Annotated in this window: 52 protein-coding genes and 4 pseudogenes (2 of these 56 running past the window's edge); 30 read left to right on the top strand and 26 right to left on the bottom strand. The window is 69.9% G+C overall.

The annotated features are described in order from the left end of the window. The 6 genes and pseudogenes from AB0G52_RS24820 to AB0G52_RS24845 all read left to right on the top strand — a co-directional run. A protein-coding gene (locus AB0G52_RS24820; RefSeq protein WP_361338718.1) for a HEAT repeat domain-containing protein crosses the window boundary here: on the top strand, positions 1-342 show its 3' end. The gene continues 390 nt to the left of window position 1, outside the view; the window shows 342 of its 732 coding nt (coding positions 391-732); its start codon lies off the left edge, out of view; the stop codon is at positions 340-342. A gap of 3 nt (positions 343-345) precedes the next feature. Continuing rightward, positions 346-597: pseudogene (locus AB0G52_RS24825) on the top strand (DUF6000 family protein); the annotation flags it as partial. Between the two features lie 270 nt (positions 598-867). Next, positions 868-1296 (top strand): annotated as a pseudogene (locus AB0G52_RS24830) (hypothetical protein); the annotation flags it as partial. 75 nt (positions 1297-1371) lie between these two features. Then, a complete protein-coding gene (locus tag AB0G52_RS24835; RefSeq protein WP_361338721.1) occupies positions 1372-2283 on the top strand; it encodes an aminoglycoside phosphotransferase family protein in 912 nt (303 codons plus the stop codon). A 1-nt stretch (position 2284) separates the two neighbouring features. Next, positions 2285-2978 (top strand): annotated as a pseudogene (locus tag AB0G52_RS24840) (class I SAM-dependent methyltransferase). A 49-nt stretch (positions 2979-3027) separates the two neighbouring features. Then, positions 3028-3483 (top strand): annotated as a pseudogene (locus AB0G52_RS24845) (hypothetical protein). Between the two features lie 809 nt (positions 3484-4292). On the opposite strand, the gene AB0G52_RS24850 reads toward AB0G52_RS24845, so the two are convergent. The 4 genes from AB0G52_RS24850 to AB0G52_RS24865 are packed head-to-tail and all read right to left on the bottom strand — an operon-like array spanning position 4293 to position 7430. Then, the gene (locus AB0G52_RS24850; RefSeq protein ID WP_132888612.1) at positions 4293-4709 is read right to left on the bottom strand and encodes a nuclear transport factor 2 family protein; all 417 of its coding nucleotides are present in this window, start codon (positions 4707-4709) and stop codon (positions 4293-4295) included. A gap of 57 nt (positions 4710-4766) precedes the next feature. Further along, positions 4767-6014, bottom strand: a complete 1248-nt coding sequence (locus tag AB0G52_RS24855) for an epoxide hydrolase family protein (RefSeq protein ID WP_361338724.1) — start codon at positions 6012-6014, stop codon at positions 4767-4769. Continuing rightward, positions 6011-6664, bottom strand: coding sequence for a DsbA family oxidoreductase (locus tag AB0G52_RS24860; RefSeq protein ID WP_361338727.1), 654 nt, complete (start codon positions 6662-6664; stop codon positions 6011-6013). Before AB0G52_RS24860 ends, AB0G52_RS24855 begins: the two co-directional genes overlap by 4 nt. Positions 6665-6683: 19 nt before the next feature. Next, complete coding sequence (locus AB0G52_RS24865) at positions 6684-7430, bottom strand: NAD(P)H-dependent oxidoreductase (protein ID WP_132888610.1); 747 nt, start codon at positions 7428-7430, stop codon at positions 6684-6686. Positions 7431-7474: 44 nt separating this feature from the next. Between AB0G52_RS24865 and AB0G52_RS24870 the strand changes: the two genes are divergently transcribed. Further along, entirely contained in the window at positions 7475-8002 is a 528-nt protein-coding gene (locus AB0G52_RS24870) for a MarR family winged helix-turn-helix transcriptional regulator (protein WP_132888609.1), read from the top strand. A 211-nt stretch (positions 8003-8213) separates the two neighbouring features. Here AB0G52_RS24870 and AB0G52_RS24875 read toward each other — a convergent pair whose 3' ends face one another. Further along, positions 8214-9002 (bottom strand): helix-turn-helix domain-containing protein, encoded by a 789-nt coding sequence (locus tag AB0G52_RS24875; RefSeq protein WP_165939343.1) that lies wholly within the window; start codon positions 9000-9002, stop codon positions 8214-8216. 306 nt (positions 9003-9308) lie between these two features. Here AB0G52_RS24875 and AB0G52_RS24880 point away from each other — a divergent pair, with 306 nt between their 5' ends. From AB0G52_RS24880 to AB0G52_RS24895, 4 genes are all read left to right on the top strand, one after another. Beyond that, positions 9309-10292 carry an aldo/keto reductase gene (locus AB0G52_RS24880; RefSeq protein ID WP_132888607.1) on the top strand — a complete coding sequence of 328 codons (984 nt, stop codon included), beginning with the start codon at positions 9309-9311 and terminating at the stop codon, positions 10290-10292. Between the two features lie 366 nt (positions 10293-10658). Next, positions 10659-11411 (top strand): thrombospondin type 3 repeat-containing protein, encoded by a 753-nt coding sequence (locus tag AB0G52_RS24885; RefSeq protein WP_344405556.1) that lies wholly within the window; start codon positions 10659-10661, stop codon positions 11409-11411. Next, positions 11408-12415 carry a zinc-binding dehydrogenase gene (locus AB0G52_RS24890; protein ID WP_344405558.1) on the top strand — a complete coding sequence of 336 codons (1008 nt, stop codon included), beginning with the start codon at positions 11408-11410 and terminating at the stop codon, positions 12413-12415. Before AB0G52_RS24885 ends, AB0G52_RS24890 begins: the two co-directional genes overlap by 4 nt. A gap of 50 nt (positions 12416-12465) precedes the next feature. After that, positions 12466-13740 carry a ferric reductase-like transmembrane domain-containing protein gene (locus tag AB0G52_RS24895; RefSeq protein WP_165939342.1) on the top strand — a complete coding sequence of 425 codons (1275 nt, stop codon included), beginning with the start codon at positions 12466-12468 and terminating at the stop codon, positions 13738-13740. A gap of 127 nt (positions 13741-13867) precedes the next feature. Here the strand turns inward: AB0G52_RS24895 and AB0G52_RS24900 are convergent, their stop codons facing one another. Next, positions 13868-14719, bottom strand: coding sequence for an NAD(P)-dependent oxidoreductase (locus tag AB0G52_RS24900; RefSeq protein WP_132888604.1), 852 nt, complete (start codon positions 14717-14719; stop codon positions 13868-13870). Between the two features lie 487 nt (positions 14720-15206). Next, entirely contained in the window at positions 15207-15980 is a 774-nt protein-coding gene (locus tag AB0G52_RS24905; RefSeq protein ID WP_132891149.1) for an SDR family oxidoreductase, read from the bottom strand. Between the two features lie 196 nt (positions 15981-16176). On the opposite strand from AB0G52_RS24905, the gene AB0G52_RS24910 reads away from it, so the two are divergent. Beyond that, complete coding sequence (locus AB0G52_RS24910; protein ID WP_132891150.1) at positions 16177-17046, top strand: helix-turn-helix domain-containing protein; 870 nt, start codon at positions 16177-16179, stop codon at positions 17044-17046. 378 nt (positions 17047-17424) lie between these two features. Further along, a complete protein-coding gene (locus AB0G52_RS24915; RefSeq protein WP_361338736.1) occupies positions 17425-18642 on the top strand; it encodes an NAD(P)-dependent alcohol dehydrogenase in 1218 nt (405 codons plus the stop codon). Between the two features lie 293 nt (positions 18643-18935). On the opposite strand, the gene AB0G52_RS24920 is transcribed toward AB0G52_RS24915, so the two are convergent. Continuing rightward, entirely contained in the window at positions 18936-19898 is a 963-nt protein-coding gene (locus tag AB0G52_RS24920; RefSeq protein WP_165939466.1) for a helix-turn-helix transcriptional regulator, read from the bottom strand. A 193-nt stretch (positions 19899-20091) separates the two neighbouring features. On the opposite strand from AB0G52_RS24920, the gene AB0G52_RS24925 reads away from it, so the two are divergent. Continuing rightward, entirely contained in the window at positions 20092-20598 is a 507-nt protein-coding gene (locus AB0G52_RS24925; protein ID WP_344405562.1) for a cupin domain-containing protein, read from the top strand. A gap of 388 nt (positions 20599-20986) precedes the next feature. Further along, on the top strand, positions 20987-21403 hold the full coding sequence (locus AB0G52_RS24930; RefSeq protein WP_344405563.1) for a hypothetical protein: 417 nt from the start codon (positions 20987-20989) through the stop codon (positions 21401-21403). Between the two features lie 398 nt (positions 21404-21801). Here AB0G52_RS24930 and ychF read toward each other — a convergent pair whose 3' ends face one another. Then, entirely contained in the window at positions 21802-22890 is a 1089-nt protein-coding gene (gene ychF / locus AB0G52_RS24935) for a redox-regulated ATPase YchF (RefSeq protein WP_132891173.1), read from the bottom strand. A 196-nt stretch (positions 22891-23086) separates the two neighbouring features. Between ychF and AB0G52_RS24940 the strand changes: the two genes are divergently transcribed. Further along, positions 23087-23626, top strand: coding sequence for a DUF6542 domain-containing protein (locus AB0G52_RS24940; RefSeq protein ID WP_361338741.1), 540 nt, complete (start codon positions 23087-23089; stop codon positions 23624-23626). A 67-nt stretch (positions 23627-23693) separates the two neighbouring features. Here AB0G52_RS24940 and ppgK read toward each other — a convergent pair whose 3' ends face one another. Next, the gene (ppgK, locus tag AB0G52_RS24945; RefSeq protein ID WP_132891175.1) at positions 23694-24443 is read right to left on the bottom strand and encodes a polyphosphate--glucose phosphotransferase; all 750 of its coding nucleotides are present in this window, start codon (positions 24441-24443) and stop codon (positions 23694-23696) included. Between the two features lie 75 nt (positions 24444-24518). Next, complete coding sequence (locus tag AB0G52_RS24950) at positions 24519-25532, bottom strand: 4-hydroxy-3-methylbut-2-enyl diphosphate reductase (RefSeq protein ID WP_361338744.1); 1014 nt, start codon at positions 25530-25532, stop codon at positions 24519-24521. 120 nt (positions 25533-25652) lie between these two features. On the opposite strand from AB0G52_RS24950, the gene xseA reads away from it, so the two are divergent. The 3 genes from xseA (at position 25653) to AB0G52_RS24965 (ending at position 27880) form a co-directional block, all read left to right on the top strand. Then, a complete protein-coding gene (gene xseA, locus AB0G52_RS24955) occupies positions 25653-26861 on the top strand; it encodes an exodeoxyribonuclease VII large subunit (protein WP_132891177.1) in 1209 nt (402 codons plus the stop codon). A 26-nt stretch (positions 26862-26887) separates the two neighbouring features. Beyond that, positions 26888-27127 (top strand): exodeoxyribonuclease VII small subunit, encoded by a 240-nt coding sequence (locus AB0G52_RS24960; RefSeq protein ID WP_361338747.1) that lies wholly within the window; start codon positions 26888-26890, stop codon positions 27125-27127. 162 nt (positions 27128-27289) lie between these two features. Then, complete coding sequence (locus AB0G52_RS24965; RefSeq protein WP_132891179.1) at positions 27290-27880, top strand: malonic semialdehyde reductase; 591 nt, start codon at positions 27290-27292, stop codon at positions 27878-27880. Between the two features lie 75 nt (positions 27881-27955). Here AB0G52_RS24965 and AB0G52_RS24970 read toward each other — a convergent pair whose 3' ends face one another. Further along, positions 27956-28480, bottom strand: coding sequence for a DUF4245 domain-containing protein (locus tag AB0G52_RS24970; protein ID WP_132891180.1), 525 nt, complete (start codon positions 28478-28480; stop codon positions 27956-27958). A 125-nt stretch (positions 28481-28605) separates the two neighbouring features. Between AB0G52_RS24970 and glpX the strand changes: the two genes are divergently transcribed. Then, a complete protein-coding gene (gene glpX, locus AB0G52_RS24975; RefSeq protein ID WP_361338750.1) occupies positions 28606-29643 on the top strand; it encodes a class II fructose-bisphosphatase in 1038 nt (345 codons plus the stop codon). Between the two features lie 76 nt (positions 29644-29719). On the opposite strand, the gene AB0G52_RS24980 is transcribed toward glpX, so the two are convergent. Further along, entirely contained in the window at positions 29720-30103 is a 384-nt protein-coding gene (locus AB0G52_RS24980; RefSeq protein WP_132891182.1) for a WhiB family transcriptional regulator, read from the bottom strand. Between the two features lie 153 nt (positions 30104-30256). Next, positions 30257-30958 carry a DUF1707 and DUF2154 domain-containing protein gene (locus tag AB0G52_RS24985; protein WP_132891183.1) on the bottom strand — a complete coding sequence of 234 codons (702 nt, stop codon included), beginning with the start codon at positions 30956-30958 and terminating at the stop codon, positions 30257-30259. A 168-nt stretch (positions 30959-31126) separates the two neighbouring features. Between AB0G52_RS24985 and AB0G52_RS24990 the strand changes: the two genes are divergently transcribed. The 4 genes from AB0G52_RS24990 (at position 31127) to AB0G52_RS25005 (ending at position 37466) form a co-directional block, all read left to right on the top strand. Then, positions 31127-32797 (top strand): fumarate hydratase, encoded by a 1671-nt coding sequence (locus AB0G52_RS24990; protein ID WP_358978475.1) that lies wholly within the window; start codon positions 31127-31129, stop codon positions 32795-32797. Positions 32798-32885: 88 nt separating this feature from the next. After that, entirely contained in the window at positions 32886-34271 is a 1386-nt protein-coding gene (locus tag AB0G52_RS24995; protein ID WP_132891185.1) for a class II fumarate hydratase, read from the top strand. An 84-nt stretch (positions 34272-34355) separates the two neighbouring features. Further along, entirely contained in the window at positions 34356-35069 is a 714-nt protein-coding gene (locus AB0G52_RS25000) for a DUF402 domain-containing protein (RefSeq protein WP_132891186.1), read from the top strand. A 318-nt stretch (positions 35070-35387) separates the two neighbouring features. Beyond that, complete coding sequence (locus tag AB0G52_RS25005; protein WP_361338756.1) at positions 35388-37466, top strand: SpoIIE family protein phosphatase; 2079 nt, start codon at positions 35388-35390, stop codon at positions 37464-37466. Positions 37467-37516: 50 nt separating this feature from the next. Here AB0G52_RS25005 and AB0G52_RS25010 read toward each other — a convergent pair whose 3' ends face one another. Next, positions 37517-39928, bottom strand: coding sequence for a transglycosylase domain-containing protein (locus tag AB0G52_RS25010; RefSeq protein ID WP_132891188.1), 2412 nt, complete (start codon positions 39926-39928; stop codon positions 37517-37519). 256 nt (positions 39929-40184) lie between these two features. Between AB0G52_RS25010 and AB0G52_RS25015 the strand changes: the two genes are divergently transcribed. The 5 genes from AB0G52_RS25015 to AB0G52_RS25035 all read left to right on the top strand — a co-directional run bounded on the left by AB0G52_RS25015 (position 40185) and on the right by AB0G52_RS25035 (position 45036). Then, a complete protein-coding gene (locus AB0G52_RS25015; protein ID WP_361338761.1) occupies positions 40185-41102 on the top strand; it encodes an SPFH domain-containing protein in 918 nt (305 codons plus the stop codon). Continuing rightward, positions 41099-41359 carry a hypothetical protein gene (locus AB0G52_RS25020; RefSeq protein ID WP_361338764.1) on the top strand — a complete coding sequence of 87 codons (261 nt, stop codon included), beginning with the start codon at positions 41099-41101 and terminating at the stop codon, positions 41357-41359. Before AB0G52_RS25015 ends, AB0G52_RS25020 begins: the two co-directional genes overlap by 4 nt. A gap of 142 nt (positions 41360-41501) precedes the next feature. Continuing rightward, positions 41502-42026 (top strand): PadR family transcriptional regulator, encoded by a 525-nt coding sequence (locus AB0G52_RS25025; protein ID WP_132891191.1) that lies wholly within the window; start codon positions 41502-41504, stop codon positions 42024-42026. Next, positions 42023-42712, top strand: coding sequence for an ABC transporter ATP-binding protein (locus tag AB0G52_RS25030; RefSeq protein ID WP_132891192.1), 690 nt, complete (start codon positions 42023-42025; stop codon positions 42710-42712). The genes AB0G52_RS25025 and AB0G52_RS25030 overlap by 4 nt, the downstream gene beginning before the upstream one ends. Continuing rightward, the gene (locus tag AB0G52_RS25035) at positions 42709-45036 is read left to right on the top strand and encodes an FtsX-like permease family protein (RefSeq protein ID WP_361338768.1); all 2328 of its coding nucleotides are present in this window, start codon (positions 42709-42711) and stop codon (positions 45034-45036) included. Before AB0G52_RS25030 ends, AB0G52_RS25035 begins: the two co-directional genes overlap by 4 nt. A 38-nt stretch (positions 45037-45074) precedes the next feature. On the opposite strand, the gene AB0G52_RS25040 is transcribed toward AB0G52_RS25035, so the two are convergent. The 9 genes from AB0G52_RS25040 to AB0G52_RS25080 all read right to left on the bottom strand — a co-directional run bounded on the left by AB0G52_RS25040 (position 45075) and on the right by AB0G52_RS25080 (position 54797). After that, positions 45075-46442 carry an AI-2E family transporter gene (locus tag AB0G52_RS25040; RefSeq protein WP_361338771.1) on the bottom strand — a complete coding sequence of 456 codons (1368 nt, stop codon included), beginning with the start codon at positions 46440-46442 and terminating at the stop codon, positions 45075-45077. 118 nt (positions 46443-46560) lie between these two features. Continuing rightward, a complete protein-coding gene (locus AB0G52_RS25045; protein WP_132891195.1) occupies positions 46561-47271 on the bottom strand; it encodes a transglycosylase SLT domain-containing protein in 711 nt (236 codons plus the stop codon). A 399-nt stretch (positions 47272-47670) separates the two neighbouring features. After that, positions 47671-48996 carry a PhoH family protein gene (locus tag AB0G52_RS25050; RefSeq protein ID WP_132891196.1) on the bottom strand — a complete coding sequence of 442 codons (1326 nt, stop codon included), beginning with the start codon at positions 48994-48996 and terminating at the stop codon, positions 47671-47673. 436 nt (positions 48997-49432) lie between these two features. Then, complete coding sequence (locus tag AB0G52_RS25055) at positions 49433-50206, bottom strand: isoprenyl transferase (protein ID WP_132891198.1); 774 nt, start codon at positions 50204-50206, stop codon at positions 49433-49435. 862 nt (positions 50207-51068) lie between these two features. After that, a complete protein-coding gene (locus AB0G52_RS25060) occupies positions 51069-51947 on the bottom strand; it encodes an LLM class flavin-dependent oxidoreductase (RefSeq protein WP_132891199.1) in 879 nt (292 codons plus the stop codon). Positions 51948-52017: 70 nt separating this feature from the next. Then, the gene (locus AB0G52_RS25065; RefSeq protein WP_361338776.1) at positions 52018-52602 is read right to left on the bottom strand and encodes a hypothetical protein; all 585 of its coding nucleotides are present in this window, start codon (positions 52600-52602) and stop codon (positions 52018-52020) included. Position 52603: 1 nt separating this feature from the next. Further along, positions 52604-53227: a hypothetical protein gene (locus AB0G52_RS25070; protein ID WP_132891201.1), complete on the bottom strand. Its 624-nt coding sequence runs from the start codon at positions 53225-53227 to the stop codon at positions 52604-52606. Further along, entirely contained in the window at positions 53224-54489 is a 1266-nt protein-coding gene (locus AB0G52_RS25075) for a hypothetical protein (protein ID WP_361338779.1), read from the bottom strand. The genes AB0G52_RS25070 and AB0G52_RS25075 overlap by 4 nt, the downstream gene beginning before the upstream one ends. Then, positions 54486-54797 carry a hypothetical protein gene (locus AB0G52_RS25080; protein WP_132891202.1) on the bottom strand — a complete coding sequence of 104 codons (312 nt, stop codon included), beginning with the start codon at positions 54795-54797 and terminating at the stop codon, positions 54486-54488. Before AB0G52_RS25080 ends, AB0G52_RS25075 begins: the two co-directional genes overlap by 4 nt. 137 nt (positions 54798-54934) lie before the next feature. On the opposite strand from AB0G52_RS25080, the gene AB0G52_RS25085 reads away from it, so the two are divergent. Next, positions 54935-55297, top strand: a complete 363-nt coding sequence (locus AB0G52_RS25085; RefSeq protein WP_132891203.1) for a DUF192 domain-containing protein — start codon at positions 54935-54937, stop codon at positions 55295-55297. Between the two features lie 6 nt (positions 55298-55303). Here the strand turns inward: AB0G52_RS25085 and AB0G52_RS25090 are convergent, their stop codons facing one another. Continuing rightward, positions 55304-55933, bottom strand: coding sequence for an OmpA family protein (locus AB0G52_RS25090; RefSeq protein WP_132891204.1), 630 nt, complete (start codon positions 55931-55933; stop codon positions 55304-55306). Positions 55934-55940: 7 nt separating this feature from the next. Beyond that, a protein-coding gene (locus AB0G52_RS25095; RefSeq protein ID WP_132891205.1) for a hypothetical protein crosses the window boundary here: on the bottom strand, positions 55941-56277 show its 3' portion. It continues 248 nt past the right edge of the window; only the last 337 of its 585 coding nucleotides appear in the window; the start codon falls outside the window, past its right edge — the gene reads right to left on this strand; the stop codon is at positions 55941-55943.

The raw sequence follows: 56277 nt of genomic DNA on the forward strand, positions 1-56277 counted from the left end.
CGCACCCCCGTCGTCCCGCCGCTCACCGCGCGCCTACGAGCCACCGCTGCGGACAACGCCCCGGGCTGGCCCTCGACCCACTTCACCGAGATCATCAACGACCTGGCCGACCACGCTCAGGTGATCCTCTACTCCCAGTTCTGGCGCGTGGACGCCGGCCGCACGTACGGCATCTCCGGCACCGGCCTGGACTGGGAACTCGACTGGACCGCGCCCTGGGAGCACCTGGTCGAGGAGTCCCGCGCCTGGTCCCTGCTGGAAGCCTCCGAAACCCCCGTCGGCGACAACATCTTCGTCGCCCCCACTTGGATCGACCGTACCGACCTGTACCCGGAGAGGTGACCGATGCCGTCCCAGCACCCCGAGGAAGTCGGCTACGGCCATGTGGTCGAGAGCTACGTGACGAGGACGTACGGGGGCCTCCCGCGCCATCTCGTACTGAACGGCGCGCGGTTCCTGGGACCCCGGTGGTGGCACACCACACGCTTTACCCGGCATCTGATCGCTGACGCCGCCGCGATCGACGACGAGGAACTGGAAGCCCTCCTCGGGTACGAATGGCGCTCGCGTCTCACCGCCGGCTGGCTGATCGGCGTCAACCGCCGCGAACAGTTCCGAGCACGCATCGGCGACCTGCTGAGTGGGTCACGAGCGTGGGGCGCCTCGGCTACCCCAGCTACACCCCCGCCGAACAGCGCCGCTGGACGGACCTCCAGTGCGAGTTCGCCAACGGCTGGACCCGGCCGTAGCAGCCGTCTGACTGCGGCTACGTGAAGTCCGCGTACGCCATGTATCGGCCGCACGTGCGGCACATGAAGAGGTAGCCCGTGGGCTGACTGTCCTTGTCCAGAGCACCCAGATAGCACTGAGGAGCACCTGGCCGGCCTCGGCCTGCCGCAGATCACCGCCGACCACCTGCGGATGCTCCGCGAGGCGGCCACGCTCATGGCGCTCAACAAGGTCGAGCTGGACGGGCACATCTCCAACGTCGGCCCGTGCTGGTTCTTCCCCGCCGCCACCTCCGTCGTCTTCGACCTGGACGACGAGATGGGCGGGATGCTCGACGAGGTCTACCACGGCGGCTGGTTCAACGAGCACCGCCGGATCGAGTCCATCAAGGCCCACGCGGCGCTCGGCGGCCGGCTCGTGCATGGGTGCCAGTCCGTGCCGGACCAGTCCGGCGGCGTGGTCGCGCCCTACGGTGCCTCGATGGCGAACTTCCGTGACGATCTCGCGGCCTTCAAGGCGGGCTGGATCGAGCAGGTCTACGCCCACCGAGTGAACCCCGCCGCGTAACCCACCCGATCAGGCTCCGGGACGGGCCGGTATCTCTCGCCCGCCCGGACGCCACCATCTCCCCGGAGCCCTCCTGTGACCACGAACCCCAGCGCCGAACTCCTCGACAACCTGCTCACCGCGACCGGCCAGACCACCGCCGTACGGGAGGAGGTGCGCGTGTGGTCCATGTCCGGCGTCGAGCGCGTGGCCTTCCCCGACGGCTCCACGGCCATCTTCAAGTACGCCAAGAAGCCCTTCGACAGCGAGGACCAGACCCTCCGCCTGGCCCACACCCTCGGCGTACCCGTCCCCCAGGTCCACGCCTCCGCCGTCCTGGACGGCTGGCTCGGCATGCTCATGGAGGACCTCGGACCGTCCGTCCGCGAGGCCGACGACCTCGACGGCGTCGCCGCGGCCGTGATCCTGCACGGCACCCGTACGGCTCCGCCCTTGCCCGTCCTCGACCAGAACCGGCTGCGGACGCTGCCAGCCAGGGCGCTTGAGCATCTCGAACGGCTCCGCAAGGCCGATCGGTGGCAGGACGCCGACGACGTCGAGGACGCGCTCGACCGTATCGCCCAGGCCGCCGAGGCCCGCTCGGCCGGAGCGACGCTGGAACCGTTCGGCTGGGTGCACTCCGAGTTCCACCCCACCAGCCTCCACATCGGTGATCGCGGGTGGCGACTGCTCGACTTCGCCCGCGCCTTTACCGGCCCCGGCCTGCTCGACCTCGCCAGCTGGCACGGCACCATCGAGCCCCCGCACCCCGTACGCCTGCGCGTCTTCCTGGAGCAGTACGTCACCGCCGGCGGTACCCCTGACGCCCTCGCCCCGCGCGGCGGGCTCACCGCCGAACACTGGGCCCTGGGCTGGCACCGCATGTGGGCCGTCGAGTGGTTCATGGAGCAGTCCGTCCGCTGGATCAACGACCCGGCTACCGACCCCGCCTACATCAAGGCCGTCCGCCGCCACCTCACCGACGTCCTCCACCTCCTGGAGATCTGACGTGCTCGCCCAGGCATCCCCGTGGCATGCCCACGCCGCCCAGCGCACCGCCGCCGGACTCGCCGAACCCCTCTCCGTACCCGCCCGGATGGAATGGACCACGAGACCCGGCCAAGGACCCGGAGCCGACGCCCTCGGCGCCGACCTGCGCGGCAAGCGACTGCTGGAACTCGGCTGCGGCCCCGGCCACAACGCCGCCCACCTCGCCACCCGACACGGCGCCCACGTCACCGGCGTCGACCTGGTCGGCCTCCAGGTCCGCCGCACCCGCTCCCATTACGGACGGCTGAACAACCTCGCCTTCGTCGCCGGTCACGCCCTGCACTACCTGCACGCCTCCGGCGAGCAGTTCGACGCGATCTACTCCGTCTTCGGGGCCATCGGCCTCGTGGCCCCTGAGCTTCTGCTGCCAGCCATCGCGCAGCGCCTCACGCCCGGACGCGTGCTCGTCTTCTCCGTCCCCCACCCGCAGCGTGGTGGCCGAAGCTCCTCGGGCGATGACCGGCCCCGCCGCGACCACGTCACTCTTCCCGATCGAACCCGCCTGCCCATCGGCCGCTGGGATTTCGCCACCGACCGCTGGGAGAGGCACCTCAGCTAGGCGGGCTTCTGGCTCAACCCCGGCCCACGAGTTCCACGACCCCCGCATGGGCCACTGGCCTACCACCCTGCTGATCCGCGCCCGCAAGCTCTGACCAGCCATTCGCCCCGGCTTCCCCCGGAGGAACCGATGCGCCGCCCTACCTGCTCCTCGACATCGACGGCGTCCTCATTCCCTTCCCCGACGCAGCGGGCTCGGCCCCGGCCACCCACGCCCGCCACGACGTCGTCCCCACCGGCCGCAGCGCCGACAACCCGGTCTTCTCATGGACGTGATCCGCACCGGCCTGGTCACTCCCGTCTGGTGCACCAGCTGGCGCCAGGACGCCACCACCCTCATCGGGCCCCTTCTCGACCTCCCGGCCCTGCCGCACGTCGACCTGCCACGTCCCCAAATCACCACCAGCCACCCCAACGGCTCCCGCCGTCTGGATCGACGACGACTTCACCAGCCTCGACCACGCCTGGGCGGCGGAGCGCACCGCCCGCGGAACGATGACTCTCCTCGTTCAGCCCGACCCACACCTCGGGCTGCAGCCCAAGCACCTGCCTGAGGTGACGAGGTGGGTCGCGCAGTTACCCGTAGTCCGAGCCGCCTGACGACTGATGCCCTCGCTGTCACGGACGACGAGGGCATCAGGGTGCGTAACGGGCGGCCCGAACGCTACCTCGACTGCTGGGCTGGCGTATTCGGGCCTCCCCCCTCTCCATGAGTCATGCCACGTCAGGCCGTCGACCCGTTGAGGCGGTACTCCTCGGAGGGCATCGAGTCCCATTCGGTATTCGCGCCGTCGCGCGTCACCAAGAACAACGGGCGCGATCGAAGGACCGACCCGACCAGCTGCCCACGCATGACGACCCCGGAATCATCCGGTCCTGCGTAGCCCTCGGGCGTGTAGCGGAAGGGCACGTCCTTTGCCTCGGCATACGCGATTGCGTCGCTCTCCAGCCCAAAGGCCGCCCGACCCGCTCCACCGCAGGTCAGACGGCCTTTCGCCGGGGCGTGTCAGACGTTGAAGCGGAACTCCACCATAAGGCTCTGACCTGCGAAAATGCACGCGTATCCAGCACCTGTCCAGCACGGGCACCGAGACAAGACGCTAGAAGACCCACGATTACCAAATTCTAGGCGGCCCAGGCCACATCCGCCTCGAGCCAGCGACAGTACGTCGCTTCAACCTTGAGTCAGCGTCCTGACCCATGCCAGGTGGCTTGGTCCCTGAATTCATCCGCAGAGGCTCCCCCGCCGGAAACGCGCGAGGGGACCGCGTGCGGTGCGCAGATCGCTGAGCCTCTGTTGTTCGTCAGCCGCTGCTGGTGGCGGTCGGGAGGCGGCCGAGTTCGCGGCCCTTCATTCGATAGGACTCGCCTTTGAGGGAGTGGACCTCAGCGTGGCGGAAGGCTTCGACCTATGCGACAGGTACGCGCAGCATGCGGCGTGCGAACAGCCACTCACCGTCGATCTGCACCAGTTCGTCTTCGTAGTCGCCGTAGACCTCGATGCGGGTCTGGCCGCCGGAGACGTCGAGTCTGTAGCCGTAGCAGTAACCGGTGGCGGTTGTCCCGTCGCCGTCGACCAGGAGGTTCACCGTCCAGTGCCGAGTCGACCCTTTGCGCAGCTCGTTGTCCTTCCTGGCGAATTCGGCGATCGCGTCGCGTCCGTGCACTTCGAGCGTGGGCTCGGTCTCGTCGCCCATGAACATTTGCCAGCGGCCGTCGGGGGTGAAGAGCTGGGCCCAGCCCGAGGGGTCGTGGTAGTCGATGCGGCGGACGTAGGTGCTGTAGAGCTGGTCGATGTTGAGCCGGTCCTCGACGGTGAGCGCCATCGTTGACGTCCTTTCTGTGGTTCCCGAACAACGGGATCTGCCGGAGTGGAGGTGCTGCTAGCGGAGTTCGAACGCGCGGACGCCCGCGCGGACGTCGGCGAGGAAGAGGTCGGGCACTTCGAGGGAAGGCATGTGGCCGCCGCGGGGGGCGCGGGCGTAGTGGCGCAGGTTGGCGAAGCGGATCCGCGCGAGCCGCTCCGAGGGGGCGTAGACGTCGCTCGGGTAGGCGGTGTAGGCCGTCGGTGCGGTAATAGCGACGTCCTGGGCCGCGGCACCGAAGGTGGTGCCGAAGCTCTCCCAGTACAGACGCGCCGAGGAGACAGCTGTGGCGTTGAGCCAGTAGACCATCACGTTGTCGAGCAGGACGTCGCGGGAGAACGCGGCTTCCGGGTTGCCGCCGTCGGCGTCGGACCAGGCGGAGAACTTCTCGATGATCCAGGCGCACTGGGCAGCAGGCGAGTCGGCCAGTCCGTATCCGACGGTCTGTGGGCGGGTCGATTGCTGTACGGCGTAGCCGGTGCCCTGTGCGCCCAGTCGCCCGAACCTTTCGAGTTCGGCGAGTTCATCGGCTGTGGGTTGCCCGGTGTCGCCGCGAGGCGGCAGCGCGAAGTTCAAGGTCACCCCGGCGATGCGGTCACCGTGGCGGACGGCCAGTTGGGTGGAGACCGCCGCGCCCCAGTCGCCGCCGAGCGCGACGAACCGGTCGTAGCCGAGCCTGGTCATCAGCTCGGCCCAGGCATCGGCGATGCGCTCGACCCCCCAGCCCGTGCCGGTGGGCTTCGAGCCGAAGCCGTAGCCGGGAAGCGAGGGAATGACGACGTGGAAGGCGTCGGCGGCGTCGGCGCCGTGGGCGACTGGATCTGTGAGCGGTCCGACGAGGTCGACGAAGTCGAGAACCGAGGTCGGCCACCCGTGAGTGAGCACGAGCGGTACGGCGTTCGCGTGCGGCGAGCGGACGTGGATGAAGTGGATGTCGAGTCCGTCGATCGTCGTCACGAACTGCGTCACGGCGTTCAGGCGCCGGGCGACGCGTTGCATGTCGTAGTCGTGCTGCCAGTACCCACACACCTCCCGCAGGTAGGAGAGCGGCACGCCTTGGGACCAGTCGTCGACGGTCTCGGCGTCCGGCCACCGGGTGCGGGCCAGGCGGTCACGCAGGTCGGCCACCTGGTCGTCGGTGATCTCGACACGGAAGGGGACAATCTCCGGCCCGGCCGGGGTCGCGTCGGGTCGCGGTACAGCGCACACACCGTCGACGCACACGGCGCCGGTCGCCTCGCCCATGGATTCGAAAGGCGCGCTCATGCCGGCCTCCCGCTCATGGAAGTGGCCCGCTCCAGCGCCGAGAGGAACAGTTCGGGCGACTGTGCCCCCGACACCGCCAGCCGACCGTCCAGGACGTAGAACGGGACGCCGGTGATCCCGTAGGCGGCGGCTTGGGCCTGATCGGCGTGGACCTCGGGCAGGTAGGTCTCCTCGCGCAGCGCCGCCAGCACCTCGTCGCGATCGAGTCCGACCTCGGCGGCGAGCCCGGCGATCACCTCGGGGCCGTTGAGGTTGCGTCCCTGCTCGAAGTAGGCGCTGAGCAGTCGCTCCTTGAGCTCGCCCTGCAGGTCGTGCGCCTTGGCCAGGCGCAGGGCCTGGTGGGCGAGCACGGTGTTGGCGGGGCGCAGCGCGTCGTAGTCGAACGCCAGTCCCTCGCCGGCGGCGACGTCGGTGACCTGGTTCAGCATCTGCTGCGCCTGTTCGACGGGGATGTGCTTGTACTCGGCGAGGAAATCGGCCTGGGTCCCGGGGTAGTCGGCCGGGGTGTCCGGTGCGAGTTCGAAGGAGTGGTACTCGATCTCGACCCGGCCGTCGAAACGGGCGATGGCCTGTTCGAGCCGGCGCTTGCCGATGTAGCACCAGGGGCAGGCGATGTCGGACCACACGTCGATCTTCACGACGTCGCTCATGATGGTTGCCTTCTTCCGGTCAGCGGGATGGATTCGTCCGCGCGCCGGACCGCAGGCGGTCCAGGACTGCGGTGACGTGGGACGCGGCCGACGTCTCGGCCTCGGCGAGCTGCTCCTTCGCCTGCTCGCGCAGGAACGCCATCGCCGGGTTCTGGTCGGCCGATGTGAGCTCGGCCCGGGCGAAGGACAGCTCGAGCCCCCACGCGTCGCCCAGCAGACGGGTGAGGTACGGCGTGACGAAATCCCATCCCTCGCGCGGCGTACCGGGGTCGTATCCACCGCCTCTGGACTCGACGACGATCGCCTGCCGACCGGCCAGGAACGTGCCGTCGGATGCGGCGGGACGTGCGTCGAGGCAGATCAGGTCGATCCACTGCTTCAGACCCTGCGGCACGCCCCAGTTGTAGATCGGAGCTCCGATCACGATCGCGTCCGCGGCGAGCAGCTCTCCCACCAGCTCGTCCACGAGTGCGGCCGCCCGCGCCTGCTCAGGAGTGCGCTGCTCGGGCGGGAGATGCGAGCCGGGGACGCCGGCGTGCCACAGCGGCGGCAGCGGAGCACTGCCGACGTCGCGGCGCGTGACCGTGCCGTCCGGATGCTGCTGACGCCACTGCTGTTCGACGGCATCGCCGAGCTGGCGGCTTACCGATCCTTCCGACCGGATGCTCGCGTCGACCCGCAACAGATTCATGGTGTTGCCCTTCTTCGTTCCAGCGGTACGCAACAACAATACGTTGTTTTTCAGATCAGTTGTCAAGGCGACCATCTGCAGAGACGCATTCTTGACCAGGATCTGGTACGCTCGCGGCCATGGACGCACCCCAGGCCACACAGACGGAACGGGCTCCGTTCGGGATCTCACTGGCCGTGGTCCAGCACGCGTTCCTGCACGCGTCCGAAGCCGCCTTCACCGACCTGCCGGGCGGGTCGCGCGGTTATCTGGTGCTCGGGGTCTGCTCGCACCAGGCGCCACCCACCCAGGCGGCGTGCGCCTATCAACTGGGCATCGACCGCACCGTGTTCACGTACCTCGTCGACGACCTCGAACGTGAGAAGTTGGTCGAGCGCACCCCCGACCCGAACGATCGGCGCGCTCGACGGATCGCCATCACGGCCAAGGGGGCGCGCATGCTCGACAAGATCAACGATCGGCTGGCGCAGAGCGAGCAGCACACGTTGCGCGGGTTGAGCGCAGCGGAGCAGGAGACCCTGCGAGATCTGCTGTGGCGGGCCGCCGCCGCGACCACACCCGACGCGTCCACCTCGGCCGAGCTCGCGAAACAACTCGGTCGGGCCAACGGAACACGGGAGCGACGAGCGCGCCGCGCCACGAGCTGAGCCGCGACCTCGACACGACTGGGCGCCTCCCGCTACCGGGCCGCGCTCGGCGTCGGACGGAGGGGGTGCCGGAGGGTCATGCGTTCAGCAGATCGGCGACCTTCTCAGCGAGCGCCTCGCTCAAGGCGGGGTTCTGCCCGGGGACGACGCTGCCGTCTGCGCGTGGCGCGGTCGGTTTCGGTTGAAGACCGCCCGGCTCCTTCGCGCGAGCTCAGAGCGCGAGATAGACCACGACGCGTAGCCGCTGGACGTCCAGGGTCTGCATCTTGACGTGGCGGTAGCGCTGAGCGCTTCCGTCCGGCTGGAGGAAGGTGATGACGCCGGGCGCGTACTCCTGCACGTGGAACTTCTGCCACAGGTGCGCCGCGTTCTCGTCCTCAAGGATCATCGACGCGACCTCATCGGCTCGGGGGTCGTACCTGCGGTTGTGGTGGTACGAGGTGCGGAACTGGCCGACGACGCTCCGCGCCTCCCGTTCCCATTCGACATTGCGTCGCCGGTACTCCGGCCACCGCAGCAACAGCCAGAGAAAATTCCGGTGCTGCGCGGGCAGGTCCGCGAGGTTCATCGTCAAAGCCGTGTAGGCGTCGTTCCAGGCGAGGAAGTCCCAGTTCTCGTCGAGGATGAATGCGGGGTTCGGCATCATCGTGTGCACCAGCGCCAAGAGCTCGACGGACGCCACGGGACGCTGTAGCGGGCGGCGCTCGGGAGGCGTTGACGCATCGGCAAAGGACAGCAGGTAGCGCCGCTCGTTGTCGGCGAGCTGAAGCGCTCCCGCCAGGGCGGACAGTACGGCCGTGGTCGGGCGTGCCCGTGCCTGCTCCAGCCACGTGTACCAGCCGACGCTCACGCCGGCCAGGGCCGCTACCTCCGAGCGTCGCAGCCCCTTGGTACGGCGGCCCTCGCCTCGCGGCAGACCGACCTGCTCAGGGGAGACCTGCGCACGGCGCGAGCGCAGGAACGCCGCCAGTTCCTGCGCTGAACTGGATGGGTCGGGCACAGCACCGATCGTAAGGGCAGTTCATCGGCCCGCTCGCTCGCGGCGGGGAGCAACGGCTGTTCCACACCTCGGACAGCCGCTGTGCGGGGGCGTCCGGTCGGCGTCCTGTGATGGTGATGCGGCACCAACGGGATGTTGATGAAGCTGCACCGCCTGCTGTGCGAGGTCCCATGCTCAGGCTCTCGAGGGCAAGAGCGTCCGAGGCTGTTGGTATGCACCACACCTGGCCCGCAGGGCGGCCCTGGATGTGGCCGTACGGTGGTCTGCGGTTTCGCCGTCGTGGCGGACACATGTGAGGAGCTTTTGATGCAGACAGTACGGCTGGGAGCCACTGGCCTGGAGATCAGCCGGATCGTGCTCGGGATGATGAGCTACGGCAGGCCGGCCAGCGGGTTGCACGAGTGGACCGTGGACATCGACGAAGCCCGCCCGCTCGTGCGTAGGGCCTTCGAGGCGGGGATCACGGCCTTCGACACCGCCAACGTCTACTCCGACGGCACCAGCGAAGAGATCACCGGCATTCTCCTGAAGGAGCTGGGAGCGCGCGAAGAGGTGCAGATCTTCACCAAGGTTCATGGCCGCATGCGTCCGGGGCGCAACGGCGCCGGGCTGTCCCGCGCCGCCATCATGACGGAGATCGACGCCTCTCTGACGCGGCTGGGAGTCGACTACGTGGATCTGTACCAGATTCACCGCTTCGATCCGCTCACCCCGGTCGAGGAGACGATGGAAGCGCTTCACGACGTCGTGAAGGCCGGGAAGGCCCGGTACATCGGCGCGTCGAGCATGTGGACGTGGCAGTTCGCGTTGATGCAGCACGCTGCGGAGCGGCAGCACCAGACGAAGTTCGTGTCCATGCAGGACCAGTACAACCTGCTGCAGCGGGAGGAGGAGCGCGAGATGCACCCGTTCGCGGCCGCGACCGGTGTCGGTGTCCTTCCATGGAGTCCGCTCGCCCGGGGCCGACTCGCTCGCCCGTGGGGTGCGCCCGGGTCCGGCACACGGCAGTCGACCGATGAGTTCGGCAAGGGGCTCTACCAGGGTCAGGAGGATGCGGACGAGCGGATCGTCTCAGCAGTTCAGGCACTCGCCGAGGAGCGGGGCGTGTCGATGGCTCAGGTGGCGTTGGCGTGGGTGCTGGCCAAGCCCGCCGTATCCGCACCGATCGTGGGAGCGACCCGGCAAGGCCACATCGACGATGCGATCGCCGCAGCCGGCCTTGAGCTGCGACCGGACGAGGTCGACCGGCTCGAGGCTGCCTACACCCCGCGACTCCCCCAGGGCTTCTGAAGCACGCCATACCTGGCCCCTCACACCGGCTCAGGCAGCCGGCCGCAGGGCAGGAACCGAACGGCTACCTGTGTGCGGCGGTACCACCTTCACTGCTCCAGGACGCGCCGGCATCGCCCAGCATGGACGCATGCTGATCCACGACTGCGAGGTCCTCACTCCTCCTCGCGCCGTACTGGCACACACCCGTGGTGCTGCACCCGCCGACGGCAGGAGCACCCCGGCCCGCCCAACCCAGATCACCGGGGTCTGCCGGCGTGAGGTCGCGCGGGGGGCGGGCGTCCAAGCTGACCATCACGCGCGCTTCGCAGCGGGGGCTGGGGCGTGAGTGTTAAGGAGCGCCGGCGTCGACGCCGAGTGATCGGGATGTGGGCGGTGATCTGCGCCGGACTCTTGATGGCCGGGTCGGTCTTCACCGTGGCGAAAACGATCTTGGCTCCTTCTCGTGGGAGTGCGGAGGCCGTCGCCGGTTCCGCTGCCGGGGGCACTCAGGGCGGCGGTCGCCCGCCGAGCGGAGAGACCGAGGAGGGAGGCGGTGGATCGACCTTTCCTCAGCAGGCCCTGAATGACCCATGGGGGCTGTCCGCCTTCCGGGGGAACTGCATGATGTGCCACTCGGTCGACCCGGACGAGAACGCGTTCGAGTTCAATGGCTTCGGTGAGGACTGGCGCGAGGACCTGTTCGAGACGATCGCGCCGGGATCCGACGACATCTTCGATCCGTCTCAGGAGCAGCGCGAGGCAGCCAGCACCTACGAGCCCCTGCTCGAGAAGGACAGCGACGGCGACGGGTACCCGAACGGAGTCGAGCTGATGTTCGGCAGCGATCCGGGCGACCCCGAGTCGTTCTCCACACAGTCCCAGGAACTGCTCAGCTCCTGGTTCGTCACCGTGCAAAGAGTCATCGACCGCAGGAACATCTCGCAGTACGAGGCGATGCCTGAAGCGGTCAGGGCTACCGCGGACCGTGACGGAGACGATGTCCCCGACCTGCTCGAACGTTTCGCCGGCACCGACCCGAGCAACGCTGACTCGACGCCGCTGACGGCTGCACGCCGTCTTGCCGCCTACCGGATCATCCTCAATGAGGCGGGCATGAACGTGGATGCCGCCTCATGACGGGCATGCGCGCAGCGGTGCTGGACGTGTTCGGCGCGCATGCACCGGCGGTCCGCGACGTCCTGCGGCCTGAGCCGGAGCCGGGTCGCGTGCTGATCCGTGTTCTGGCTGCCGGCCTGAACCCGATCGACAACGGCATCCGACTGGGCCGGTCGCCGTACGCGCAGCCGGCGCTTCCCGCGATCGTCGGAACCGATGTCGCCGGGATCGTGGAGGCAGTCGGCGACGGTGTGGACAGCTTCTCGCCCGGAGACCGCGTCTTCGGCCTCACTGGCGGTGTGCGGGGTGAGCAGGGTTCGCTCGCCCAGTTCCAGAGCGCCGACCCCGCGCTGCTCGCGCACGCACCCGACACTCTGCCGCTGCGCCAGGCGGCGGCACTGCCTCTGGTGACCCTCACGGCGTGGGAGGCATTGCAGGCAATCCAGGTCGGCGCCGGCAGCAGACTACTCATCCAGGCCGGCGCCGGGGGCGTGGGACACGTCGCCACTCAGATCGCCGTCGCGTCGGGAGCCGACGTCACCGCCACCGTCTCCCCCGGCAAAGCCGCGCTCGTGGAAGCGTGGGGGGCCACAGCCGTGGACTACACCCGGACGGACGTGATGACCCGGCTCCGCGACGCGAGCGAAGGAGGCTTCGATGCCGTGTTCGACACGGTGGGCGGTCCCGCACTGGAGCAGTCCTTCCTCCTCGCCAGGCAGCACGGTGACGTCGCCAGCTGCGCGGCCTTCGGCCGGCCGTGCCTACAGGAGGCGTCACTCCGGTTCCTCACCCTGCACCCGGTGTACGTGCTGCTTCCGCTGACATCCGGGCGACGTCGTGCCGCGCACGGCGCTTTCCTGCGACGCACGGCCGAGCTCGTCGACTCCGGACGGCTCAGGCCGGTCGTTGACGAGCGGAGATTCACACTCGACGACCTGCCCGCGGCCTACACCGCGGTGGGGGACGGCAGCGCTTACATCAAGATCGTCGTCGACATCGCCGCCGACCCGTCCCCTCTGCGATGACCAGGGCCTTCGGGCCGCGGCCCTCCCGCCCTTTCGATCCCAGGAATGTCATGACCGCGAGCACCCTCCGCGCCGCACGCCCCGACCGCCGAGAGCAGCTGGTCGACGCGATGACCGGCCGCGGCGCGCTGTTCACGCTCCTCATCGCCTCCTTCCTGCCGTTTCTCACCCCGTTGGCAGATCTCGACGCGCAGCGAGGAACGGCCCGGCAAGCAGGGCTCGTCGTCGGCTCACTGGCGCTAATGACCCTGTGGTGGCAGGTCATCCTCGGCGTGCGGCGGGTCTCACAGGTGCTGCGGATGGACCGGGCCACCGCTGTCCGCGTCCACGCCGCACTGGGCACGGCCGGGGTCCTTCTCGTCCTGTTGCATCCCCTGCTCATGGCGGGCACCCAGAACCGCCCCCTGGCATGGCTGTGGCAGCTCGACTTCCGCTACCCGCACAACACGTTCGTCACGTTCGGCAAGCTCGCCGCCGCGCTCTTCGCAGTGGTCTGGATCTCCAGCACCATCGCAAAACGCCTCATCCGGTACCGGTCCTGGCGGGCGATGCATCTGCTCACCTACCCACTCGCCGTCCTGGTGTTCGCCCACTCGTGGGGGGTGCGGACCCTGATCTCGGACTCCGTGTTCGTCAACGCCTACTGGTGGGTCCTGGCCGCTTCCCTCGCCGCGGCTATGGGGCTGCAGCTCATCCACCGGTTGCGGCCGGCCTCAGGACACGCGTCGACCATCGGCCACGACGGCGACGTCCGCATCGTCGAGGTGTCCGTCCCGCCACGCCTCCAGCCCGCTCCCGGGCAGTTCGTGTACGTGCGGAGCACACGGTTGGGGCGCGCTCATCCGTTCTCACCGATCGGCCGCGACGAACACGGGCGGATCCTCCTCGCCGTGGAACCCGTCGGCCCCTTCACCCGGGCGTTCGCGGTCTCTGCGCAATGCTGCTGGGTCGACGGCCCCTACGGCTCGTTCCTCGACGACGATGCCACGATCCGCGTCTACATCGCAGGCGGCATCGGGGTGACGCCGTTCGTGGATCACCTCACGTCCAACGGGCGCTTGCACCTGTACCACCTGGCGCGCTCCGAGCGTGACCTCGCGTTCTCCCGACGGCTGAGTTCCACGTTGGGCCCGCGCTTCTACCACCCGGTCCTGAGCGGGCGCGGTGGGCGCATGCGCGCCGATGACATCCCGCGCCCCCTCCTGGACAGCGCGACGTTCTTCATCTGCGGTCGCCGCCGGTTCGTCACGGGATGGCGGGAACAGCTCAAGGATGTCGGCGTGGAGTCCGGCCGTATCCGGTCCGAAGTGTTCGAGTGGCCGTGAGACACCGCCGGCCGGCGGTGCGGGCCAGCTGATCCGCACGCTGCTGCTCACCGTCAGAGCTTTGGACACAGTCTGCAGCGGTCGCGCTGCTGCGCCCGTTTTCAGGGGCCGGGCCCACCGTCGGGGATCAGATACGGTCGAGCCAGCTGACCTGGGGAACATAGCCCAGCACTCGCCGTGCTTTGCCCGTGCTGAGCAGCGACGCGCGTCCCTCGAGACCGGACCGGCGTTCCACCGACGCCAGGCGGCCGGTGATCAGCTCGGAGGTGGGCCGTCGCATCACGGTGTCGGCGGCGGCGATGATGAAGGTGTCGGCGCCTTTGCGGTCCGACTCGACCGCGAGCCTGACGGCGCGCGCGCCGTCACGGGCGTCGATGTAGCCCCACAGGTTCCATGACCTCGTGTCAGGGTCGTCCTGCCAGGTCTCGAAACCCGGGTAGTCGGAGTCGTCCATCACGTTGGAAAACCGCAGACCGATGATGGAGAGGTCGGGCGTCCACCGCGCGAAATGCTCGGCCATCGTCTCCTCCAGCGCCTTGCCGAGGGAGTAGGAGGACTCCGGCCGAGCCGCGTACTCCTCGTCGACGGGAAGGTAGGGGGGCGCAGTCTCGAAAGGGATGCCGAGCACTGTTTCGCTCGACGCCCACACGATGGTGGTGATGCCTGCGAGCCGGGCCGCGGAGAACACGTTGTACGTGGAGGTGATGTTGTTGGTGAACAGCGCAGCGTTCGCGGCAAGGCCCGGGCCGGGGATCGCCGCGAGATGGACAACGGCGTCGATGCCGCGCGGGCGGGCGTCCACTCCGGTGAACGCTTCCACGACCTGTCCGTAGTCGGTCATGTCGATGACGGTGCTCTCGGCCGCGGTGTCCGGGAACCGGATCCGGTCGAGGGCGAAAACGACGTGACCGGCCCTTCGAAGGTCCTCGACCACGGCCCGCCCGAGCTTGCCCGCAGCACCGGTGACAGCAATGTGCATCGGAAAGCTCCTTTCACCTCCGCCTACGGCGGGCTCACTTCATGCGGCGTGGGCGGCAGCTGCTCGGCACAACGCGACACCGGCGTCGTGGTGGCTTTCAGGATGACGGCAGACGCCCGGCGAACCGGACCCAAAGTAGTACGGACACAACCACCTAGCCCCTTCTGCCTCGTGTGCAACGACGCAAAGGGAATCCCAGGTGTGCGGGTCAGCTCCAGCCGTCGGCAGTCGCGGAGGCGTCCGACACCGGCTCCGGCATCTGCTGCGACGAGAAGATCAGGGAGGGTGAGCACCACATCCCGACCCTCCCCTGCCGGGCCCGGCGCCTGGCCGACGTGATCCTCGCGATGCTTCGCGACGGCCCTTCTTGACAGCCGCCGACCCCCGTACTCCCGGCACCTGGCCCAAGGCCGACGGGGACGGGGGCTGGTCGGGCCGGCGCGCCCTGCAGGCTCTCGCGAGAGCCTGCAGGGCGCGCCCCGGGCGGTCAGCTGGCCTGGGCGGTCGGCATGACGGTCACCTGCTGCAGGTTGACGCGTGCGGGCAGGGACGCCACGAAGCCGACGGTCTGCGCGACGTCCTCGGGGGTGAGCCACTCGATGGTCTCCTTCGCGCCCGCCAGCCAGGCCAGAGCACCGTCGTCGGTGACGTGGCTCTGCAGCTCGGTGCCGACGATGCCGGGCTCAATCGCCGAGACACGCACATTCTTCGGGCCCAGTTCGACCCGCAGGTGCCGGGAGAGGTGGGTGACGTACGCCTTCGTCGCGGAGTAGACGGCGAAGTTCGGGTAGATGTTCTGCGCCGCGATCGACGAGGTGTTGATCAGGTCCGCGACACCGTGCTGCTCAGCGGCCTTCACCAGCTGAGGGGTGAAAGCGCCGATGGCATTCATCAGGCCGGTGATGTTGAGGTCGATCTGGTGCTGCCACTGCTCGCCGGCGCGTTCCTCGATCGGCGCGGGCAGCATGATGCCCGCGTTGTTGAACAGCAGGTCGGCGCCGCCGAACTCGGCCGCGACACGGTCAGCCGCCGCCTGGACCGCCGCCTGGTCGGTCACGTCCAGGGGCAGGGCGCCGGCCTGGCCGCCGTTCTCATTGATCCGGGCCACCAGCTGCTCCAGCCGGTCCGCGCGCCGGGCCAGGACGACGACGCGGGCGCCGAGCGCGGCCAGGTGCTCGGCCGACGCTGCGCCGATACCGCTGGAAGCGCCGGTGACGACCGCGACACGGCCGGACAGGGGGCGGGAGGTCTGCGTGGTCATGAGACACACCTTTCAACGAGATGAGGATCGAAGAGCCGAGGGTCTGTTCGCCATCGGCCCCTCCACCACAACACCACCCGCAGACGCCCCGCAGGACGCTGGAAAAGGCCCTGACCAGGCAGGTACCCCCAAGGAAGGTACTGGCGGTACCACCCAGCCCCGGCCATGGTCTCCCCCCGCCCGCCACACTGGGGACATGGACGACCGTAGGACCGAACTCGCCGATTTCCTGCGCACCCGCCGCGCCCGGGTCACCCCCGACCAGGCCGGGCTGCCCGACGACGGCCGGGCTCGCCGTGTACCGGGCCTGCGCCGCGACGAGGTCGCCCGACTGGCCGGCGTCAGTACCGAGTACTACACCCGCCTGGAACAGGGTCGGGCCCTCAACCCCTCCCCCGAGGTCGTCGAAGCCCTCGCCCGCACCCTGCGGCTGGATCCCTCCGAGCGCGAGCACCTCACCGACCTCCTGGCACGGCCCACACCAGCCCGCCGCGCTCCCACCAGCCCCCAGCGCGTGCGCCCCGGACTGCACCTGATGCTGCAGACCCTCGACCACGTGCCCGCGTTCATCCTCGGCCGGCGCACCGATGTCCTGGCCTCCAATCGCCTCGCCCGCGAGGTCCTCACCGACTTCGACGCCCTACCGGCCCCCCGCCGCAACCTGGCCCGCTACTACCTTCTGGACCCCGTCGCGCGCGAACGCGTCGGCAACTGGGCCCAGATCGCCGCCGAGACCGTCGCCATCCTCCGCCTGGAAGCCGGCCGTAACCCCCATGACCGCCAGCTCGCCGACCTCATCGGCGAACTCACCGTCAAGACACCGGAGTTCACCACCTGGTGGAACGACCACCAGGTACTGCGCCGGACCCACGGCGCCAAGCACTACCACCACCCCCTCGTCGGCGACCTGCACTTCTCCTACGAGTCCTTCCAAGTGCCCGGCGACACAGACCAGACCCTGTGCGTCTACAACGTCGAACCCGGCTCCCCGACCGCCCAGGCTCTGCGACTGCTCACCAGCTGGACAGCCCCCCAACCAACCGGAACGCCCGAACGAGACGCCTAGGAAACCAGGGCCTCGCATCCGTCTCCGGCATGGGGCGGACACCTTGCCACCGCGGCCGGGCCGGCCCATGGCACCTTTCCCCGGCCGGCGAGGTTGAGCGCCTCATGGGCGGGCGCCCGTTCGACAGCCACTACCGCAGTGGACAACGCCGCGTGCAGTCGCCGCCCTCTTCACCAAGGCTGTTCCGCCACAATTCCCTGCTGTGCGCCTTCGATGATGGCCGGCATCTCGACGCCAACGACGAGGTCGCCGTAGGCGAGATCTGGTGATACAGACCATGTTCAAGGTGGTCCTGCCAGTGTCACCTTGAGTCTCTTTATGGCGCCGTTCCGCAGATAGGCTCTTAAGCGAAACAGTCGAACGAACAAGGTGGACTTCGTGTCAGTTTCCAAGGCGCAGAGTTTCTCAGGTGTCGGCCGTCGCGATTTTATTTACGGAACCGCCGCAACAGCGGTGGCGGGAGGACTACTGACCGCCACTCCTTCGCGGGCAGATGCCGCCACACCGTCGGGTTCTCTCGGGCCGATGAGTGTCGTCGGAATGGCCAACTTCGACACATCGGGCAGCTTTCGTCCTCACCGATTCCAGCGCAGGCCGGTACGTGCCGACGACGTACAGGTGCGCATCGACTTCTCCGGCGTGTGCCATTCGGACATACACACGGCTCACGGCGACTGGGGACCTCAGCACTACCCGCTGGTCACCGGGCACGAGATGGCCGGGGTGGTCACAGCGGTGGGGGCCGAGGTGAGCCGCTTCAAGGTCGGCGACCGGGTCGGCGTGGGAACGTACGTCGACTCGTGCCGCACCTGCGAGGAGTGCAGGGCCGGCAGGGAGCAGTACTGCATCAACAGCGCACTCTTCACCTACGGTAATCCGATACCGTCCTATGCAGACGCAGCGGACTATCCTGGTGGATATCCCAAGGGCGGATACTCCACCGGAATCGTCGTACGCGAGAACTATGTCTACCCGATCCCGAAGGAGATCGACCTCAAACACGCGGGCCCCATCATGTGCGCCGGTGTCACGGTCTGGTCTGCGCTCCGCAACTGGGACATCGCGCGCGGCTCCCGGGTCGGGATTCTCGGGGTGGGTGGACTCGGGCACCTGGCCATTCAGCTGGCCCACGCTCTCGGAGCCGAGGTCACCGGGTTTACCACGTCGGCCGAGAAGAAGAGTGACATCCGCCGGTTCGGTGCCGCCGACGTCGTGGTGAATTCCGACCCGGACCAGATGGCGAAGTACACGCGCCATTTCGATTTCATCCTGGACACCATTCCAGCCACCGTCCCCCTGGATCCCTATCTCAGTCTCCTCAAGCGAGGAGGCACTCTCTGCCGCGTCGGCATCGACAAGACGACGATCGCGAACGAGTTCGGGGCCTTCTCACTTACCAGCGCCCAGAACTCTCTGGCCGGCTCCAATGTCGGCAGCGTCCGCGAGACGCACGAGGTACTCCAGTTCGCAGCGCGATACGGCATCCGGCCCCAGGTGCAGGTGGTTCCCGCACGCCAGGTGGGTACTGTGTGGCCCAAGGTCGTCGACAAAGCGGCTCGCTACCGGTTCGTGCTGGACATGAGCGACCTGCGATGACCCGTTCCCGGCAGGCGCCTTGAGCAAGTTGGCTCAACGTACGCCACCGGTGACGACCTCGTCCCTTCGAGGATTTCAGACGGGCAGCGCCACGCTCGACCGGAGGCTCGTGCCTTCGGCAGTGCCAGTTTGACGGTCTGCTGGGTGAGCGTCAGTTCGCCTCCCCGCAGGCCGTCTGGCCGGTACGCATGCCCAACACCGGTAACGGCGCGGTCGGCCAGGATCGGCACCGCACGGTGAAGGCGCCTTCCGCGAGGACATCTTGAACCGAGAGCCGCGCCCAGTGGCAAGGATCAATGGGGTGTGATGCGCATGGTCTGAATGCCCAGGGCGCGCGCCACCAACTCCCCGCGGCTGCGTACACCGAATTTGGAGAAGATCGACTTCAGATGGTCCTGCACGGTGTACGGGGACATGCTCAGTACCGAGGCGATCCCCGTCGACGATCGGCCGGAGATCACCTGCTGCAAGATCTCCCGCTCCCGGGCCGTCAGTGCGTACACGAGGGTCAGTATCTCGGTGATGCCGGCGGTCGGGGTCGGCTGGATGGAAACCGAAACCATACCGGCCGGGGCACCAGCGTGCGGTTCGCCGTCCAGCGGCGAGCCCCACAGCGAGAGCCATCGCCCGGTGCGGGACCGCACCCGCAGATACGCCTCCTCGCCCCGTCCCGCTCGAGCAGCCGCCGACACCTCGTGCAGGGCCTGGACGCTGATCTCGTCCAGCCAGCGCCGCGCCGTGTCGTTGGCGGCCAGAGTGCGGCCCTCCGCGTCGGACACCACGACGCCGGGTCCCGTCGGCCCCGAAGATGTGGGCTCCGGACCGTTGACGCTAGCCCGGCGCAGGGCCGTTGCGACCGGCCGGGACAGCGCGCGTACCAGGGACGCTTCCCGTGGTGTGAAGTCCGCCCGGTCGCCGTGTCGGAACATCGCCAGGGCGCCCCAGCACTCCCCGTCCGCCATGAACACAGCACGCAGCTCGTGCCGGGCGTCGAAGATCGGCAGAACCGAGCGGAACCGCGCACTCAGACCGGGGTCACCGCCTGAGCTGTGACTGAGGATTCCGACGGTACGGCCGGTGCGCGCGAGGTCGGAAAACTTGTCGACATCCGGCACCAAGTGCTCGTGGTGCGATGCGAGCGCCCCGCTGCCGGGCGGAATGCCGTCCGAGACGTCATCGGTGAGCAGCAGTGTCCACGGGTCGATGGTGCCGAAGCAGAAGGCGTCGTAAGCAACATCCTGCTCCAGCCGGGCCATGACCTGGGAACGCAACGCCCGTGTGTCCAGACCCTGCCTGCATATCCGCTCGATGTCGCTGTGCAGCCTGTCCATCGGCGCAGCCTATCCAGAAGACCCCAGAATTCTGGGATGGCCTGAACGACGACCGCTCCCATAACGTCCGAGGTGATCATCAGTCAGATCGTGGAGGATCACAGTGAGTTTTCCCTATGTGTCCCAGGCCGGCGAACACGAGCAGTTGGAGTGGCTCGGCGAAGGGATCATGGAAGTGCTGCTGGACGGGCAGCGCACCGGCGGCGCTCTGAGCATGTTCCGGTCGACCTTGCCGAGTGCCACCGCTTCCCCCGTGCACGTGCACTCCACCGAGGACGAGATCATTCTGATGCTGAGCGGCAGCGGCCTGTTCTGGATCGGAGACCGTCGGTTCGAAGTCACCGCAGGCGGCATCGTATACCTGCCGCGCAACATCCCTCACGCGTACCACGTGACGTCCGACCAGGCGGACATGCTCGCGATCGCCACCCCCTCGGGTGTGGAGAACTTCTTCCGCGACGCTGGCTGGAGCCTGTCCCGACCGAAGCCGGCCGACTGGGCCGTCACCCCCGAGATCCTGGAGAAGGCCGCTGCCGAGAACGGACAGATCCTGCTCGGTCCGCCGCTCGGCAGCGACGAGATGATTCCGACGGCTGTCATCGAGCGTTTTGGGCGTGGCCACTGATCTGGCGACGCCGTCGACGTCCGCACCACACCAAGCTCCCGTGCCGTTGAGAGATCTGTTCGACCTCTCTCTCATTCACGCACGAGCCTGGCCGGTTCCCTGTGCTGCCGCACTCGGCTTGCCTCACCCGCCGCTCGAGTCGACGCCATGCCCATGGGAACCCGCGAGGGTGCCGCCATTGCAAGCTGCCACCGCACCAGCCTGCACTGGCCGACATTGCAGAAGAACGGGTCGGCAGGGAAGGGGGCGTAGGTTTAGTTCTTTCTCCCGAGGCACCATGCGCCGCGGGACGGATCCGCCCCCGTCCAGGCATCCCTGGGCTGATCCGCGTGAGCGATGCACCTCGCAAACCGCCCGCGACGCATCCCCGGAGGTCATACGGGGTTACGTGGGCCACGACGCCGTCTCGGTCCAAGAGGCGCTGGACGGTCTGGACTCGGGCGGCTCGCTGGAGGTGTATGCCATCCTCAACGGCCTATTGCGCTCGACCATCAGCATCATGGAGCTGACGGGCAGGCAATGGCAGCTAGAGGATCTCGTGCGGCAGGCAGACGAGGTCGCTGTCTCGGAGCCACCCCACTACCAGTTCGCCGCAGCCGAGGCGGCACGAGCGTGGGCCCGGGGCGACGAATCGGCGATGCGGGCGGCGTCGTGCCGGGCCTTTCCCGGGGCTGTGCACATCACGGCCATGGGCGCGTCCCCGTGCTGGGGCAGGCGCGGCTTCCTGGACGTGCTCGGCGAGTTGCACGAGACCGCTGCCACGTCCGCGGCCGACTGGATCTACGCCAACTCCGAGGACTCGTAGTTCAGCGCACCAGACTCTCGTGGCTTCGTCGTCGATGCCACCTGCCTGCGAAGCCGACGAGAACCCTCACTGAGGACGCCGCCGTCGTCGACCATCACCTCGCTGACATCGGCAGGCTGCCGGGACCGGACAACCCGTCCAAGCGAGGTGGTGGATCGCACAGCCCAGGACGCCGAAGAGGCTGAGGCAAACAGTGCGCGCCCCAGCACGGGCGCTCGCATCCTGCCCAGCACAGATCCAGCACGGTAGGGATGAGCAGGGGTGATGACAGGTGACGAGAGGTCAGAAAATCCAGCACCTATCCAGCACGGTAAAAATCAAGGGGCCTGACCCCGAAGAGCCAGACCCCTTGTGACCTGCATGTTTGCCAGATCAGCGAAGTGGTGCTACGTCACCCGCTACACGTTGAAGCGGAACTCCACCACGTCGCCGTCCTGCATCACGTAGTCCTTGCCCTCCATGCGGGCCTTGCCCTTGGCGCGGGCCTCGGCGACCGAGCCGGCTTCGACCAGGTCCTCGAAGGAGATGACCTCGGCCTTGATGAAGCCCTTCTGGAAGTCGGTGTGGATGACACCGGCCGCCTCGGGGGCCGTCGCGCCCTTCTTGATGGTCCAGGCGCGGGATTCCTTGGGGCCGGCCGTGAGGTAGGTCTGCAGGCCGAGGGTGGTGAAGCCGACGCGGGCGAGGGTGGCGAGGCCGGGTTCCTCGGCTCCCACCGACTCCAGCAGCTCCAGGGCGTCCTCCTCGTCGAGCTCCGCGAGGTCCGCCTCCAGCTTGGCGTTGAGGAAGATCGCCTCCGCGGGGGCGACCAGGGCTCGCTGCTCGGTCTTGAAGTCCTCGTCGAGCAGTTCGTCCTCGTCGACGTTGAAGACGTAGAGGAACGGCTTGGTGGTGAGCAGGTGCAGGTCGTGGAGGAGCTCGGCGCGCTCCGAGCCCTGCACGATGCCGTGGCCGAAGAGCGTGTCGCCCTTCTCCAGGATCTCCTTGGCCTCCTCGACGGCCTTGACCTTGGGGGCCACGTCCTTCTTGATGCGCGACTCCTTCTGGAGGCGCGGCAGGACCTTCTCGATCGTCTGGAGGTCGGCGAGGATCAGCTCGGTGTTGATCGTCTCGATGTCGTCCTTCGGCGAGACCTTGCCGTCGACGTGCACGACGTTCTCGTCCTTGAAGGCACGGATGACCTGGCAGATCGCGTCGGACTCACGGATGTTCGCGAGGAACTTGTTGCCCAGGCCCTCACCCTCGGAGGCGCCCCGCACGATGCCCGCGATGTCGACGAAGTCGACCGTGGCGGGGAGGATCCGCTGCGAGGCGAAGATCTCCGCCAGCTTGGCCAGCCGGGCGTCGGGGACGCCGACCACACCCACGTTGGGTTCGATCGTGGCGAACGGGTAGTTGGCCGCCAGCACGTCGTTCTTGGTCAGGGCGTTGAACAGGGTCGACTTGCCGACATTCGGCAGGCCGACGATTCCGATCGTGAGCGACACGTTGCGACTTCCCGTAGTGAGAGGGTGAGTGAGCCGGGGGCTGCCGGTGCCGGCGGGCCGGCCGATCCACCAGTTTACGGGGTTCGGGGCCCCTCGCCTGCGGCCGCGTCGAACACGTGGACATGGTCTGTTCTTCGGCTTGGTTCCGGCGTGTCTGGTCCCCGAGCGGGCACATCGACCGACCTAAGTTGGTCCGGTGGAGCATCACAGGACCCGACCCCGACAGCAAGGCCCGCGCCGTGGCGCCCCCCGCACACCGCTGCCGCCGCAGGCGAGACGGCGACCGGGGACGGCCGCGCGCCGGCCGGGGACGGGAAGGCCCCGTACGGCGCCCGCCGCCGGGCCCGGGCCGGGACCGGGCCCACGCGGTCCCCGGCTCACGAGCCTCGGCTGTGCCCTGTTCTGCGGGGCGGCGATGTTCCTGCTCGGCTTCCTGGACGACCTGCTCCTCGGGGCGTCCCTGACCGTGTACGGGGTGCTGTTCCTGCCGGTCTCCGCGCTGACCGCGCTGTGGGTGCGCCCGAGCGATCTGCTGACCGCTCCCGTCGTCGCCCCGATCGCGTTCGCCGTCGGGCTGCTGGCCGTCGCCGACGGCAGCGGGTTCCTGGACGGTCTGATGGGGCTGGTGACGGCCCTGTCCACCCAGGCCGGCTGGCTCTACGGCGGAACCCTGGTCACGGGGCTGATCGTCCTCGTCCGCCGGGCCCGGCTGCTCCGCCGCCGACGCAGGCCCTGAGGCGTGCCTTGGGGGGAGGCCGGGACGGGAACGGTACGGGCCCGGGGCGAGGCGGTCCGCCGGGGGGCTACTTCGCGTGTTTCGCCGCGCGCATCGCCGCGCCCACGATCCCCGCGTTGTTCTGCAGCTGCGCCGGCACGATCTCGGCCTTGACGCCCTTGAGGAAGGGCAGGAACTTGTCGGCCTTGCGGCTGACCCCGCCGCCGATGATGAACAGCTCCGGCGAGAACAGCATCTCGACGTGCGCGAGGTACTTGGTGACCCGGTGCCCCCACTGCTCCCAGCTGAGGTCGTGGTCCTCCTTGGCCTTGCTGGAGGCCTTCTTCTCGGCGTCGTGCCCGTCCAGCTCCAGGTGGCCGAGCTCCGTGTTGGGGACCAGCTCGCCGTCGACGAACAGGGCGCTGCCGATGCCGGTGCCGAAGGTCAGCAGGAGTACGACACCCTTGCGGCCGCGGCCGGCGCCGAACTCCATCTCGGCGACGCCCGCCGCGTCCGCGTCGTTGACCACGGTCACCGGGAGGCCGCCGAGCCGCTCGCTGAACAGCGTGCGCGCGTCGGTGTCGATCCAGCTCTTGTCGACGTTGGCCGCCGTGCGGATGTGGGTGCCGTCCGTGATCACGCCCGGGAAGGTGAGCCCGACCGGGCCGGTCCACCCGAAGTGGTCGACGACCTGCCTGACCCCGTCGGCGACGCCGTCGGGCGTCGCCGGATGCGGGGTGAGCACCTTGCAGCGCTCCTGCGCCAGGTCGCCCTTTGCCAGGTCCACGGGAGCGCCCTTGATCCCTGAACCACCGATGTCCACGCCGAAGATCTGCATGGCTCCACGTTACGTGGTACGACTGACAGTCACGACGCCGGACGGCCCGCGATCACACCGTCGTACGATCCGCTCTCAGGCCCCGGCGCCGGCGCCGCCGCGCTCGGCGACCAGGGCGGCCGCCTCTTCGCGCAGGTCACGGCGGAGTTCCTTGGGCAGCGAGAAGGTGATGGACTCCTCGGCCGCCTTGACGATCTCGACGTCGCCGTAGCCGCGCTCGGCGAGCCACTCCAGGACCTGCTCGACCAGGACCTCCGGGACGGAGGCGCCGGAGGTGACGCCGACCGTGGTGACGCCCTCCAGCCAGGCCTCGTCGATCTCGCCGGCGAAGTCGACCAGGTACGCCTCGCGCGAGCCGGCCAGCTTGGCGACCTCGACCAGCCGCTTGGAGTTGGAGGAGTTGCGGGAGCCGACCACGATGACGAGTTCGGCCTCGGCGCCCATCTGCTTCACGGCGAGCTGACGGTTCTGCGTGGCGTAGCAGATGTCGTCGCTCGGCGGCGAGATGAGCTGCGGGAACTTCTCCTTCAGGGCGTCGACGGTCTCCATCGTCTCGTCCACGCTCAACGTGGTCTGGGACAGCCAGACGACCTTGGACTCGTCGCGGACCTCGACCTTGGCGACGTCGTCGGGGCCGTCGACCAGCTGGATGTGGTCGGGGGCCTCGCCGGAGGTGCCGATGACCTCCTCGTGGCCCTCGTGGCCGATCAGGAGGATGTCGTAGTCCTCGTTCGCGAACCGGACGGCTTCCTTGTGGACCTTGGTGACCAGCGGGCAGGTGGCGTCGATGGTGGCGAGCCGGCCGCGCTCGGCCTCCTCGTGGACGACGGGCGCGACGCCGTGCGCGGAGAACATCACGATGTTGCCCGGCGGGACCTCCTCGGTCCGTTCGACGAAGATCGCGCCCTTCTTCTCCAGGGTCTGCACGACGTACTTGTTGTGGACGATCTCGTGCCGGACGTAGACCGGGGCCCCGTACTGCTCCAGGGCCCTCTCGACGGCGATCACGGCGCGGTCCACGCCCGCGCAGTAGCCACGGGGGGCGGCGAGCAGGACACGGCGGCCAGACGAAGCAGTCATGGCACCCATCGTAAGGCCGCGCCCGGGGGGCGTTGATCGGGTCCGGGTGACGGTCCCGAGGAGAGAGCGGACCGGTTCACGGCAGGGCGGCGGGGCGGTCCTGTCGGTGGGCGCCGTTACGCTCGCCGCATGGCTCTGAACACGTCCGCCGAGACACCCGTACCCGTCGGTGAGATCTCCCGGCTCATCGGCGGATGGATCGACCGGCTCGGCGCGGTGTGGGTCGAGGGGCAGATCACCCAGCTGTCGCGGCGGCCCGGCGCCGGGGTGGTGTTCCTGACGCTGCGCGACCCGTCGTACGACATCTCGATCGGCGTCACCTGTTTCCGGCAGGTGTTCGACGCCGTCGCCGATGTCGTCGGGGAGGGCGCCCGGGTCGTCGTGCACGCGAAGCCGGAGTGGTACGCGCCGCGTGGGCAGCTGTCGCTGCGGGCGGCCGAGATACGGCCGGTCGGCGTCGGGGAGCTGCTGGCGCGGCTGGAGATGCTCAAGAAGACGCTGGCCGCGGAGGGGCTGTTCGCCGCCGAGCGGAAGAAGCCGTTGCCGTTCCTGCCGCAGTTGATCGGGCTGGTGTGCGGGCGGGCCTCGGCTGCCGAGCGGGACGTGCTGGAGAACGCCCGGCACCGGTGGCCGGCGGTGCGGTTCGAGGTGCGCAACGTGCCGGTGCAGGGCGTGCACGCCGTGCCGCAGGTCGTGCAGGCCGTGAAGGAGCTGGACGCGATCGAGGCGGTGGATGTGATCGTCGTCGCGCGCGGGGGCGGCAGCGTGGAGGATCTGCTGCCGTTCTCCGACGAGCAGTTGGTGCGGGCGGTGGCCGGGTGCCGGACGCCCGTGGTGTCCGCCATCGGCCACGAGCCCGACACCCCGCTGCTCGACTACGTCGCCGACCTGCGCGCCTCGACGCCCACCGACGCGGCGAAGAAGGTCGTACCGGACGTGGGTGAGGAGCTGGAGCGGGTGCGGATGCTGCGGGACCGGGCCCGGCGGTGCGTCGACGCGCTGGTGTCGCGGGAGGAGCGGGGGCTGGCCCAGGCGCTGGCGCGGCCGGCCATGGAGGATCCGCACCGGATGCTCGACGAGCGGGCCGATCACGTGGCCGGGCTGGTCGATCGTTCGCGGCGCACCCTGCGGCATCTGCTGGACCGCGCCGACTCGGAGCTGACGCACACGCACGCGCGCGTGGTGGCCCTCTCCCCCGCCGCCACCCTGAAGCGCGGTTACGCCGTGCTGCAGAAGGGCGACGGGCACGTGGTGCGCGACAGCGGGGAGGTCGAGCCGGGCGAGGCGCTGCGCGCGCGGGTCGCCGAGGGCGACTTCACGGTGCGGGTCGAGGGCTAGTACAGGTTGACGAGAAAGGCACGTGCATGAGCGGCAGGACCGAAGAGGCGCTCTCCTACGAGCAGGCGCGGGACGAGCTGATCGACGTCGTCCGGCGGCTGGAGGCCGGCGGGACGAGCCTGGAGGAGTCGCTCGCGCTCTGGGAGCGGGGCGAGGAGCTGGCCAAGGTGTGTAGGCGGTGGCTGGAGGGGGCGCGGGCCCGGCTGGACGCGGCGCTGGCCGAGGAGGAGGAAGCGGAGGCGGAGGGGAGGAGCGAGAAGGGGTGAGACAAGGGGTGGGAGGTCAGGGTGTGAGGCGGGTCACCACGATCCCGGCCTTTGTTGAACCTTGAACCTTCCTTCGCTAGGGTCGCACCGACAAGCTATCCGGACCACGGTCCGGATCACGTGCCGACTCCCCCGCCCGGGATGCGACCCAGGAAGTTCACCATGTCTCTCGTTCTCGACCCCGCCGCTCAGGACCTGCTGTTCCGCGAGGCCCGCACCGCCAACACCTTCACCGACGAGCCGGTGACCGACGAGCAGGTCCAGGCGATCTACGACCTGGTCAAGTTCGGCCCGACCTCCATGAACCAGTCGCCGCTGCGCATCGTCCTGGTCCGCTCGCCCGAGGCCCGTGAGCGCCTGGTGCGGCACATGTCCGAGGGCAACCAGAAGAAGACCGCCGCCGCCCCGCTGGTCGCGATCCTCGCCGCGGACAACGAGTTCCACGAGGAGCTGCCGCACCTCTTCCCGCACTTCCCGCAGGCCAAGGACATGTTCGCCGGCAGCCGGGAGAACCGCGAGAAGAACGCCACCCTGAACGCCGCCCTCCAGGCCGCGTACTTCATCATCGGCGTCCGCGCCGCCGGCCTCGCCGCCGGCCCGATGACCGGCCTGGACCTCGCGGCCGTCCAGAAGGAGTTCCTGGACGACGACCACACCCCGCTGATGGTCGTCAACATCGGCAAGCCGGGCCCGGACGCCTGGTTCCCGCGCGGCCCGCGCCTGGCCTACGACGACGTCGTCACGACCGTCTGAGCAGCCCCACTGCACGGAAGAGGCCCCCGGCACCACGCCGGGGGCCTCTTCCGTGCACGAGCGCGCACAGCCGCCTCAGGACGTCTTCAGCGCCGCGGCCATCTTCGTCAGCTGGGCGAAGGACGCCGTGCCGGCCACCACCGTCGTCGAACCGCGGGTGCCGTCGAGCACCAGCGCGTCGTAGCGGCCGCCCGTGTAGTGCGTCCAGGTGCGGTCGCCGATCCTCTCGGCCGTCTTCGTGGCCGTCGCGCCCTGGCTGGCGTCGGCGATGAAGTCCGCCGGCTTCTGAGTGGACTGTTCGATCTGGACGTACTGACCGTCGGGGGTCTGGTACCCGAGGTGCCAGCGGTCGCCCTCCGCGCCCTGGAACCGCACCGACGTGGCCTTCCAGCCACTGGGCAGACCCTCGGGTGCGGCGACCGGGTAGCTCGCGGCGCGCCGCGCCGTCAGCAGCTCCACCCGGTAGTCCACCCTCGGAAGGTCGGGAGCGTGATCGTCGTGCGGGACGAGAAGATAGACGAAGCCCGCCGCGAGGCCGATCAGGGCCAGGGAGAGAATCATGTCCCGGACCGTCTTCTGCTTGCCGTTCGTGCCTGCCACGCCCTCTATGGTCGCAGGTGCCCCTTGCGCTCATCCGTGGGGTCCCCTGCTCATTTTGTCAGCCTGGCGATAGAGTCGACGGGAACCCTCATCCGGCCGTCGTCGTATCAGAAAGGTGCGCTCCGATGACCGAGAATCATCATCACCTGCCGTCCGAGCTCGATGTCCCCTCCGAGGCCCCCGACCGCAACCTCGCCCTGGAGCTCGTCCGGGTCACCGAGGCCGCCGCGATGGCGGCGGGGCGCTGGGTGGGCCGCGGCGACAAGAACGGCGCCGACGGCGCCGCGGTCCGCGCCATGCGCACCCTCGTCTCCACCGTGTCGATGAACGGCGTGGTCGTCATCGGCGAGGGCGAGAAGGACGAGGCCCCGATGCTCTTCAACGGGGAGCACGTCGGTGACGGCACCGGACCCGAGGTCGACATCGCCGTCGACCCGATCGACGGGACGACGCTGACCGCGAAGGGCATGCCCAACGCGATCTCGGTGCTGGCCGCCGCCGAACGCGGGGCCATGTTCGACCCGTCCGCCGTGTTCTACATGGACAAGCTGGTCACGGGCCCGGATGCGGCGGACTTCGTCGACATCAACGCGCCCATCTCCGTCAACATCCGCCGGGTCGCCAAGGCGAAGCGGTCCTCGCCGGAGGGCGTGACCGTGGTCATCCTGGACCGGCCGCGGCACGAAGGGATCATCAAGGAGATCCGGGAGGCCGGCGCACGCATCAAGCTGATCTCCGACGGTGACGTCGCCGGGTCGATCTACGCGCTGCGCGAGGGCACGGGCGTGGACATGCTGCTCGGGATCGGCGGCACGCCCGAGGGCATCATCTCGGCCTGCGCGGTGAAGTGCCTGGGCGGCACGATCCAGGGCAAGCTGTGGCCCAAGGACGACGAGGAGCGGCAGCGGGCGATCGACGCCGGGCACGACCTGGACCGGGTGCTGACCACCGAGGACCTGGTGACCGGCGAGAACGTGTTCTTCGTCGCCACCGGCATCACGGACGGCGAGCTGCTGCGGGGCGTGCGCTACCGGTCGGAGACCGCGCTGACCGAGTCGATCGTGATGCGGTCCAAGTCGGGGACGGTGCGGCGGATCGACTCCGAGCACCGGCTGCGCAAGCTGCGGGCGTACAGCACGATCGATTTCGACAAGGCGAAGTAGCGCCTCCCCGAACCGCCTCCCCCGAACCCCTCACCGGGTTGAAAAGGCGCCCTCTGTGCGGAGAGGGCGCCTTTTGTCAGCCTGCCTGGGCTATGCGGTTCGCCGCCGTCGCCCGCGCCGCCTTCTTCAGCTCCGCGTCGCGGCGCCTGCGCCTCGCCAGCACCACCCGGCGCTCCGCCGCCGTGAGGCCGCCCCAGACGCCGTAGGGCTCCGGCTGGAGCAGGGCGTGTTCGCGGCACTCGACCATGACCGGACAGCGGGCGCAGACCCGCTTGGCCGCCTCCTCCCGGGACAGCCGGGCGGCGGTGGGTTCCTTGGAGGGGGCGAAGAACAGGCCTGCCTCGTCGCGCCGGCACACCGCCTCGGTGTGCCAGGGTGCGTCTTGGTCCCTGTCCCGCACTGGCACCCGCTGGGCCGGAACGGCAGCTACCTGCAGGGACGAATGCGGCGGTTGCAGCACGGGTCTACTCCTGACGACGGCTTCGCGAGCGAGAGACGATGCAGCAAGGCCTACCCGCTGTGCGCGGGCCTATGCACAGCGTCCTCAACAGCCCTGGCACGGCGCCCTGTTCACGACCCCGGGGACCGCAGGACCGGCACCGATTCGCGACCGTCAACGGTCCAGGTGTTTGCGCAACTTCCGGTCGACCTTGGCGTGCACCCGGTCCAGGATGTCCTCGACGAACTTCCCGCGCTTCGGCCGCGCCTCCACGTTCCCGAGGACGGCCCACCCGTCGACGTAGACGACCGGCGCGTCCGGGTCGCCCGAATCCAGCGTGTCCGCCTCGAAGTTGCCCAGCACACCGCCGCCGGTGCCGCGCAGCGACACGTTCTCCGGGACCCGGATCTGCACGTCGCCGAAGACCGAGAACGCCTTGATGACGACCTGCTGGTACTCGAAGATCGCCTCCGTGAGGTCGATCTCGACGGAGCCGAACACCGCGTACGCGTGCAGCCGGCGGCCGGGCCGCCAGCGGCCGCGGCGGCGGGCGCTGCTGAAGACGGCCACCACATTGCTGTCCGCCTCGACGGGGATCGCGCCGGGCGCGGGACGCGGCGGCACCGACGGGTGGCCGGGGGCGGCCGGACGGGCGTGGGCCGCGGGCAGATCCCGTATGAAGACCTCCAGCTCCCCCACCGTCTTGGCGTTCAGCACCCCCTCCACGCGCTCGGCGTGCTCGTCGGCGGTCAGGCGCCCCTCGGCGAGCGCCTCCCGCAGGATGTCGGCGATGCGGTCACGGTCGGCGTCCGAGGCGCGCAGCTCGGCGGCCGGCGCTCCGGCGTGCCCCTGAACGGTCTGCTTCTGAAGGTCCACGACAGCAGCGTACCGAAACGCGATAGATCGCGACTAGGGGTCGTACCCGGCCGGGCGTGTCGAACTGAGCCTTACCTCACAGGTTCCGTGCCGGCGGCAGGTCCTACGCTGGACAGCGCCCGTCGACGCCGACGGGCGGCCGTCCGTCAGAGTGAGGAATGGGCTGAGATGCCTGAGTTCGCGTACACCGATCTGCTCCCCCAGGGCGAGGACACCACGCCGTACCGGCTGGTGACCTCCGAGGGCGTGTCCACCGTCGAGGGACCGGACGGGCGGACGTTCCTCAAGGTGGAGCCGGAGGCGCTGCGCAAGCTCGCCGCGGAGGCGATCCACGACATCCAGCACTACCTGCGCCCCGCCCACCTCGCCCAGCTGCGCCGGATCATCGACGACCCGGAGGCGTCGGGCAACGACAAGTTCGTCGCGCTCGACCTGCTGAAGAACGCGAACATCGCGGCGGCCGGCGTGCTGCCCATGTGCCAGGACACCGGCACGGCGATCGTGATGGGCAAGCGCGGCCAGAACGTGCTCACCGAGGGCGGCGACGAGGCGGCCCTGAGCCGCGGCATCTACGACGCGTACCTCAACCTCAACCTGCGCTACTCCCAGATGGCTCCGCTCACCATGTGGGAGGAGAAGAACACCGGCTCCAACCTGCCGGCCCAGATCGAGCTGTACGCCACCGACGGCGGCGCCTACAAGTTCCTCTTCATGGCCAAGGGCGGCGGCTCGGCCAACAAGTCGTTCCTGTACCAGGAGACCAAGGCCGTCCTGAACGAGGCCTCCATGATGAAGTTCCTGGAGGAGAAGATCCGTTCGCTGGGCACGGCCGCCTGCCCGCCGTACCACCTGGCGATCGTCGTCGGCGGCACGTCCGCCGAGTTCGCGCTGAAGACCGCGAAGTACGCCTCCGCGCACTACCTGGACGAGATCCCGGCCGAGGGCTCGGAGCTGGGCCACGGCTTCCGGGACAAGGACCTGGAGCAGAAGGTCTTCGAGCTGACGCAGAAGATCGGCATCGGCGCGCAGTTCGGCGGCAAGTACTTCTGCCACGACGTGCGCGTGGTGCGGCTGCCCCGGCACGGCGCGTCCTGCCCGGTCGCCATCGCCGTGTCCTGCTCCGCGGACCGCCAGGCCGTCGCGAAGATCACCGCCGAGGGCGTCTTCCTGGAGCAGCTGGAGACGGACCCGGCGCGGTTCCTGCCGGAGACGACCGACGAGCACCTGGACGAGTCGTCGGACGTCGTGAAGATCGACCTGAACCAGCCGATGGACACGATCCTCGCCGAGCTGACCAAGTACCCGGTCAAGACCCGGCTCTCGCTCACCGGCCCGCTGGTGGTCGCCCGGGACATCGCGCACGCCAAGATCAAGGAGCGGCTGGACGCGGGCGAGGAGATGCCGCAGTACCTGAAGGACCACCCGGTGTACTACGCCGGTCCGGCCAAGACCCCCGAGGGCTACGCGTCCGGTTCCTTCGGCCCGACCACGGCCGGCCGCATGGACTCCTACGTGGAGCAGTTCCAGGCGGCGGGCGGCTCCAAGGTGATGCTGGCCAAGGGCAACCGCAGCAAGCAGGTCACCGACGCCTGCGCCGAGCACGGCGGCTTCTACCTGGGCTCCATCGGCGGCCCGGCCGCCCGGCTCGCCCAGGACTGCATCAAGAAGGTCGAGGTCGTCGAGTACGAGGAGCTCGGCATGGAGGCGGTCTGGAAGATCGAGGTCGAGGACTTCCCGGCGTTCATCGTCGTCGACGACAAGGGCAACGACTTCTTCCAGGATCCGGCTCCCGCGCCGACGTTCACGACGATCCCCGTGCGGGGTCCGGGTCTGGGCTGATCCCGCGCGCCGCGCCCGCCCCCTGCTCCGTTCGGGGGCGGGCGGGGGCGGTCCGGAACATCCCCGCGGTCCCGATCGCTATACGGGTATGAGCGACTACCGCATCGAGCACGACTCCATGGGCGAGGTCCGGGTGCCCGCCGAAGCCAAGTGGCGGGCCCAGACGCAGCGCGCCGTCGAGAACTTCCCGATCTCCGGCCAGCGGATCGAGCGCGCCCACATCGAGGCGCTCGCCCGCGTCAAGGGCGCCGCGGCGAAGGTGAACGCACGGCTCGGGGTGCTCGACGAGGACGTGGCAGAGGCGATCCAGGAGGCGGCCGCGGAGGTCGCCCGCGGGGACTGGGACGAGCAGTTCCCCGTCGACGTCTTCCAGACGGGCTCGGGCACCTCGTCCAACATGAACACCAACGAGGTCATCGCCACGCTGGCGAGCGAGCGGCTCGGCCGGGACGTCCACCCCAACGACCACGTCAACGCCTCGCAGTCCTCCAACGACGTCTTCCCGTCGTCGATCCACATCGCCGCCACCGCCGCCGTCACCCGGGACCTGATCCCGGCGCTCGAACACCTCGCCGACTCGCTGGGCCGGAAGTCCGAGGAGTTCGCCGAGGTCGTGAAGTCCGGGCGTACGCACCTGATGGACGCCACACCGGTGACGCTCGGGCAGGAGTTCGGCGGGTACGCCGCGCAGGTGCGGTACGGCGTCGAGCGGCTGCGTGCCGCGCTGCCCCGGCTCGCGGAACTGCCGCTCGGCGGGACCGCGGTCGGCACCGGGATCAACACCCCGCCCGGGTTCTCCGCCGCCGTGATCGAGGAGGTCGCCCGGGTGACCGGGCTGCCGTTCACCGAGGCCCGCGACCACTTCGAGGCGCAGGGCGCGCGGGACGGGATCGTCGAGACCAGCGGGCAGCTGCGGACCGTCGCGGTCGGCCTGACGAAGATCGCGAACGATCTGCGGTGGATGGCCTCCGGGCCGCGCACCGGCCTCGCGGAGATCGCGCTGCCCGATCTCCAGCCGGGGTCCTCGATCATGCCGGGGAAGGTCAACCCGGTCGTCCCCGAAGCCGTGTTGATGGTGGCGGCCCAGGTCATCGGGAACGACCAGACCATCGCGTTCGCCGGTGCGGCCGGCAACTTCGAGCTCAACGTGATGCTTCCGGTCATCGCGAAGAACGTGCTGGAGTCGGTGCGGCTGCTGGCCAACGTGGCGCGGCTGCTGGCCGACCGGACGGTGGACGGCATCACCGCGAACCGGGAGCGGGCGCGGGAGTACGCCGAGTCGTCGCCGTCCGTGGTGACGCCGCTCAACAGGTACATCGGGTACGAGGAGGCGGCCAAGGTCGCCAAGAAGTCGCTGGCGGAGCGCAAGACGATCCGTCAGGTGGTGCTGGAGGGCGGGTATGTCGAGAAGGGCGATCTGACCGTCGAGCAGTTGGACGAGGCGCTGGATGTCCTGCGGATGACACGCCCGTAACCGGGTGCGAACGTTTCGCGCCGCCCGGGGAGAACCGTGACGTCCACCGCAGCGTCGTATGCCTGTGGCACCTAATATCTGTGCATGGCAGACGGCGGAGCGGTGAGACGCGTGAGGCGCGGGGAAACGGGTGGCGCGACCGGGAACGGGAGCGGTTTCTGGACGCCCGGGAGTCAGATCCTGTGGCGGTACCGGGAGAACGCCGGGGACGGCTTCCACATCGCGCGCCCCGTCACCGTCGTACGGGACGACGCGGAGCTGCTGGCCGTGTGGCTGGCGCCCGGTACCGAGTGCGTCAAGCCCGTGTTCACCGACGGCTCTCCGGTGCGCGAGGAGCCGCTGGAGTCGCGGTACACCAAGCCGCGGACCGTGGGGCACGGCCGCTGGCTGGGCACCGGGGTGCTGAAGCTGGCCCGGCCCGGTGAGCCCTGGTCGGTGTGGCTGTTCTGGGAGCGGGGCTGGCACTTCAAGAACTGGTACGTCAACCTTGAGCAGCCGCTGGCCCGTTGGGACGGCGGGGTGGACTCGGAGGACTACTTCCTGGACATCGCGGTGCACCCGGACCGCAGGTGGGAGTGGCTCGACGAGGACGAGTTCGCACAGGCCCAGCAGGACGGGCTGCTGGACGCGGCGAAGGCCGCAGCCGCCCGCGCGGCGGGCCTGTCCGCGGTCGAGGCGGTACGGGCCTGGCAGGCGCCGTTCTCGGACGGCTGGCAGCACTGGCGGCCGGACCCGGCCTGGGCCGTTCCGTCGCTGCCGGAGGACTGGGACCGCACGCCCGCGCACGTGTCCTCATGAGACCCTTGATGCGCCCCCGGTCCACAACCGTAGGATCGTCCTCCGCAAGGGCGCGTCGAGGACACGCGTCGTGCGCAACTCCCGGGCGATCATCCGGGCTTGACCGAACGTCACCGAGGGGCGGCAGGACGTGAGCGAGGGGTACGAGGGCAGCACGGGCGAACGGCGCGCCGGCCCGGGACCGTTCGCCGGTGGCACGGCAACGGTCTCCAGCCACGCCGGAAATCCGTTCCTGGGGCAGCTAATCCGGGTATCGGACTTTCGGCGGGACCCCCTGCGCGCCCGGCGCGCAGCCCCGGACGGACGGATTCGACACGCGTGACGGAGCACCCCACCTCCTACGAGCGCCCGCAGCCGGGCGCCGACCCCGCTCAGGCCCGCGGGGCGCTCCTGCGTGCCCCGCAGCACCAGGCGCAGGCACAGCCCCACCCGCTCGGCAGCACCGCGTTATCCGCGCAGGCCCGTCCGGGCGAGACGCCCTCCGGCCCCGGTACCAGCACGTCCAAGGAGCACTCCGTCAACGGCCCCGAGCACGCCCAGCCCACCAGCGCTGAGCCCGATCCGCACCGGCCGCGCCCCACCGAGGGCATCCCGCCCCAGCCGGGCGCGGAGCAGGAGCGGGCCGCGGGCCCCCAGGAGCGCCGCAGCGGACGCGGGCTGCCGCCCGGCCGGCCGATGCCGATGCGGCGGGACGGTGACCGGCTGCGTTTCGTGGGGGCCGCGACCCGCCGGATCGCCCGGGGCATCGACCTCGACGAGATCGTGATGGGGCTGTGCCGGGCGACGGTGCCGACCTTCTCGGACGCGATCCTGGTCTATCTGCGCGACCCGCTGCCGGTCGGCGACGAACGGCCCACCGGCGCGGTGGTGCTGCGGCTGCGCCGTACCGACCGGATCCCGGAGGAGCGGGACACCGAGGGCGGTTTCCCGCAACTGCCCGTCCCGGAGCCGGATCCCGCCGACGTCGGGCTGGCCGAGCTCACCGCCGAGCTGTGCGAGGTACGGCCGGGCGGCGCCCTGAACGAGGTGCTGCGGGGCGTGCGGCCGGTTTTCGCGGACTCCCCGGCGGCGCGCTCCGCCCTGCCCGAACTCCTCGGCGAGGGCAACGAGTCGCTCGTCCCCGGCGCCCAGCGCGCGATCCTGGCCCCGCTGCGCGGCCGCCGCCGGGTGATCGGCGCGGCCCTGTTCCTGCGCCGTCCGGAGCGGCTCGCGTTCGAGGCGGACGATCTGCTGGTCGCCGCCCAGCTCGCCACGCACACCGCGCTCGGCATCGACAAGGCGGTGCTGTACGGCCGGGAGGCCTACATCGCCGACGAGTTGCAGCGGACCATGCTGCCCGAGCACCTGCCGAGCGCGACCGGGGTGCGGCTGGCGTCCCGCTATCTGCCGGCGGCCGAGACCGCGCGGGTGGGCGGCGACTGGTACGACGCGATCCCGCTGCCCGGCAGCCGGGTCGCCCTGGTCGTCGGTGACGTGATGGGGCACTCCATGACGTCGGCGGCCATCATGGGCCAGCTGCGGACCACCGCGCAGACCCTGGCGGGCCTGGACCTGCCTCCGCAGGAGGTCCTGCACCACCTGGACGAGCAGGCCCAGCGGCTCGGCAGCGACCGCATGGCGACCTGCCTGTACGCGGTCTACGACCCGGTGTCGCACCGCATCACCATCGCCAACGCCGGGCATCCGCCGCCGGTGCTGCTGCACCTGGGCGGCCGGGCCGAGGTGCTGCGGGTGCCGCCGGGGGCGCCGATCGGGGTGGGCGGGGTCGACTTCGAGGCGGTGGAGCTGGACGCGCCCGCGGGGGCGACGCTGCTGCTGTACACCGACGGTCTGGTGGAGTCCCGGCTGCGGGACGTGTGGACCGGGATAGAGCAGCTGCGGGAGAAGCTCGCCGCGACCGCTCAGCTGACGGGGCCGGATCATCCGCCGCCGCTGGAGGCCCTGTGCGACGAGGTGCTCGACATGCTGGGGCCGGGTGACCGTGACGACGACATCGCGCTGCTCGCCGCCCGGTTCGACGGGATCGCGCCGAGCGATGTGGCGTACTGGTTCCTCGAGCCCGAGGACGCGGCGCCCGGCCGGGCCCGGCGGCTCGCGCGCCGGGCGCTGTCCCGCTGGGGGCTGGAGGAGCTGTCCGACTCCGTCGAGCTGCTGGTCAGCGAGGTGGTCACGAACGCGGTGCGGTACGCCTCGCGGCCGGTGACCCTGCGGTTGCTGCGGACGGATGTGCTGCGCTGCGAAGTGGGCGACGACGTGCCGCAGTTGCCGCGGCTGCGGCAGGCCCGGGCGACGGACGAGGGCGGCCGCGGGCTGTACCTCGTCAACCGACTGGCCAGACGGTGGGGAGCGACGCGGCTCAGCACCGGGAAGGTCGTCTGGTTCGAGCTGAACCGGTGACGCCGTAGGGGCAGCCCCCAGCACTCCTGGGAGTTGCCCCTACGGCGTTGCTACTGGCCGTTCACCGGGTCCAGCGGGTTGTTGGTGTCGCCGTCCGTCGGGGTCTCCGCCGGGAGCGACGGCTCGTTCGTCGTGGGCGGCGGGGAGGTCGTCGGGGTCCCGGACGGGGTCCGTGACGGGGTCTGGGACGGGGTCGCCGACTTCGACGGGGTCTGGCTGGGCGTCTGGGAAGGCGTCTGCGAGGGGGTCGCCGACTTCGACGGGGTCACGGTGGGCTGGACCGCCGCGCCCAGGTCGGTCTGCAGCTCGAACTTCTGCTTCTTGGTGACGCCGAAGGTGTACGTCGCCCAGATCTGCGCCGGGTACCCGCCGCCGTTGATACGGCCGGTGCCGGGGATGAGGCCGGTGGCGCCGGTCAGCGGGACCTGGTTGTGGGTCTTGGCGTCCTCGCCGAACAGGCCGACCGAGGTGACCAGGTCGGGCGTGTAGCCGGTGAACCAGGCCGACTTGTTGTTGTCGGAGGTACCCGTCTTGCCCGCCACCTGCTGGCCGTTGCGCAGCGGGTTCTGGGCCACCGACACCTTCGCCGTACCGTCGTCGACCACGCCGGTCAGCACCGAGGTCACCTGGTCGGCGGCGGCGCGGCTGATGACCTGGTCGCCGATCGGGTCCGGGATGTCGACCTTGCGGCCGGTCTTCTCCGCCGACGCGATGACCGTCGGGGTGACCTTCCTGCCGTGGTTGTCGAAGGTGGCGTAGACCCCGGCCATCTCCAGCGGGCTCGCGCCCATGCTGCCGAGGGTCATGGCGGGCACCGCCTGCAGGCCGGTGGTGTCGAGGCCCAGCTGGTCGGCGGTGCGCATGACGTTCTTCATGCCGACGTCCACACCCATCTGTGCGAACACCGAGTTGACGGACTTGTTCATCGCCGTCTGCACGGTGATGTCGCCGTAGTCGGCCTTGTCCTCGTTCGGCGGCGCGAAGGCGATGTCGCTGCCCTTGACCGGACGGCCGCTGGTGCCGTCGTAGACGGTGTTCGCGTTGATGTCCTTGCCGTCCTGCGTCTTCGCCTGTTCTTCCAGGGCGGCGGCGAGGATGATCGGCTTGAAGGTGGACGCGGGCTGGTAGTCGGCGCGGGTGGCGTTGTCGGTGTAGTGGTCGTAGTAGCTCGTGCCGCCGTACAGGGCGAGGATCTTGCCCGTCCTCGGGTCGACGGAGACGGCGCCGGCCTGGACGTTCTTGTCGACCTTGCGCTTCTTGCCGTTGAGCTTGCTGGTGAGCTGGCTCTTGACGGCCGCCTCCAGCTTGGCCTGTTTCTTCGGGTCGATGTTCAGGGTGATGGTCCAGCCCTGGTCGACGACGAGGGCCTCCGCGTCGGACCGGCTGATGCCCTGTTTCTTCATCAGCTGGTTCTCCAGCTGGGTGTTGGCCAGTTCGACCAGGTAGCCCTTCTGGCCCTCGAGACCGGAGGCGGCCTTCGGCGGCTTGGGGATCGGGAACTTCAGGGCGTCCCGCTTGGACTTGTCGAGCCAGCCCTGGCCGACCATGTTGTTCAGGACGTAGTTCCAGCGCTGCTGCACCAGCCTCTTGCCGACGGGGCCCGCGACCGCCCAGTCGTACTGGCTCGGTGCCTGGAGCAGTGCGGCGAGGTAGGCGCCCTGCTGGACGTTGAGGTCCTTGGCGTCGACGTGGTAGTAGGCCTGGGCGGCGGCCTGGATGCCGTAGGCGCCGCGGCCGTAGTAGCTGGTGTTGATGTAGCCGGCGAGGATGTAGTTCTTGGACTTCTCGCGGTCCACCTTCAGCGTGATGACCAGTTCCTTCAGCTTGCGCGTGATGGTCTGGTCCTGGTCGAGGTAGTAGTTCTTGACGTACTGCTGGGTGATCGTCGAACCGCCCTGGGTGCCGCGGCCCATCGCGGTGTTGTAGAGGCCGCGGGCCATGCCCCGCAGGTTGATGCCGTTGTCGTTGTAGAAGGTCTTGTTCTCGGCCGCGACGAAGGTGTGCTGGACGTCCTTGGGGACCTTGGACAGGTCCACGATCTCGCGGTTGACGGTGCCCTTGCGGGCGAGGACCGTGCCGTCGCTGTACTTGTAGACGTTGCTCTGGGTCTGCGCGAGGGCGTTGCCCGCGGGGACGCTCACCATCACGTACAGCGCGATGAAGGCGCCGATGCCCAGCAGGCAGACGCCCAGGAACGTGCCGAGCATCTTCTTCCAGGTGAACAGCCGGCGTATCCGGCCCTGGGCGGGCTTGCCGGCCTTGCCCGGCTTGCCGGGCCTCGTCTTCGCGGCGGCCTTGCGGCGCTCCGCCCGGGTGGCGCCCTCGGCCACGGACGGGGCCGCGGCGGTGGCGGGGCCGCCCGCCGCCGGCGTCTCGGACTCGGGCGGCGGGGACGGGCGGCTCCGGGGCGCGGCACGGCGGCCACCCCGCTGCCGCGCTTTTCTCTCTTCCGCTCGTCCCATGAGTCCGTCTGCTCCGCTTCGTCTCGGCTGTCACACGTGTGTGCGGCTGTCGCACAAGCACTTGGCTGAGGTCAGTCCAGAAAGCTAACACCGCTCTCTATGACAAAGGACGCACGATCACGCCTTTCGCGGACGTGACAATCAGCACCCTGTCCAACGGAACCGACGACCTGGGGAGACGCAGGGTTGCTCCGCACGGTAAAGTGATATCACTTAGCTAGAACAGAGCTAGGTTTCGTCACTCAGGGGGGAACCCATGTCCGTCCACGACTCGACACTGACCGCCGACGTACCCGAGATGCCCGCCCCGCGTGTGCGGGAGTTCACGGCACACAGCATCGGCGGCGGGCTCGCGCTGCTGCTGGGCCTGGTCGGACTGGCGGCCGCCGTGGCGCTCTTCGCCGCCGCCTCCGTCAACCCCGCCTTCGCGGTCGGCGGTGTCCTCGTCTTCCTCGCCGCCGTCCTCGCGATGCGCGGGCTGAACACGGTGGCACCGGGCGAGGCGCGGGTCGTCCAGCTGTTCGGGCGGTACCGGGGCACGATCCGGCAGGACGGACTGCGCTGGGTGAACCCCTTCACCTCGCGCACGAGGATCTCCACCCGGGTGCGCAACCACGAGACCGCGGTCCTCAAGGTCAACGACGCCTACGGCAACCCGATCGAGCTCGCCGCGGTCGTGGTGTGGAAGGTCCAGGACACCGCGCAGGCCGTCTTCGAGGTCGACGACTACACGGAGTTCGTCGCCACGCAGACCGAGACCGCGGTGCGGCACATCGCCATCGAGTACCCGTACGACGCGCACGACGAGGGCGGGCTCTCGCTGCGCGGCAACGCCGAGGAGATCACCGAGAAGCTGGCCGTCGAACTCCAGGCGCGGGTGGAGGCGGCCGGGGTGCGGATCGTGGAGTCGCGCTTCACGCATCTCGCGTACGCTCCGGAGATCGCCTCCGCGATGCTCCAGCGGCAGCAGGCCGGGGCGGTGGTGGCCGCCCGGCGGCAGATCGTCGACGGTGCGGTGGGCATGGTGGAGGCGGCGCTCGCGCGGATCGCCGAGCAGGACATCGTGGAACTGGACGAGGAGCGCAAGGCGGCGATGGTGTCCAACCTGATGGTGGTGCTGTGCGGGGACCGGGCGCCGCAGCCGGTGCTCAACACCGGGACCCTCTACCAGTGACGGACTCGCCCTCTCCCGAGGAGGCGCCGCGGCGCCGGCCGCAGCAGCGCAAGCAGGTGCTGCTGCGGCTGGACCCGTCGGTGTACGACGCGCTGGCGCGCTGGGCCGGCGAGGAGTTGCGCTCGGCCAACGCCCAGATCGAGTTCCTGCTGCGCCGCGCCCTCGCGGAAGCGGGCCGCCTCCCCGGCGAGGCGGGCCCCCTGCCGCGCCGGGGCCGGCCACCGGGTGGTTCCACCCCGGGAACCCCGCCGGCCTGAAGCCCGGCCGCCGCGGCGCGGTGTCGCAGAACCGTGACATTCGGCCCCCACCTGCGCGGACACCCAGCGCGAGGACCGTGGGCCACGGCCTGCACACGGCGCGTATACACACCGCGTATACACGGTGTGTAGAGTGCTCCGCATGTCCATCGGTCACACCCTCCTGGGGCTCCTGGAGTCCGGCCCGCGCCACGGTTACGACCTCAAGCGGGCCTTCGACGAGAAGTTCGGTCACGACCGGCCGCTCCACTACGGCCAGGTCTATTCGACGATGTCCCGGCTGCTGAAGAACGGCCTGGTCGAGGTCGACGGCATCGAGGCGGGCGGCGGCCCGGAGCGGAAGCGGTACGCCATCACGGACGCCGGGATCACCGACGTCGAGCGGTGGCTGGCGACGCCCGAGAAGCCGGAGGAGTACCTCCAGTCGACGCTGTACACCAAGGTCGTGCTCGCGCTGCTGACGCACCGCGACGCCGCCGACATCCTGGACGGCCAGCGGGCCGAGCACCTGCGCAGCATGCGCATCCTGACGGACCGCAAGCGCCGCGGCGATCTCGCCGACCAGCTCATCTGCGACCACGCCCTGTTCCACCTGGAGGCGGACCTGCGGTGGCTGGAACTGACGGCCGCGCGGCTCGACAAGCTCCGGACGGAGGTGGCCAAGTGAGCGCTCCCGCTGGTTCGCTGCTCGCGGCCGAGGGGCTGCGGAAGGCCTACGGCCCGACCGTCGCGCTCGACGGCGCCGAGTTCTCGATACACGCCGGCGAGGTGGTCGCCGTCATGGGCCCGTCCGGGTCCGGCAAGTCGACCCTGCTGCACTGCCTCGCCGGGATCGTGCCGCCGGACGCGGGTTCGATCCTGTACGCCGGGCGGGAGATGGCGACCATGAACGACGCCGAGCGCAGTGCGCTCAGGCGCAGCGAGTTCGGGTTCGTCTTCCAGTTCGGGCAGCTGGTGCCGGAACTGACCTGTGTGGAGAACGTGGCGCTGCCGCTGCGGCTGAACGGCACCTCCCGCAAGGAGGCCGAGAAGGCGGCCCTCGGATGGATGGCACGGCTGGAGGTCGACGACCTCGCGAAGAAGCGGCCCGGTGAGGTCTCCGGCGGCCAGGGGCAGCGGGTCGCGGTGGCGCGGGCCCTGGTGACCGGGCCGCGGGTGGTGTTCGCGGACGAGCCGACCGGCGCGCTCGACTCGCTCAACGGCGAGCGCGTGATGGAGCTGCTGACGGATGCCGCCCGGTCCACCAACGCGGCCGTCGTGCTGGTCACGCACGAGGCGCGGGTGGCCGCCTACTCCGACCGCGAGATCGTCGTACGGGACGGCAAGTCCCGGGACATGGAGCGGACCGTATGAGCGGGCGCTGGGCCGGGGATCTGGCCATGGGGGCGCGGTTCGCCCTGACCGGCGGGCGGGAGGGCTGGATGCGGGCCCTGCTCACCGCGGTCGGCGTGGGACTCGGCGTCGCCCTGCTGCTGCTCACGGCGGCGGTGCCGAACATCCTGGACGCCCGGCACGCGAAGGAGGCCGCGCGGCAGGACTTCGCGGTGACACCGCCGAGGATCCCCGCGGCCGACGACACGATCGTCGTCGGCCACGTGAACACCTCGTGGCACGGCGCGGACATCCGGGCCCGGCTGGTCGACCCCGACGGGCCGCACGCCCCGGTGCCGGTGGGCGTCGACCGCGTCCCGGCGGCCGGCGAGATGTACGTCTCCCCCGCCCTGGAGAAGCTGCTGAAGGCGCCCGGCAACGGGCTGCTGCGCGAGCGGCTGCCCGCGAAGGTGGTCGGGACGATCGGCGAGCGGGGGCTGGTCGGCCCGACCGAACTCGCCTACTACGTGGGCGTGCAGGGGCTGGAGCAGCAGATCGGCCACGGCCCGGAGGTCGGCCGCATCAAGCGCTTCGGGGACTCCTCCGGTGACTCCTCGGAGGGGCTGGACCCGATCCTGCTGCTGCTCGTGCTGCTCGTCTTCGTGGTGCTGCTGGCCCCGGTCGGCATCTTCATCGCCACCGCCGTCCAGCTCGGCGGTGAGCGGCGCGACCGGCGGCTCGCCGCGCTGCGGCTGGTCGGCTGCGACGGCCGGATGGTCCGCCGGATCGCCGCCGGGGAGGCCATGGCGGGCGCGGTGCTCGGCCTGGTGCTCGGCACCGGGTTCTTCCTGCTGGGCAGCCAGGCGGCGGCCACGATCGAGCTGTTCGACGTCAGCGTCTACCCGGACTACCTCACCCCGACGCCGGCCCTGGCCGCCCTGGTCGCGGTCGCGGTGCCCGCCGCAGCGGTCCTGGTCACCCTGTTCGCGATGCGCCGGGTCGTCATCGAACCGCTCGGCGTGGTCCGCACGGCGCGGCCCGCGCGGCGTCGGCTGTGGTGGCGGCTGCTGCTGCCGGTCGGCGGCCTCGCGATGCTCTACCCGATGATCGGACAGGGCGCCGACGGCGGAAACTTCAACCAGTACCTGGTGACCGGTGGCGTCCTGGCGCTGCTGGTCGGCGTCACCGCGCTGCTGCCCTGGGTGGTGGAACGCGCCGTCGGCCGCCTCGGCAACGGCGCCGTCTCCTGGCAACTCGCCGTACGCAGGCTCCAGTTGAGCAGCGGTACGGCCGCCCGGATGGTCAACGGCGTCGCGGTGGCGGTGGCCGGCGCGATCGCCCTGCAGATGCTGTTCTCCGGCGTGCAGGCCGACTACACCAAGAACACCGGCAAGGACCCGCACCGCGCCCAGATGGAGGTGGACCTGCCGGAGGGCGTCCAGGTGGCCGCCGCGGGGGACAGGCTCAAGGCGACCAGGGGGGTGAAGGGGGCGGTGGCGCTGTCCCGGACGGAGTACGGCGACAAGCGCCTCGACCCGGAGAGCACCGTGCAGGTGATCGTCGGGGACTGCGCGGCCCTGCGCGAGGTGGCGGTCCTGCCCTCCTGCCGCGAGGGGGACGCCTTCCTGTCGGCCACCTGGTCCGACGGGGCCCGCAGGTTGCTGGCCCCGGGCCGCGCGGTGTGGGTCGGACCGTCCTACAGCGGCAGCCCCGGCGTCGAGGCCCCGTGGACCGTACCGGCGAAGCTGCCGAAGGTCCCCACCCGCAAGGACACGCTGAGCACCGACCTCAACGGGGTCCTGGTCACCCCGTCCGCACTGCCCACGAAGGCGCGGACGGCTCCGCGCGGAACCGTGTACCTGCGGCTGGACACCGCGGTGCCGGACGCGGAGGAGCGGGTGCGCACCGTCGTCATGGGCATCGACCCGCTCGCCTACACCTGGACCTGGGCGGCGACCACCCGCGACCCGAAGTACGACACCATCCGCACCGGCCTGTTCGTGGGCGCGGCCGCCGTCCTCGCCCTCATCGGGGCGAGCCTGCTGGTCACCCAGCTGGAGCAGTTGCGGGAGCGCAGGAAGCTGCTGTCGGCGCTGATCGCGTTCGGCACCCGGCGCCGTACCCTCACCCTGTCCGTGCTGTGGCAGTCGGCGATCCCCATCGCGCTGGGCCTGCTGCTCGCGGCGGCGGTCGGGCTGACGCTCGGCGGGGTGCTGTTGAAGATGACCTCGGTGCCGTTGCGGGTGGACTGGGTGAGCGTGCTGTCGATGACCGGTATCGGCGCGGGGGTCGTCGTCGCGGTGACCCTGCTCAGTCTGCCGCCGCTGCTGCGGCTGATGCGCCCCGACGGCCTGCGGACCGAGTAGCGGACCCCGGCAGTCGCCCCGAAGACCCCGTCCACCGGTCAGTGCGCGGGGTCTTCGGCCGTCTCCAGCTCCACGTCCCCGGGCCCCGCGGCGGCCGCGTCGCCAGCCTGCGCCGCCTCGGCCTCGACGTCCTCGTCCCCCTCGTCCTCCTCGTACCGTTCGTGCGAGTGCTGGTGGAGATAGCCGACCACCGTGTTCGTCACCGCCACCAGCGGTACGGCCACCACCGCGCCGCCGATGCCCGCGACCATGCCGCCGGCCGCGACCGTGAGGACCACCGCGAGCGGGTGCACCCGGACCGCCCGGCCGAGGATGAACGGCTGCAGGACGTGGCCCTCGATCTGCTGCACGGCGAGGACGACGACCAGCGTCATGACCGCCGTGAACACGCCCTGGGTGACCAGGGCCACGACCACGGCCAGGGCCCCCGAGGCGACCGCGCCGACCAGCGGGATGAACGAGAACAGGAAGATGAAGACGGCGAGCGGGACGGCCATGGGGACGTCCAGGAAGTAGATGCCCAGGCCGATGAATATGGCGTCGATGAGCGCGACCAGCACCGTGCCCCGCACGTAGGCGGTCAGGGTGCGCCAGGCTCGCGGCCCGGCCCCGGCCACACCCTCGCGGGCGGCGGAGGGGACCAGCTTCAGGAACCACTGCCAGATGCGCGCGCCGTCGTAGAGCAGGAAGAGCGTCGAGAAGAAGACCAGCAGCATGCCGGTCAGCGCCTCGACCACGACCTGGACGCCCTCCAGACCGAAGGACGTTATCTGGTCGGTGTTGGCGCCGATGGCCTCGCGGAGGTTCTTGGCGATCTGGTTGATCTGCTTGTCGGTGACGTGGAAGGGGCTCTTCAGGAGCCAGTTGCGCAGATCGTCGATGCCGCTCTGGATCTGGTTGGAGAGCGTGTCGATGTTCTCCATGACCTGCCAGGTCACGAACCAGCCCATCAGGCCGATCACCACGAACCCGGAGATCGCGGTGAGCGCCGTGGCCGGACCGCGCGGCACGCCGCGCCGGCACAGCCGGGCGACCGTGGGCTGGAGCAGCGCGGTGATCAGCAGCGCGATGACGAAGGCGAAGACGACGAGCTGCACGGCGCTGATGATCCGCATCAGGACCCAGACCGTGCCGGCGAGCACCAGCAGCCGCCAGCCGGCCTCGGCGGCGACCCGCACTCCCCAGGGGACGGCGGTCACGGGGTCGGGGCGCGGGGCGGGTTTCCGGGCCCGCTGGGGCCGGTCGGCCTTCTGGGCCGGCACGGGAGCGGATGCCGGAGCGGACGACGGGGGCGGTTCCGGTTCGCCGCGCTCCCGCTCCACCTCGGCCCGCCGCTCGTCCAACCGCTCGCCCATCTCGGTCAGTCCGGCACCGAGCCGGCCGAGCCACTGAGGCACTCGCGACATGATCCGCCCTCTGCTCCTCACCACTCCCCCCTGGAGTCGTCCGCTCCGACCGTACAGGGCGACAGCCCCTCCCCCAAGGACGGGGAGGGGCTGTCGGAGGTTGAGAGACCGAACGGCTCTAGTACCAGTGGTTCGCCTGCCAGAAGGACCAGGCCTCGCACGGGCTGCCGTAGCGCGAGTTCATGTAGTTGAGGCCCCACTTGATCTGGGTGGCCGGGTTGGTCTGCCAGTCGGCGCCCACGGAGGACATCTTGGAGCCGGGCAGCGCCTGGAAGAGACCGTAGGCACCGGAGGAGGCGTTGACCGCCTGGTAGTTCCAGCTGGACTCGTGGTCCACGATGTTGCTGAAGCACTGGAACTGACCGCTCGCCACCATGCTCTGCGCCATCGCCTGGATCTGCGCCACGGTGTACGAGCTCTGGACCGGGAAGCTGGCCACGGACGCGGAGCGGCTGGCCGCCTTCTTCGCCTCGGCGCGCGCCTTGGCGTCCTTGGCCGCCTTCTCCGCCGCCGCCTTCTTGGCGGTCGCGGTCTTGGCCGCCGCCACCCGGGCCGCCTGCTCGGCGTCCTTCTTGGCGCTCGCGTCGGCCTGGATGGCCATGGCGTCGGCCTGCTGCGTCAGGGACGCGGTCTGCACCTGGGCCTGCTGACCAGCGGGCAGGTCGGCGAGGAGCGTGGTGTCGGCTGCTGTCGCCTCTGCGTCGTTGTTCGGCTGCGCCACGCTGCCCGAGGCAACACCGACGACGCTTCCGACAGCGGTGACCGCCGTGGCCGAGGCCACTGCGAATCCCCGGACCGAGATCCGGCTCACACGGTTTCCTTCCAGCATCGCCCGCTTCGGTGACCCTGGCGGACGCAATCGTGCCCCTGGCGCTGGCCTCCTCACTACTGGGTCACGGGAGACACGGGCCCGGTGGGCGGCTCCCGCGAGGGAGCGCCGCGTGGTGCTCGGGCGGCATACGACGTCGCTATGGAATTGGCTGCGCTGCATCTGTTGTTCCGTACCGCTGGGGGTACAGGTGTGTCGTATGCGGGGCCTGACAGGAACGAGACTCTGCCGTAACCGGACGCCGGGTGGCAATTCCGAGTTGCGTGTGAAAGCTCACATCCCGTTTCCCCCACGGGATTTCAGGAAACCCGCACACGCGAAGGCGCCGCCCGGCTAGGCTCGGGGCCTTTGCCGGACGGCACCAACAGATGGCTGATCAGCCCATGTTGGACACAGGGCTCAGATGTGTCCGTCCTCCAGCATTTCGGTCACCAGTGCGGCGATCTGGGACCTCTCGGACCGGGTGAGGGTGACGTGCGCGAAGAGCGGATGCCCCTTCAGCTTCTCGACCACGGCGACCACGCCGTCGTACCGGCCCACCCGCAGGTTGTCCCGCTGTGCCACGTCATGGGTCAGCACCACCCGTGAGTTCGCGCCGATCCGGGACAGAACGGTCAGCAGGACGTTCCGTTCCAGCGACTGGGCCTCGTCCACGATCACGAACGCGTCGTGCAGGGAACGGCCGCGGATGTGGGTGAGCGGCAGGACCTCCAGCATTCCGCGGGCGGTGACCTCCTCGATGACCTCGCGGCTGGTGACCGCGGAGAGGGTGTCGAAGACCGCCTGAGCCCAGGGGCTCATCTTCTCCGCCTCGCTGCCCGGCAGATAGCCCAGCTCCTGCCCGCCGACCGCGTACAGCGGCCGGAAGACCATCACCTTCTGGTGCTGACGGCGCTCCAGGACCGCTTCCAGGCCCGCGCACAGCGCCAGCGCGCTCTTGCCGGTGCCGGCCCGGCCGCCCATCGACACGATGCCCACGTCCGGGTCGAGCAGCAGGTCGAGCGCGATGCGCTGCTCGGCGCTGCGGCCCTTGATGCCGAACGCCTCGCGGTCGCCGCGCACCACCCGGATGGTGCCCTCGGCCGTCACCCGGCCGAGCGCCTTGCCCCGCTCGGACTGGATGGTCAGACCGGTGTGCACGGGAAGGTCGGCGGCCTCGGGCGCGTACACGTGGCCTTCCTCGAAGAGGATGTCCACCTGCTCGCCGGACAGGGTCAGTTCGGACATTCCGGTCCAGCCGGAGGAGTCCGTGATGGCGAGTTCGGCACGGTACTCCTCGGCGAGGAGACCGACCGAGGACGCCTTGATCCTGAGCGGCAGGTCCTTCGACACGACGGTGACGTCGTACCCCTCGGCCTGCAGGTTGCGGGCGACCGCCAGAATACGGGAGTCGTTGTCCCCCAGGCGGTAGCCGCTCGGCAGGACGCTGGGGTCCGAGTGGTTGAGCTCGACACGGATGGTGCCGCCCAGGTCGCCGATCGGGATGGGGGCATCGAGGCGGCCGTGCCGGACCCGGTAGTCGTCCAGCAGGCGCAGCGCCTGCCGGGCGAAGTAACCGAGCTCGGGATGGTGCCGCTTGGCCTCCAGCTCCGTGACCACCACGATCGGGAGCACGACCTCGTGCTCCTCGAAGCGGGTCATGGCGTTCGGGTCGGCCAGCAGGACGCTGGTGTCGAGAACATAGGTGCGCCGGTCGGACTTGCGGCGCGCTGTGCTGGTCACCACGGAAGGACGTACCCCCTCGGATGAGGTCGGGGAGCGACGAGGATGGGGACCGGGGTGGGCCGGGCGGGAGAAGTCCCGACCGGTCGACGGCCGCCCTGCACGGGCCGAAAACCGGCCCCCCGCTGCTTCTTCCGTGCCGTGACCGCACGGTCGGGCTGGTGCAAAGGGCCTCCCGGGCGAACGGCCCCGAGCCGCCCGCTGAGATCCGATGCCCGTGGTTCGGGCATCGACCTGTTTGGCTTATGCCCTCGAACATGCGCCGCCATGCCACTGTCTGCAACGACGAGAAGGTGAACTCCGTGTTACCCGTGCCCCGAAAAGGGTGATTCACGCCTCATGGGTGAGCTGGGGCCGTCCGCCGTGACGACGGGGTTGTCCGGCGTGGCGGGGGTGCGGCGGGACATGTGTCGTGTTGACGTCCGCCGTCACCAAGACGTCACCCGCCGTAGCGGCGGTGGCGGGCCGCGTAGTCGCGCAGGGCGCGCAGGAAGTCGACCTTGCGGAACGCGGGCCAGAAGACCTCGCAGAAGTAGTACTCCGAATGGGCGGTCTGCCAGAGCATGAATCCGGACAGCCGCTGCTCGCCGCTGGTGCGGATCACCAGGTCCGGGTCGGGCTGGTCGCCCGTGTAGAGGTGACGGCCGATCATGTCGATGTCCACGGAGTCGGCGAGGCCCTCCATCGAGATGCCCTTCTCGTGGGCGTCGAGGATCATCGAGCGGACCGCGTCGGCGATCTCCTGCCGGCCGCCGTAGCCGATGGCGACGTTCACCAGTATTCCGTCGACGTGCGCGGTGGCCTCCTCGGCCTCCTTCAGCGCGTGCTGCATCTGCGAGGGCAGCAGGTCGGGGGTGCCGACGTGGTGGACCCGCCAGCGGCCGTCGGCGGCGAGGGTGCGGACGACGTTCTCGATGATGCCGAGGAGGGGGACCAACTCCTCCGGCGGGCGGTTGAAGTTGTCCGTCGACAGCAGCCAGAGGGTGACGACCTCGACGTCCGTCTCGGTGCACCAGCCGAGAAACTCCTCGATCTTCTCGGCGCCGGCCCGGTGACCGTCGACGGGGGTGGAGCCGGCGGCCTTCGCCCAGCGTCGGCTGCCGTCCACGATCACACCGATGTGCTTCGGCACCTGAGCGTGGTCCAGGTGGCCTTCCACCCGGCGTGCGTAGAGCCTGACGAGCAGGCCGCGCAGCTTGTCGCGCAGGTTCACTTGAAGTCCGCCCCTCGTGATTCGGCTGCGGGAGTGTGCGGGAATCCGCGGGCCGAAGCCTACCCCGCTGGGAGTTGAGGGGGGCTCCGCGGGGAGGGAGGCCGCCGGACGGGGAGTTGCGGCGCCCGAACGGCCGCATCCCGGGCACCTGGAACCGGGGGCGCCGGACGCGAACGGGGACGGCGCCGGGGGCAGAAAAAACGGGCCGGTCCGTGGGGGGGAGACGGACCGGCCCGAGGGGGGGTTTCCACCATAACCCTTTGTAAGTGATGCTGCGCGCATCGGCGCGCCATCACTACTCTCCGCAGTCGTCCGACAGCGCCCTGAGGGGGTGGAAACGCTGGATTCAGAGGCCTCTGATGGCCGATTCACGGCGGAATCCCAGGGAAAGTGGCCCCCAACGAGGAGATCAAGAGGGTTTGAGCCGTCTTGAGGGCCCCTCGGAGGGTTGTCCGTCCGTCCCTCCGACGGGCGACCTCTGCCGCGAACGGCGGCTTGACGGGAGCGGCTGACGCATCACGGCACCGCGCAGCCCCCTCCACTGCGCGGTGCCGCCCGCGCAGCTTTGCTCACGCGAATTACCTTGGTCCGAACTTACGCGAATCCCTGGTGCGACATGAAGCCGGGACGGTAACGATGTGGGAACGCCACGACAATGTGGAGTGAACGCGAAGATCCACTGTTCGCTTATGCGTAGTTCCAGGGTGATCCGCGCCGGTTGACCCTGTTGCACGGGACCGTCCCGACATGCCCCGCAATGATCGCTGGAGTGTGGCGCGGGCGGGGCGGCCTGCCGTGAACCCGGACGGCGGTTCTTGGCCATTCTCCGGCGCCTGGCATTCCAAGGCGGGTGCATCGGGGCTCACGGCACGAGCGGCCGGACCTCCTGTGCGGTGAACCGTACGAAGCCCTCGGGGTCGGGTTCGTCTCCCGTCGGCTGGAGGATCACGGTGTCGGCGCCGGACTCCGCGAGCCGCCGTACGGCCTTCGCGACGGCGTCCGCGTCCCCGGCGACCCCGAGGCCGGGGACGGAGTCCAGACCCTCCGCGACGAGTTCGGCCCGCAACCGGGCGGCGGCGTCGGGTCCGGTGGCGGTGAGCAGATAGACGACGACCGGGTGCGGTTCGCCCACATCGCGTCCGGCTGCGGCCCGCCCCTCCTCGATGAGCCGCCGCGCCCGGCGGACCCCGTCGGGGGAGGTGGCGGACGTGAGCACGGTCCCGTCGGCGGCCTCGCCCGACAGCCGCAGCGTGCGCGGCCCCTCGGCGCCGGCGAGGACGCGGACGGGGGTGGGCGGCGGCCAGTCCAGCGCGACGTCGTCGAGCCGGACGTACCGCCCGCTCACGCTCAGCCGCTCCCCGCGCAAGAGGCCGCGCAGGGCGTCGAGATGCTCCCGCAGCAGGGTCAGCGGGGACTGGGCGCGGACGCCGACCTGGCCCATCCAGTCCTGCACGCCGTGTCCGACGCCGAGGACGGCCCGGCCGGGGAACATCCGGTGCAGCGTGGCCGCCTCCATCGCGGTGAGGGCCACGTTCCGCAGGGGGACGGGCAACAGGCCGACGCCGATCCGCACCCGCTCACTCCAGGCGAGCGCGGCGGCTGCCGCCGAGATCCCACCCTCCCGAAAACAGTCCTCCCACAGCCACAACTCCTCAAGCCCCACCTCGTCAGCCACCCGAACCACCTCACGAAGCCGCTCGGGGGGAAGCTGGGGGCGGAACACTGCGCCTAGTGCGGTCATGGAGGTGGTCCTACCCCGAGGCGAGCAACCGGCAACGCGGTCCGGCAACTCGGTCGCGGCTACGGGTACTTCAGGGCCCGGCATGGGTGACGTTCTGCTCTTTCGGGGAGGGTTGTCGGAGCACGTGGAACCGCCGGGGGCCGGGAGCGGCGATGACAGCGGCGTAGCGCGGGTCGCCGGCACACCACACGTGCCTGACCTGCGCGGTCTTCTCGGTGGTGTAACCACGGCCGAGACGCCGTCGCCACCACATGGACCGCACGTGCGCGTGGAGAACCATCACCAGCGTCTCGTCCGGGTGCTCGGGGTCGGGGAATCCCAGCCAGACGTCCCCGGCAGTGGCTCCGGGGACGTCTCCGATTCCGCTCTCGGGCTCCTCGAACACCCGCCAGGGGTAATTGCGCAGCAACCGGCGGGTGTGGAAAGCCCAGGAGATGTAGGCAGGCTGGAGAAACGCCCGGTAGAACGTGTAGAGCAGGGGCACGAAGAAGAGCCACAGCGTCCAGCTGATCGACATGACCACGTACCAGGCCAGCAGGCCCAGCCACGCGGCTGGCCACAGAGCCTGGCCCAGGAACGCACAGGTGACCAGCTTCGCCCAGGCGCGGCGGGTCGCGGGGTCGTCCCAGGCCGTCGAATGGTGCGTGGGTGCCATGTCAGTCCTTGTCGGGTGCATCGGACACAGGGGGAAGTGGGTCTTCGAAGCTGACCGTGGCGGCGATGTCCCTGAGCAGATCCCTGAAGTGCCGGGCGTGCTCGACAGCCGTCGTGGCCAGCGAGAGGATCGCGACGCGCCGGCCGTCGAGGCACGGTACGTAGGCCGTGACCTGGAGCAGGCCATCTGGTGCGTTGAGGCCCAGTTCCGCGGGCACGTCCGCTCTTGTCTGCACGAGCGCGGCGGGACCGCACGGCAGGGCCAGGGCTTCGAGGTGCTCCGCCTCTTCGGAGGCGGTGGCCGCGCGGGCCGCGAGGACACTGCGCGGAGCCCATTCGGTGGCCCGCCAGGCAAGCGTGAAGAGCGACAGCAGTGGTCCGCCGTCCGTCTGGTCGTCCGAGTGAAGTCCCAGGCAGCAGTGCACCACCCCGGCCTCCACCAGGAGCCGGGCCCACCTGAGTACCGGGCCGAGACCGGTCAGCGGTCCTGACGTCGATGCCGGCTCGTGTGCCGCCGTCATCAGTTCCTGAAGTGGAATCGGCACGAATCCCCGGGGCATCGCGAACCAGACATCGGCGTCCGGGCTTCGGGCGGAGTCGTCGATCACGTAGCCACCACCGCTCATGGCGCCTCCCCCGCACCGCGCAGCAGGAAATGGAGCGCACCCGCGGTCGCCGGGACGTCGACCGCGAGGGTTCTGGGCCCGTCGAGGAAACCGGTGACCGTTTTGGCCGTGTCGTTGTCCAAGGCGTCGACAAAGCTGCTCGCGACACCGTAGACGGCGGTACCGGCTCCCAGGACGGTCGCCGGTTTGTCCACCCTCTCGACGATCGGTGCCAGCCGTCCGCCGAACACCCGGGGATGGGAAAGAACGCTGACAGCGCCCTCGGCCGCCGCAGCCTCTGTCCGGATGGAGACGCCCACGGTCTTGATCGAGGTCCCCGTTCTGATCCCGGCTCTGGTGATTCTCTGCCCGAGAGTCAGCACCTCGTCGGTCTCACCGACCGCTCCCGCGGTGGCGGACAGCAGTTCGGGGGTCTTCATGGTTCCCTTGGCCACCGCCCCCAGCCCCGGCAGCATTCCCAGGAAGTCGCCTGCTGTGCCGAGTAGGTTGCCCCAGAAGTCGATGTCCAGTTCGCCCTTCGTGAAGCCGTCCTCCAGGGACGCCAGGACTTCGGGGTCGCCGACGCGCAGGGTGAAGGCCGTCGCGCTGAGCAGGCCCGCCGCCAGGAACAGCATCCAGGGGGCGACGGCCGTCAGACCCAGCAGCGCGATCACCCCCAGCACCGCGGCGCACGCGCTCAGGATGTCCGGCAGGTTGTCGCCCACCCAGTCCGTGAACCTGTCCCACGCGTCCGGTTCGTGCGGCGCCGACCTGTACGCGGCGTCGCCGATGTGCCGGGCCCGCTTGCGCGCGGTCTCCTCGTGCTCGCCCGCGAGGGCACGCGCGCGCCTCAGTACGTCGTCCAGCTCGCCCTGCGCCGCCGTGACCCTGCGGTCGGCCCCCGCCGCGTGGTCCCGGGACCGCCGCAGCGCCTCGCGCGCGTCCTTCGCCTCGCCGTCGAGTCTCCTCGCCCGCCGCTGGAACTCCTCCAGTTCGGCCGCCCACAGATCCAGCTGTCCGGCGGCCTCGGCGACGGAGCGGGCGCCGTTCTCCAGGGTGAGCGGCAGCGGACCCCGCTCCAACCGCTCCCGGAAGGCGACCGCCGCGTCCCCCTCCCAGTAGCTGCCGTCCATCAGTTTCGTGACCTTGGCACGGGCCCTCTCCATCTCCCTGGCGCAGTCGGACAGCTTGCGGTGCATGTCCCGCACCAGGTCCGCGTCGCCGGGCGCCGGGTCGAAGCCGAGATGCGGACAGCGGTCCGTGGCCGTGCCCCGCGCCGTCACCCGGTTCCGCCCTTCCGACGGGCCTGTGCCAGCGCCCGTTCCAGGGCCACGTCCACCTCGTGGAAGTCGTCCTTCGCCTTCCGCGTGATGTCGGTGAGCTCCCCGATCTGCTCGGCGATCTCCTCGGCCCCGTGCCGCCAGTCCTGCTGGAACCGGTCGCAGGCCCTGTCCAGGTCATCCGTGCCGAGGCCCTCGACACCCGGATCGTGCAGCACCTTCCGCAGGGCCGTGAACGACTCCTGAGCCTTCTTCAGGTCCTTGAAGAACCTGTCCAGCTCGGTGCCGTCGACCTTCAGCCGATCCGCCATGTGCGCCCCTCTACGGGCGGGGCCGGAACTCTCATGATCCGTTCAACGACGCCACGGAGCTTCGGTGACTTGCCGGCCCCAAGGGACGCGGCAGGCCGTACGATCGCCTGCGTCACCACCGTGGAAGGGGGTCGGGCGTGGGGCGCTGGCGGGACGGACGGGGGCTGCTGCTCGTGCACGGGGACGGCGAACCCGTCGGTGTGCCGCTGGAGATCGCGGCCTCCTACCGCGCGCGTACGAAGGGGCTGCTGGGGCGCGACTCGATCGACGGCGCGATGCTGCTCTCACCGGCGGGCAGCGTGCACACCTTCCGTATGCGGATGCCGATCGACGTCGCCTACCTGGACCGCCGTCTGACCGTCATCGCCGTGCGCACGATGCCGCCGGGACGCCTCGGACTGCCCCGGCTCCGCTCCCGGCACGTGCTGGAGGCGGCGGCCGGAGCCATGGCGGGGTGGGGCGTGGTGAAGGGGGCCCGGGTCGGCGTCGAGGTGCGGTGACCCCGGTCAGCCGTCCGTCCTCGGGAACGTGACCTCCACCCTGCGGTTCTTCTTGCGGCCCTCCTCCGTGGAGTTGTCGGCGATCGGGTACTGCTCCCCGTAACCGCGGACGTCGAAGGTGACGTCCGGGTCGTTCAGGTCCTGGTCCAGGACGCCCTGCACGGCGTTGGCGCGCTGGCGGGAGAGGACGTCGCCGTGGGCGGAGGAGCCCAGGTTGTCCGTGAAGCCGAAGACGCGGACCTGGGTGGCGTGCTGCTTCCTGATCTCGTCCGCGATCGCCGAGATCCGCGACTTCGCGGCGTCGCTCAGCTTGGCGCTGTCCTTGCTGAACAGCACCTCGGCCTGGAGGGCGAAGGTGACGTCCGCGTTGGTGTCCTCCCTGCGCTCGTCACCGCTCTGGTCCTCCACGACCGACTTGATGTCCAGGACCTTGGGCGCGGCGAGGGTGGCGCCCTCGGGGAGCTTGAGGTCGGGGTCGGTCGGGTCGATCTTCACGGGGGCGGAGGCGGAGGGTTCGGTGCCCGGGGGGACGCTCGGGGCGCCGCCGTCGGCGCGGGCGGCCGTAGCGCCGTAGAGGTTCGTGACGAGGAGGAGCGTGGCGGCGCCCAGGGTCAGGGGCAGGCGTGGTGTGGTCACTGCGGCCTCACCCGGAGATCTTGATCGTGCCGCTGGAGAAGGTGGGGAGCTGGAGGGTCACGTCGGTGGTGTCGGCGGGGGGTGCGGGGAACTGCATGAAGACGGGGATGGTCTGGCCGGCCTGAATTTGCGTGAGACCGGTCGTTGTGAGCGGACGGCCGTCCGTGTCCCGTAGCACGTAGTACCGCTTCTTCCCCTTGGAGTCGACGAGCGTGGCGCCACCGAACGACGTGTCGTGGCGGGCGATCTCCGTCTCGTCGCCCCGCAGTGCCACAGGAACCACGACCATTTGGGAGCCGTCGTTCTTGAGGTTCGCGTTGACGGTGAGGAAGCCACCAGAGTCC

The sequence above is a fragment of the Streptomyces sp. NPDC021562 genome (assembly GCF_040640875.1).
In the GTDB taxonomy this organism is placed as follows: Bacteria; Actinomycetota; Actinomycetes; order Streptomycetales; family Streptomycetaceae; genus Streptomyces.

Excerpts from the sequence above, each read along its gene's own strand:
- AB0G52_RS25060 (WP_132891199.1), bottom strand. The coding sequence starts at position 51,947 with ATGACCGCACTAGGCGCAGTGTTCCGCCCCCAGCTTCCCCCCGAGCGG.
- AB0G52_RS24960 (WP_361338747.1), top strand. The coding sequence starts at position 26,888 with ATGAGCGGCAGGACCGAAGAGGCGCTCTCCTACGAGCAGGCGCGGGAC.
- AB0G52_RS24895 (WP_165939342.1), top strand. The coding sequence starts at position 12,466 with ATGACCGCGAGCACCCTCCGCGCCGCACGCCCCGACCGCCGAGAGCAG.
- ppgK (WP_132891175.1), bottom strand. The coding sequence starts at position 24,443 with ATGCAGATCTTCGGCGTGGACATCGGTGGTTCAGGGATCAAGGGCGCT.
- AB0G52_RS25025 (WP_132891191.1), top strand. The coding sequence starts at position 41,502 with ATGTCCATCGGTCACACCCTCCTGGGGCTCCTGGAGTCCGGCCCGCGC.
- AB0G52_RS25015 (WP_361338761.1), top strand. The coding sequence starts at position 40,185 with ATGTCCGTCCACGACTCGACACTGACCGCCGACGTACCCGAGATGCCC.
- AB0G52_RS24850 (WP_132888612.1), bottom strand. The coding sequence starts at position 4,709 with ATGGCGCTCACCGTCGAGGACCGGCTCAACATCGACCAGCTCTACAGC.
- AB0G52_RS24910 (WP_132891150.1), top strand. The coding sequence starts at position 16,177 with ATGGACGACCGTAGGACCGAACTCGCCGATTTCCTGCGCACCCGCCGC.
- AB0G52_RS25070 (WP_132891201.1), bottom strand. The coding sequence starts at position 53,227 with ATGAGCGGTGGTGGCTACGTGATCGACGACTCCGCCCGAAGCCCGGAC.
- AB0G52_RS24905 (WP_132891149.1), bottom strand. The coding sequence starts at position 15,980 with ATGACCACGCAGACCTCCCGCCCCCTGTCCGGCCGTGTCGCGGTCGTC.
- AB0G52_RS24950 (WP_361338744.1), bottom strand. The coding sequence starts at position 25,532 with ATGGGTGCCATGACTGCTTCGTCTGGCCGCCGTGTCCTGCTCGCCGCC.
- AB0G52_RS24965 (WP_132891179.1), top strand. The coding sequence starts at position 27,290 with ATGTCTCTCGTTCTCGACCCCGCCGCTCAGGACCTGCTGTTCCGCGAG.
- glpX (WP_361338750.1), top strand. The coding sequence starts at position 28,606 with ATGACCGAGAATCATCATCACCTGCCGTCCGAGCTCGATGTCCCCTCC.
- AB0G52_RS25010 (WP_132891188.1), bottom strand. The coding sequence starts at position 39,928 with ATGGGACGAGCGGAAGAGAGAAAAGCGCGGCAGCGGGGTGGCCGCCGT.
- AB0G52_RS25080 (WP_132891202.1), bottom strand. The coding sequence starts at position 54,797 with ATGGCGGATCGGCTGAAGGTCGACGGCACCGAGCTGGACAGGTTCTTC.
- xseA (WP_132891177.1), top strand. The coding sequence starts at position 25,653 with ATGGCTCTGAACACGTCCGCCGAGACACCCGTACCCGTCGGTGAGATC.
- AB0G52_RS24920 (WP_165939466.1), bottom strand. The coding sequence starts at position 19,898 with ATGGCCCGGCTGGAGCAGGATGTTGCTTACGACGCCTTCTGCTTCGGC.
- AB0G52_RS24995 (WP_132891185.1), top strand. The coding sequence starts at position 32,886 with ATGAGCGACTACCGCATCGAGCACGACTCCATGGGCGAGGTCCGGGTG.
- AB0G52_RS24885 (WP_344405556.1), top strand. The coding sequence starts at position 10,659 with ATGTGGGCGGTGATCTGCGCCGGACTCTTGATGGCCGGGTCGGTCTTC.
- AB0G52_RS25045 (WP_132891195.1), bottom strand. The coding sequence starts at position 47,271 with ATGCTGGAAGGAAACCGTGTGAGCCGGATCTCGGTCCGGGGATTCGCA.
- AB0G52_RS24870 (WP_132888609.1), top strand. The coding sequence starts at position 7,475 with ATGGACGCACCCCAGGCCACACAGACGGAACGGGCTCCGTTCGGGATC.
- AB0G52_RS24890 (WP_344405558.1), top strand. The coding sequence starts at position 11,408 with ATGACGGGCATGCGCGCAGCGGTGCTGGACGTGTTCGGCGCGCATGCA.
- AB0G52_RS25000 (WP_132891186.1), top strand. The coding sequence starts at position 34,356 with ATGGCAGACGGCGGAGCGGTGAGACGCGTGAGGCGCGGGGAAACGGGT.
- AB0G52_RS24855 (WP_361338724.1), bottom strand. The coding sequence starts at position 6,014 with ATGAGCGCGCCTTTCGAATCCATGGGCGAGGCGACCGGCGCCGTGTGC.
- AB0G52_RS24990 (WP_358978475.1), top strand. The coding sequence starts at position 31,127 with ATGCCTGAGTTCGCGTACACCGATCTGCTCCCCCAGGGCGAGGACACC.
- AB0G52_RS25065 (WP_361338776.1), bottom strand. The coding sequence starts at position 52,602 with ATGGCACCCACGCACCATTCGACGGCCTGGGACGACCCCGCGACCCGC.
- AB0G52_RS25035 (WP_361338768.1), top strand. The coding sequence starts at position 42,709 with ATGAGCGGGCGCTGGGCCGGGGATCTGGCCATGGGGGCGCGGTTCGCC.
- AB0G52_RS25040 (WP_361338771.1), bottom strand. The coding sequence starts at position 46,442 with ATGTCGCGAGTGCCTCAGTGGCTCGGCCGGCTCGGTGCCGGACTGACC.
- AB0G52_RS24880 (WP_132888607.1), top strand. The coding sequence starts at position 9,309 with ATGCAGACAGTACGGCTGGGAGCCACTGGCCTGGAGATCAGCCGGATC.
- AB0G52_RS24900 (WP_132888604.1), bottom strand. The coding sequence starts at position 14,719 with ATGCACATTGCTGTCACCGGTGCTGCGGGCAAGCTCGGGCGGGCCGTG.
- AB0G52_RS24865 (WP_132888610.1), bottom strand. The coding sequence starts at position 7,430 with ATGGTCGCCTTGACAACTGATCTGAAAAACAACGTATTGTTGTTGCGT.
- AB0G52_RS24860 (WP_361338727.1), bottom strand. The coding sequence starts at position 6,664 with ATGAGCGACGTCGTGAAGATCGACGTGTGGTCCGACATCGCCTGCCCC.